Source organism: Denitromonas halophila (genome assembly GCF_007625155.1).
Classification (GTDB): domain Bacteria; phylum Pseudomonadota; class Gammaproteobacteria; order Burkholderiales; family Rhodocyclaceae; genus Nitrogeniibacter; species Nitrogeniibacter halophilus.
On record NZ_VMNK01000016.1, the window covers coordinates 1 to 55,367 of the forward strand.

Below are 55,367 nucleotides of genomic sequence, written 5' to 3' on the forward strand. Positions count from 1 at the left end.
CCCGTGCGTCGCCCTAGCTTCTCCGATCAGCGCCTGAAGTTCCGTTATTACACACAGCAAATCGCGCCGCGTTGGTTTCTTAGTGATGTGCACTTCTAACTCCACATTGCAGCGCGACGGCTTCGCCGCGCCTGAATTCAGGCGTTGGTGAACAATGCAAAAGCTACTCGGCGCACTTCTGGTTGCCCCACTTATTGGTCTGTGTGGTTGCGTCCCTTCGCCTTTTTACGAATCTCCTCGCGTCAATGGTCGAGTGGTAGCCGCAGACACCAATATACCTATAGAGGGGGCCCGTGCGTTTCTAGAAGAGTATCCGGAGCATCAAGCAACTACGGATGATCGAGGAATGTTCTATCTTGATTCGTTGTCCAAATACCATTGGTGTTTTCTGTTGCCAGATGCCTGTTTGCCGTTTTGGCAAAAAGGCACTCTGTCTGTTGATTTTCCGGGATTTCGTGCGGCAAGAATTGAATTTGGTACGTCAATAGAAAATAGATCCGATAGTGTTGAATTGACCATACTGCTTGATAAAGAGTAGATCCCCAACAATACGTTCGTGCGCGACCGTCAAAAATGCTGCGCATTTTTCCCGGCCCCACAACTCATTCGTTAGACCGCACGTTCATTGTTTCTTTGGAGGCAGCATGCGTAGTTTCATCGTTAAAACACTTGGCATCTCTGTGTGCGCAGCACTGATTGGATGTGCATCGCCGACCGGCGGTGGCGTGACTTCGGCCAGCCAGGTTCCTTTTACTGCAGCAAAAACCAAAGATGGTCGCGAGTACTTCATTGTTCAGTGCACAAACGCACTGCAATGCGCAATAGCTGCTGATGCATTCTGTCCGCCTAAAACCCCTCTCAAGTGGCTTGATCCATTTGAGAATGAGAGCTCAACCCCAGCGTTCTATCGCGATCAGAGCCCACAAGGCGGCCATGCCCGAATCGTTTGCAAGCTCCAATCATAGCGATGGTGCGGTCTAACTCTTTCGTCGAGAGGGACCGCCCAACAGCTACGCTGTTGGGTTCCCTCCGCGCTTCGCGCTCCGGCTGCCCCTCACTTCCACGTTAGGCATATCGAAATGGACGCCCGTGCGCTTGTTGTTCACCTTGAGTCGCCGCTCTCGGCTTTCGCACCAAGCGAGGCAAGCGCCCGCGACGTTGTTCTTGCCGGACTCAATTGGCCTACTGAGTACTGGGCTGCTTTAGCGGTCGGATGGCTGGAGCAAGGAGCGCCAGTTGACTCTGAAATTGCCTCTGCACTTCAAGCTCTTGCTGAAAAGAAGCACTACTCGCAGGGTGTTCGTCATCGGGCATTTGCAATTGCTCGCCGTTTCGAAAAGGGGGCGCCGTAAATGCCTAACATTGCGGTCAAGGCCGCTCCCTCCGGTCGCTGGACGCTGCGCGATAAAGCGCCGCGCAGCGCCCCTTACCTAAAACGTTAGAGCTATAAAAACCAATGAGCATTAAACAATTACAAGAAGTCTTAATACCACCTGATGAAGCGATCGAGTCAGGTAAGGGGCAAGAATGGGGAAAAATTACCTCTAAATTTGGGGCTCCCTTACCAACTGACTATATGCAATTTGTTGAGCTGTATGGTTCTGGTGAAATTGGCGGTTGGCTTACTGTTTTTAATCCATTCAGTAAAAATCCTAATATTTCACTACTTGAGCAATTCTTTTGTGTCTTATCAAGCATTAGTGAAATAAAAAAGGAATTTCCTGAATCATGCCCATATCCACTTTTATTTGAGCCTGGTGGGTTACTTCCTTGGGGCATAAGCATTGATGGAGACATTTATTGCTGGTCAACAAGTGGAAGCAGTGGCAAATGGAAAATAGTTATTATTGGCAGGCACTCCGAACCTGAAGAGTTCCAATATTCATTTTCTGAGTTTTTGTCAGAGGCTATTAAAGGAAATGTCGAGTCATACACTATTCCACAGGAATGGAAAAATAGTCAGGTTAACTTTGTTTCATATCAGCTCTAACAATTTGTTCAAGTCGTTCGCTTCGCTCACTGGGACGCTCCGCCGCGATGCGGCTCCGCGCCCCTTAACAATGCGTTGGGCGTCAAAATGATCCGATACTTCCTTGCGCTCCTATCGTGTTGCTTCAGCCTCATCGCATATGGGGAAAATTACCAAACAATTTTGGTCGACGAAGCCCATATTGGTTTCTCTCGCCCGGATAACTCCGATCCACCGCCGTATGTAATTTCACCTGGTCCGGCCGTCATTGTCCTCGCGTCCAATTATGCAATTGAAGTGCCAAAGGAGTTTGGTGTAACGGCTCCAAACTCAATTCACCTTGTAATGGGAAATAATCAAAAATACAAAGTTGCGTGGCGTGGAAATGGTAATCGCCATGAATTGTCGAAAAGCACGCTAAGGCCGCTCCCAGGTTCTATTCCATTTCGAGGGTTTCGCTCTGGTGACACCGCGATCATTGCTATCGGCTTTGACCATACTGGCATTACGCCAGGTAAAGACAATGTCCTTTCCGCAATGTGGCTTGGCATGATCAAAGTCCAATGAGTCCGACGCCCAACATTACGCTCCAGCCGACCGTCAAAAAGCTGCGCTTTTTGCCGTCGGCTGAGCTAGCACGTTAGACACCTCTATTTCTACCCGGAGAGCCGCTATGGGTCTATTCAACTTCGGCAAAAAGAAGTCTCAAGAAAATGCCGCCACCACGAAAAAATCTGGCATATACGGCGAGGACTCGTGGTCAATTGGAGAAGCAAAAGTCGATGGCTTGCCAATCATCATTCGTACCAGAACCTCGCTGCCATCTGTTCCAGACAGGCAAATCTACGAAAATCTCATTCTGATTTCGTGGACTTATCAAAGCGATCAGTCCGGCATGCCTCCGAAAGACGTAAATTTACAAACCCAACACTTCGAGGACGCACTGGAGGTTGCCCTAGAGGCAAAGGGCATTGGCATTCAGGCGGCATGTATCACCGGCAAAGGTTCGAAAGAATGGCGTTACTACACTTACGACAAAGACGAATTCATGTCGAAGCTTAATACAGGGTTGGCTGGCCACCCTGTATATCCCTTGGACATCAAGTTCTTTGTCGACCCAGACTGGAACGCTTTAGCCGAGTTGGCACCCGGTGTCTAACATTCCGGTCAAGGCCGCTCCCTTCGGTCGCTGGACGCTGCGCGATAAAGCTCCGCGCAGCGCCCCTTACCTTCAACGTTATGGGCTGCGGGGTCAGGTCTTGAAATACGACATCCCGATCTGCGCAGTAGATCAGTTTGACCAGTGGTTCGAGTACGGAAATGTTGGATTTCAAGACTGACCCCAATGCCGAATGCTTTCCGTCCGACCGGCGCCTCCGTTTCGGCGATACTGACCAACCCCCTCGCCGCTATACAACCCGATTGGCGGCGTTCGACATCACAGGAGAGAAGCTTGGCGAATCTCAAGGTCTCTGAAATCAAGGCTTTCGTTCCGTCGAAGGATTTCGAGGTTTCCAAGCAGTTCTACAAGGATCTCGGTTTCACCATGGCGTCGGACGGCGACGGCATTGCCTACTTTCACTTTGGGCATGTCAGCTTCTTGCTCCAGGACTTCTGCGCAGAGGCGCTTGCGGAGAATTTCATGATGCATATCCTCGTCGAGGATGTGGACGCGTGGTGGAATCATGTCCACGAGAGTGGCGTGCTTTCAAAGTACGGGGTCAGCGTCACCGACCTGGCTGAGCAGCCCTGGAAAATGCGGGATTTTTGCCTGTTTGACCCATCGGGCGTTCTTTGGCGAATTGGCCAGAATACAGACTAGTCGCGGAGCGACGCTGGCGCAGGGCGCGTCAGCAAAGCGCTTCCGCCAAGCGGCGGCACTTCTATCACCTCAAGCTGCGGAATGCGCTTCGCGCTTCTGCCCTGCACAGTCCCCTACCGACTCTGGGTCGGCAGGGGGTTTTTCTTTCGGGCGCCGGGCGATGAACGCTCGATGAACGCGGACTTCAGACGCTGTTCAAGTCCACCCGACGAGAATGCATTCACGGCTGGCGCATCGGCATCACGGATCGCCAGGCAGGCACCACGTCATCACGACAATGCGCGCATCGCGCCAAAGGAGCTCATCATGAAATTCCGCCAGACTGCATTTTCCCGCGAACTTCTCGCCGTCGTCACCGGCACCATGCTGGCCGTGGCCACGGTCGCCTTCTTTACCCTGCCCTACAGCATCGCACCGAGCATCGTGCTGCAACACCTGACCTGACCGCAGGTGTGCCGCTGCAGCCGTGTCCGCTGGCCATTGCGGCGCGCGTCTGGTGGACGGACAGGGACCGCGCGCGGCATTCCCGCGACAAGAGCTCAAACGGTGTCAGCGTTGCTGGCGTCAGTTCAATCTACGCCCAGGGTTCCGGGGTTTCTCATCTAGTCGAGCCGGAACCCGACCTTCAGCTTGACCTGAAAATGCGCAATCTTGCCGTCCACAATGTGGCCACGCGACTCGATGACTTCGAACCAGTCGAGATGATCGACGGTTTCAGCTGCGCGGGCGATGGCATTGCGAATGGCGTCGTCAGTGCTGGTCGCGGACGAGCCGGCCAGCTCGATGATCTTGTAAACATGCGCGCTCATGGCGGTCTCCTGGGTCGTGGGTGTGTCTGAACCCAGTATAGGTAGCCATGCCGGGGGTTGCCGTACGGCGCCGATATTGCACCCGACTGCGGCACTTTGGCGAAAATCGGCTGTCTTTCATTGAGCCACGCGCTAGCATCCGGGCCGGATCGACATCCCAACCGCGCCGCGCACAACAAAAACAGATAACGCGCGCAATGCTGCCCGCGCCCTTCAAGGAAGCACCATGCTGGAAAAACTGGGCCAGGATGCACTCATCATCTGGGCCACCATCGACCCGATCGGCACGATGGCGCTATTTACCGGCCTCACCGCGCACCTGTCGGCCGAGAACCGTCGGCGAACCGCGTACAAGACCGTGCTCTACGCGGGCGCAGTGCTGCTCGGCTCCATTGTCATCGGACAGCTGATTCTCAACGCCATGGGCATCCGTCTCGCGTCCTTCCAGCTCGGCGGCGGCATCATCCTGTTTCTCTTTGGGCTGAAGATGATCTTCGGCGCCGACACGCCCTCGCCGCGGCAAGAGCCCGAGCACGACATCGCCGTATTCCCCCTGGCCATTCCGGCCACCGCCACGCCCGGCGCGATCCTCGCGGTCATTCTTCTGACGGACAACCATGTCCACCCGATCCCGGTGCAGATCGGCACGGCGCTGATCACCATCGCCATCCTCGGAGTCACCTTGCTCTTGCTGCTGATGTCGACCCGGATCATCAAGGTCATTGGCGTGAGTGGCGCCTCGATCCTGACCCGCGTGATGGGCATGATCCTCGCCGCCTTCTCAGTCGAACTCGCCATGAACGCGCTCGGCATCGGCCAATGGATCTCGCCGCCTCAGTAAGCGCATTGCCCCAACAAACCGCCAGCCACACAAGGAAGAGCCCATGCCAAGCGCGTCAACATTCTGGGACCGGATTGCCGAACGCTACGCCAGACAGCCGATCGTTGACGAAGCGGCGTATCAAAAAAAACTGCAGCTCACCCGCGAGCATTTCACGCCCGACATGCACGTGCTCGAATTCGGCTGCGGCACCGGATCGACCGCGCTGGCCCATGCGCCGTATGTCGCGCATATCCACGCCATCGACATCTCACCAAAGATGCTCGACATCGCCCGGCAAAAAGCGGCCGCGGCTCACATCGACAATGTCACCTTCGAACTCGCAAACATCGACACGCTGGACGAGACCGGTCCGCGCTTCGACGCTGTCATGGGACACAGCATTCTGCATTTGCTCGACAACAAGGATGCGGCCATCGCCAAGGTCTACCGCCTACTCACACCGGGCGGCGTGTTTGTCAGCAGCACCATGTGCCTGGGCGACTCGCTCAAAATGCGGGTCATCAAAGCCTTCGTGTCTGTCGGCGCCGTCTTTGGCCTCCTGCCCCGGCTGCGCGCATTCACCCAAAAGGCGCTACTCGACAGCTTTCGCAAGGCCGGATTTGAAATCGCACATCACTGGCAGCCCAAGGCCAACCGCGGCGTATTCATCATCGCCAGAAAGCCCGCCGAAACCGTACCCCCCTGACGCCTGACCGGGATACGCAAGCGCCGCAGGGTTCCTGGCCTACAATGACGGCACGCCGTTTCCACCGCCCTCACAGAACTCCCACCGCATGCGTATCACCGCCTTCGACCGCCTTGCCTGCCCCCTGGACGGCGCCCCTTTGCAGCGCGACGGCGCCGCATGGCGCTGCGCCGACGGGCATAGTTTCGACATCGCCAGCCAGGGCTATGTCCATCTGTTGCCGGTGCAGCAAAAACGCTCGCGCGACCCCGGCGACAGCAAAGCCATGGTGGCCGCCCGGCGCCGCTTCCTGAATGCCGGCCACTATCAGCCAATCGCCGAAGCGGTGAGCCGGGCGACACTGCTCGACCTACCCGCCGAAGGCGCAAGCTGCCTGGATGCAGGCTGCGGCGAAGGCTACTACCTGCGCCAGCTTGCCGCCGCGGCGAACGACGAGCACACACTGTCCGTTCTCGGGCTCGACATCTCGAAATGGGCCACCCTCTCGGCCGCCAGGCAGGATGCATGCCCCGCCTGGGTGGTCGGCAGCAACGCGAAACTGCCGGTCTTGTCGGCCACGCTAGACCGGGTGCTGTGCCTGTTCGGCTTTCCGATGTATGCCGAGTTTGCCCGCGTGCTCAAACCAGGCGGCGTGCTGTTGCAAGTCGACGCCGGCCCCGAGCATCTGCGTGAACTGCGCGAAATCATCTACCCGAGCCTGAAGCCTGAGCGTGCCAGCGAGGCGCCAGCGCCGGACGGTTTTACCGCCCTGCCCACTGAGACCGTCCGTTTTCCGCTGAGCATTTCAGGCGCCGATGCAATCGCCGATCTGCTGGTGATGACGCCGCATTTCTACCGTGCAAACGCCGAAGGCCGCGCAAAAGCAGCGGCCCTCACGGCGCTCGATGTCACGGTAGACGTTCGATTGACTCGCTACCTGCGCGACTAGACCGCACGCCCGCCGCACCGCTATTTGAGCGAAAACACCACCCGGCTGCTCGGCCCCGCGTCCTTGTCCTGCGCTTTCCGGGCCGATGGCGTGACCATGAAAACCCGCTCGGCGCTGATCTTGCCTACCCCCACCAGCCAATCACGCACCGCCTGCGCACGCGCCTTGCCGAGGGCGGCCAGGTCGGCCTCACTCACCGGCGCGTTCTTGAGCATCAGCGCACGCATCTGATCGGCCGGAATCGATTTGGTCAGGCCGACGAAGTTGCGCGGCTTGCCTTCGAAGTCAGCCTCATCGTAGGCCTCGGTGAGCAGTTCTTCGCGACGATCGGCAGGGATCTCGATGTCCTCCAACGCAGGCGGCGTCTTGCCGGCATCGAGCAAGGCCTCGCGCTGGCGGTCGCGCATCCGGTTGAGGATCCACTGCTCGCGCAGGCCCGGCTCGTCGCGGGCGGGGTCGACCTGACCGGTCAGCTCAATCTTGAGCGCGGGGCGCTCGGTGAGCGCCTTGGCGAGCGATTCGAGCTTCTTGGTGGTCTCGGCCGACAGGCGATGCGTGCCAGGCGCAAACTCCGCATAGGCCAGATCTTCGCCGCCACCAAACACCGATCCGAGCAAGGCAAAGGGTGAGGTCACCGCCTTGACGATGAGGTTGAAAAATGCCCGCCACACCAACCCGGCCACACTGAACTGCGGATCGTCGAGCGTACCGCTGACCGGAATCGACAGGTCGATCTCGCCCTTGCTGTTTTTCAGCAAGGCCACCGCCAGATGCACCGGCAAGCTGACCGCGTCGGGGCTGTCAACCGCATCGCCAAAGGTCAGCTGATCGAGCAGGATCTTGTTTTCGGCGGTGAGCTTGCGGTCGGTGATTTGATAAGTCAGGTCGGCTGACAGCTTGCCCTTGGCAATGCCGTAACCGACATATTTGCCCGAGTAGGGCGACACCGTGGGCAGTTCGAAACCACGCATGGTGGCAACGATGTCGAGGTAGCGGTCTTCACGCAAGGGGTTGAGCTGGCCGGTGATGGTGACCGGCGCGGCATGGTCGATGGCAGCGGTGAGCGACAGCGTGGCCACGCTGGTCGGGTCGGACGACAGGCCTTCGAGCGTGCCGGCAACCTCGGTCAGATTGGCGTCGTAATTGGGCCGCACGAAACGATCGGCAAAGGCGACATTGCCCTTCTCAAGCACGATCCGGTCGATGCGGATCGGCGGCAGCGCCGGCGATGGTGGCGCGACCGTGGCCGTCGCGACCGGCTCGGCCGCAGCCGCCGACGAGGCCCCGCCATCGAACTCACCCGGCATCACTGACGATGAGGTGACAGCCGTGGGCGCCACGGCCTGGGCGGCAGCCGCCTGTTGGCTGTCTTTTTCGGCCGCCGTCATTTCGCGGAAGTTCAAGCGGCCTTCGGCGCTGAGCACCAGTCGCGAGAAGAAGTCACTCAAGGTGATCTCGGTCGCCGACAGCGACAGCGGATCGGTGCGCACATCGAGCCCGTCGACCGCCAGCCGCTTCCAGGTGAGCACATCGGTGTTGGCACGGGTATCGACCGCGATCAGATCGGTGATGGCGGCATCGCCCCGAAAACGCACCGGTGGCGTGCTCTGCCCCGCGGCGGCCCCCACGCTGAGTTGCCCGCCCAGCGACAGATTGGCCGAACGCAGGCTCGCCTCGATGCCTTCGGTCGCATAGGCCTCGAAGGCGCGCAGCGGCAAGTGCTTGACGTCCAGACGCATGTTCACCGCCAGCGAGGCGAGGTCGACCTTGCCCTTGGCCGCGACATAGCCGCCTTTGTTGACCACCGCGCTGAGCGTGAGCGGCACCGGCTGGCTCAGATCGGTGCCCAGCGCCCCCACCGACAACTCGGTGCGCTCGATGTCGACCACCACCGGCGTCCGCACGGCGCGGTCTTCAAAACGGACATCCCAGCCACTGAGATCGGTTTGCGCGAGACGCACTTTCCAGGCCGGTTCGGCAGGCGTTGTCGCCTCTGGCTCGGCCGACGGCGGCACGATCCGGGCAAGGTCGATGCTGCCATCGCGCGCGCGGCGCAGGCTCACATTGCCGCCCGTGCTGCCGATCCGCGCGACGGTCACATTGCGCGCTGCCGTATCCAGTGCAACGCCCGAGACCTTCAGCGACGCCACCTGGACCGAGGGCTTCTTTTGCGCGTCGAGCTGTAGCGCCAGCTTGGCCAGATCGAGCTGCCCCTTCGCCACGCGAAGCCCGGCCGCGTCGAATTCGTAGGGCAGGCTGACGCCCACCGTGCCACCCGTGAGCTTCGCGCCGACCAGCTGGTTCGCGTAGTACGGCGCGTAGTGCGTCAGTGGCAGACCGCTGAGCGTCAGCGTGCCCGAGGCACGCACTGGCGCAATGGCCAGCTGCCCCTCATGCGTAATCTGCTCGCCGGCCTCACTGCGCGCCGCAACGGTCAGTTGAGCGTTCTGCGTGCCATCGGTGACAAAACCGCTGAGGCCTACGTCGATATCCTTGAGCGTGGTCTCGAAGGGCCCGGCCGGCGCGGCTGCGTCACTGAAATGAAACTGAGCACCGCTCACCTGAAATTGTTCGACCGCCACACGGAACGCCGTCTCCGATGTCTGAGTCTCCGGTGTCCGGGCCTCCGGTGCGGCCGGCATCAGTTGCAGCACGTCAAGCGAACCATCGGCCAACCGACGCAGATGGATGACCGGCTGCTCCACCAGAACACGATCAATTTTCAGTGACCGGCCGAACACGTCGAGCAGACCAATCGCTACGTCGACTTTCGGCAGGGTGATGACCGGGCGGTCATCCCGATGCTGAACCTCCAGCGCCGCGAGCGTTGCCACGCCCGCCAGCGTCAGGCGCGGCCCCTGCCCCTTGGGATCCGAAAACGCCAGTTCGAGCTGCGTACTGAGCGCGCCAGATAGCAACTTGAAAGCCGGCTCGAAAGGCAGATACGCCATGTAGGGCGTGACATCGAGCGCATCGAGCTCGATGTCGAACACCGTCTCGAGATCCTCGCCAAAGGGCCGCGTATGGCCCTCGAGCCGGAAGGCGGTGTCATCGACCCGCGCCGACAGCGCCGGCTGCACATGCCGTTCAACCTCGGCCGGAAAGCCCGAAATGAAGGGCACGCCAACGGTCAGCTCGCGCACCGTGTGCTTGACACCCACGAGGCGGTCTTCGATATCCAGCGCGCCACCGGATATCTCAATATTGTTGATCGAGAACCGGGTCGGTCCCTCGGCCTCATCAGACGGTGACGACGCCGACTGCGCAAAGCGCGCAATCACGTCCGACCAGTTGTGCTGCGTTTCATCCACGCGCACCAGGCGCAGCGACGGCGCATCGATACTCAGCCGCGAAAACACCAGCCCCCAGTACGCCAGCGACCGCCATTGCAGATCGGTGTCGATCCGGCCGATACGCGCGGCGTCGGGCGTGCCATCCGCCTCGGCCACCGCCAGACCCGACAGCGACAGACTCAAGCTGAACGGATTGAAACGCATCTCGTCGAGCGTGACCTGCCGCCCAAGTTGCTCGCTGGCCAGCTTCGGCAACTGCCATTTGACCAGCGCCGGCAGCCCGAAAAAACCCGCCAGCGCATACACCGCCAAGGCGATGACAATACGCAACGCCCAAAGCTGGATGCGGGACTTCCGGTTCGTCGTCGGTGCCTCAGACTCGCTCATGCGCGCCCTCCTCGATCAACAACCAGCTTACCAGCGCTTGCCGCGCCCGCGCACGCGTCGATGATTGCAATACGTGTCAGCTGCGTCAGGCCGGTGGCCGGCAAAGTCGCCTCGAAAACCATCCCACCCGTGTCCTTGCGCCGCAGCGGTTGCTACATTCATCTGCACTACGGCGGGTAGAATGACCCACTTACCAATGGTTTGGGCATTCTCATGAGCGCTGAAGTTGATTACACAAACAACCCGTTGCACGGCGTTGGTTTAAAACAATTGCTGACCGAAATCGTCGACCACTACGGTTTTGAACTTCTCTATGCCTATTTGAATATCAATTGCTTCAACAAGAATCCCGGCATTGATTCCAGTGTGAAATTTCTCAAGAAAACGGACTGGGCGCGCGAGAAAGTCGAGGCCTTCTATTTATATCAATTCAAGAGCCTGCCCCGCGCCTCTGACGCGCAGTTTGAATTACCCCCCAGAGAGCGCGTGATTCCACTGGACCAAACCCCCGGCGAGCCCGCTGAATTGAGCTTTGAAGACGCCGAGCGCCTGGCCGAGAAGCGCGCCAGGAAAGCGGCCTTGCGAAACGATCGCTTCTGATTCAAACCGGATGGACGCTCACGGCGCATGTCGCTTGGGCGAAGGACGAAAGCCCAACACTCGGCGCGCAATGTTTGCTCCGCCGATGTTGGGCTTCGCTGCGCTCAAACCAACCTACATGGTATCGCCGTGCGTTTCCAGGAGGCCGGCTTGGGCCAAATCCCGCCGCCCGTTCGCCTCGGCACTCGATTCACGTGCCGCTCAAACCAGTAACACCTCGCCCGGCGTTACCGACCCAGCACACTCGTCAGCCACTGCTCAACATCGCGGATCTCTTCCATCACGATGCCGTGCTCAACGAAATAGGTTTGCCAGGTGATCGGGTAGCCCGCGGCCGTGAGCTGGGCAAAAGACTGCAAGGCGAAGTCGTGGGGGATCACGCCATCGTCGCGGCCGTGGGCCATGAAGATGGGCACATCACGATTGGCCTCGCTGGCCTCATCCTTCAAGGTCTCGGCCAGCGGCAGATACGTCGACAGCGCGAGCACGCCGGCCAGGCGTTTGGGGTGGCGCAGCGCGGTGTGCAGGGCGATGGCGCCGCCCTGCGAGAAGCCGGCGAGCACGATGCGCTCGTCGGGAATGCCGCGGGCGTTTTCGCGGGCGATGAGGGCCTCGATCTGCACGGCAGATTCGTGCACACCAGCCGCGTCTTCGCGGCGTTTGGAAAAATCCTGCGCAACGATGTCGTACCAGGCGCGCATCACATAGCCGCCGTTGATGGTCACCGGGCGCATGGGCGCATGCGGGAAGACGAAGCGGGTGGGCGGCAACGCGGCTTCGTCGAAGGCGTCGACCACCGGCTCGAAGTCATGCCCGTCGGCGCCCAGGCCGTGCAGCCAGATCACGGCATGGGTGGGTTGGGGGCCGGTTTCGATTTCAACGCAGGGCAGCAATTCGGCAGACATCGGGACTCCGCAATCAGGTCAAAGGCACAGGCGTGTCACATTACACGAGGCCGGCCGATCATGTCGGCGAGGTCCGCGGTCAAGTTTGATCCGGCCATGCCAATGAAAAACGCCCGGCACGGGCCGGGCGTTTTCTTGACATCGATTGCGACTCAGAGGCTGGAGACAAACACCACCAGCACGCCGATCGGTGCAACAAAGCGAACGACCAGATTCCACAGGGCGAAGCCGCCACTGCTCAGGTTCAACTCGTCACGCACGCTGTCGCGGTCCAGGCACCAACCGACGAACAGCACGGCACCGAGGGCGGTCAGCGGCAGCAGGAACTTGCTGGTCAGCTTGTCGAGCAGGTCGAAGATGTTGTTGCCGAAGATCAGCACATCGCTCCACACGTTGAAGGACAGCAGCGCCGCAATACCCAGCGCCCAGATCACGGCACTGGCCAGCAGCGTAGCGCCGACCCGGCCCAGGGGGGTGCGTTCCTGCAGCAGCTCGACGGACGGCTCGAGCAGCGAAATGGCCGAGGTCAGCGCGGCGAAGGTCAGCAACAGGAAGAACATGCCAGCCAGAATCACCCCGCCGGTGATCTTGCCAAACACCAGCGGCAGCGTGACGAAGATCAGGCCCGGGCCGGCGGCCGGGTCGAGACCGTTGGCGAACACGATCGGGAAGATCGCCAGTCCGGCACCGAGCGCGATCACGGTATCCATGATGGCAACGGTACGCGCGGCGCGCAGCAGGTCGACCTTTTCGCCCAGGTAGGAGCCGTAGGCGATCATCACGCCCATACCGAGCGACAGCGTGAAGAAGGCGTGGCCGAGGGCGGCCAGCACGACTTCGCCGGTGAGCTTGGAGAAGTCCGGGGCAAACAGGTACTCCAACGCACGGCCGAAACCATCGGAGGCCGCACCGTAGCCGACCATCAGCGCCAGCAGCACGCCGAGGGCCGGCATCAGGATCTTGGAGGCGCGCTCCAGACCACCCGCCACACCCATGGCGACCACCCCTGCGGTCAGCGCCATGAAGGCGGTGTGCCAGATGGTGAGCGAACCGGGGTCGCCGAGCATGCCGGAGAAGGCGGCGCCGGCGGCATCCTTATCCATGCCGGTGAAGCCACCACTCATGGCGTCAATCAGGTAAGACAGCGCCCAACCACCAATCACGCTGTAGAAGGACAGAATCAGGAAGCCGGCCAGAGTGCCGCTGACACCGACCATGACCCAGCCCTTGCTGCGGCCATTGGCCGCGGCCAGATCGGCCATGGTGTTGATCGGGTTTTTCTGACCACGACGACCAATCATCCACTCGGCCACGATGATCGGCAGACCGATCATGGCGATGCAGATCAGGTAGACCGCCACAAACGCGGCGCCGCCGCTCTGGCCGACCATGTAGGGGAACTTCCAGATATTGCCCAGACCCACCGCGGAACCGACCGCGGCGAGCATGAAACCCATGCGCGACGACCACTGACCGTGGCCTTGTTTGAGTGCTGACATGCGTGCTGTCTCCATCCTTGATTAACAATTCGGCTCTCCGCGCACGCCCTGCTTGGCGCGGAAAAATTCGGCCGGATCACTCTTCTATGTATGTGATGTCGCGATCCGGCGTGTGCTGACTCAGCGCTTGAAGCGACTTTCGGCCAGTGCGTCGGCCACTTCTCCCGTCGGACGCTGTTCGGTGCTGGCACGCTCGAAAATTTCGAGCAGCGTGCCGTAAATGCCTTCGACATGGGCCAGCAGCGCGGCGCGGTCGAAGCCGGTGCGCTCGTAGTACACGTCGATGATGCCGCCGGCGTTGATGACGTAGTCCGGCGCATAAAGAATGCCGCGACGCATCAGCTCGGAGCCATGACGGGCTTCGGCCAGCTGGTTGTTGGAGGCGCCGGCCACGATGCGGGCCTTCAGTTGCGGGATGGTCTGGTCATTGATGACCGCGCCCAGCGCGCAGGGGGCAAACACGTCGACGTCCTGACCGTAGATCGCGTCCGGGGCCACCACGACCGCACCCAGCTCGGCTTCGGCACGGCTCAGGTTGTCCTGGTGGATGTCGGTCACCCACAGCTTGGCGCCGGCCGCGTGCAGCTGCTGGGCCAGATCGAAACCGACGTTGCCCACGCCTTGCACAGCCACGCGAACGCCGTCCAGCGAATCGCGACCGAGCTGAGCCTTGACCGCGGCCTTGATGCCCACGAACGTCCCCAGGGCGGTCGCCGGCGACGGGTCGCCGCTACGCGTGCCGCCGCCATCGGTCGGCTTGTCGACGATGCCGGCCACGTGCGCAGTGCGCTCGGCCAGGTATTTCATGTCGGCCACGCTGGTGCCCGAATCTTCGGCGGCAATGTAGCGGCCGTTGAGGTTGTTCAGCGCGCGGGCAAAGGCGTCGAGCAGCGCCGGGGACTTGTCGGTGCGCGGGTTGCCGATGATCACCGACTTGCCGCCGCCGAGCTTGAGGCCGGCCAGAGCCGACTTGTAGGTCATGCCACGCGACAGGCGCAGTACGTCGTGAATCGCCTCTTCCTCGCTGGCGTAGGGCCACATGCGGCAACCGCCGAGGGCCGGGCCGAGATTGGAATTGTGAACGGCGATGATGGCTTTCAGGCCGCTGGCATCGTCACTAACGAACACGACCTGTTCATGGTCGGCGAAATCGCGCAGGGAAAATACGGACATGCTGTGTCTCCTTCCTTCTTGGTATGGGCACCCCTCACGGATACCCGAATGGATGCAGCACGCCCGCCGCCGTCTCTTGTGGCGACTTGGGCGAGCGTGCTGCGGGTTTTAAACGACTTAGGCGGTAGCCTTGGGTATGTGGCGCAGCACCTGAGCGTCACCCAGCGTGCTCTTGCCTTCGAAGCGCGCGATCAGCGTTTTCTGCTGATTGCGGGCATGCTCGACATAGCGCTCACGCACATGGCCGAAACCACGCATCTGCTCGGGCAGGCTGGCCAGTTCGACCGCCGTTTCGTGGTTGCTCGGCTTGAGGCCGGCCAGCACGGTGGCAATCAGCGCCTCGTACTCGGTGATCAACGCACGGTCCAGCTTGCGATCAGCACTGCGCGCGAAGGGGTCGAGTGCGCCGCCACGCAGATGCTTGAAGCGGGCCATCAAGCGCATGGCCTTGAGCATCCACGGGCCATAGGCACGCTTCTTCAGGTGACCGGTCGCGGCGTCCTTGTCGGCGAGCAGCGGCGGGGCCAGATGGAAGACCAGCTTGTAGTCGCCTTCGAACTGATCTTCGACGCGCTGCAGGAAATCGCTGTCGGTGTACAGACGCGCCACTTCGTACTCATCCTTGTAGGCGAGCAGCTTGTAGTAGCCACGTGCCACGGCTTCGGTCAGCAGGGTGATGCCCGGCGACACGGCCTCTTCGGCCTTGCGCACCTTGTTCACCAGCGCCATGTAGCGTTCGGCGTAGGCGGCGTCCTGATAGGCGGTGAGCTGCTCTTTGCGACGCGCAATCACCTGATCGACCGTGGTCGACAGCGTGTGGTGCGCCGGTACATGCGCCGGCTGGGCGGCTTTGGCCACCACGGCCATATCCACCGCGGCCGCACGGCCCCACTGGAAGGCGGTGATGTTGGCCTTGACCGCGGCCCCGTTGATCTCGATGGCGCGGATGATGGCGTCACGGGTCAGCGGCACCAGGCCTTTCTGCCAGGCGTAGCCGAGCATGAACAGGTTGGTGGCAATCGCATCCCCCATGATCGCCGTGGCCAGGCGCGAGGCATCCAGGAAGTCTACCTTGTCCGCGCCGACGGCCTCGGCGATACGGGCTTCCATCCCGTCTTGCGGGAACTGCGGGTCCGGATTTTTCTGCACATCGCCACTACGTGCCTGAGCGGCAAAGCCGCGCACGAAGTCGCTGGTGTTGCTCTTGTCGCTGTTGATGACCACGCGGGTGTGCTCGCTGCGCATCTTGGCGATGGAGTCGTCAGAGGCGGCCACCACCAGATCGCAACCGATCACGGCATTGGCTTCGCCAGCGGCCACTCGCGCTGCGTAGAGCGACTCGGGCTTGTCGGCGATGCGTACATGCGAGAACACCGCGCCGCCCTTCTGGGCCAGACCGGCCATGTCGAGTACCGACACGCCCTTGCCTTCGAGGTGAGCGGCCATACCGAGCAGCGCACCGATGGTCACCACGCCGGTGCCACCGACGCCGGTAATCAGCATGCCCCACGGCGCCACCGTACCCGGCAGCGTCGGCTCAGGCAGATTGGCGAACAGGGTCTCGGTCGGCGTGGCGGCCTTGCCCTTCTTGAGCGAGCCGCCTTCGATGGTGACAAAGCTCGGGCAGAAGCCCTTGATGCAGGAAAAGTCCTTGTTGCAGGCGGACTGGTCGATGGTGCGCTTGCGACCGAATTCGGTCTCGACCGGCATCACCGACATGCAGTTGGATTTCTCCGAGCAGTCGCCGCAGCCTTCGCAGACCAGGTCGTTGATGACCACACGCTTGGCGGGGTCCGGGAAGGTACCGCGCTTGCGACGACGACGCTTTTCGGCGGCGCAGGTCTGGTCGTAAATGATCGCGCTGGTGCCGGAGACTTCGCGCAACTCGCGCTGCACGGCATCGAGCTCGTCACGATGACGGATCGGGGTATGCGCCGGCAGGCCGACATCGCCGGCGTACTTTTCGGGCTCGTCGGTCACCACCACCAGGTTGTGGATGCCTTCGGCAGCGATCTGGCGGGCGATGATCGGCACGCTCAATTGACCGTCGTGCGGCTGGCCGCCGGTCATGGCAACCGCGTCGTTGTAGAGAATCTTGTAGGTGATGTTCACACCCGCGGCGATCGACTGGCGGATCGCCAGCAGGCCGGAGTGCATATAGGTGCCGTCACCCAGGTTGGCAAACACATGCCTGGTGTCGGTAAACGGTGCCTGACCGACCCAGGGCACACCCTCGCCGCCCATCTGGCAGAAGGTCTGCGTCGACTCGGGCGACAGCCAGGTGGCCATGTAGTGGCAACCAATACCGGCCAGCGCCTTGGAGCCCTCGGGCACCTTGGTGGACGAGTTGTGCGGGCAGCCCGAACAATAGTGCGGAATGCGGGCGATGGCGCGGTTCGGCTTGGCCAGCGCGGCTTCCTTGGCTTCGAGGAAGGCCAGACGCGCGGCGATGCGGTCGGAGGTGTAGTGGCGGGCGATGCGTGCGGCGATGACACGGGCAATCATGGCCGGGGTCAGCTCACCAGCGGCCGGCAGCAGCCATTCGCTGTGCGGCAGCGACCACTCGCCTTTCTCGTCGAACTTGCCGATCACGCGCGGGCGGGCCGACTCGCTCCAGTTGTAGAGCTCTTCCTTGATCTGGTATTCGAGGAACTGGCGCTTCTCTTCGATCACCAGAATCTCTTCCAGCCCCTCGGCAAACTCGCGCACGCCTTCGGCTTCGAGCGGCCAGACCATGCCGACCTTGTACAGGCGCAGGCCGATCTTGGCGGCCACGGCGTCGTCGATGCCCAGGTCTTCCAGCGCCTGGCGCACATCGAGGTAGCTCTTGCCGCTGGTGACAATACCCAGACGCGGCGTCGGGCTGTCGATCACGATCTTGTTCAGTTTGTTGGCGCGGCAGTAGGCCAGCGCGGCGTACAGCTTGTGATGGAGCAGGCGCTTTTCCTGCACCAGCGGAGGATCGGGCCAGCGGATGTTGAGGCCGTCGGCCGGGATCGGAAAATCGGTCGGGATGATGGTCTCGACCGCGAAGGGATCGACGTTCACCGAGGCGGAGGTCTCGACGGTATCTGCCAGGGCCTTGAAGGCCACCCAACAGCCGGAGTAACGCGACATGGCAAAACCGTGAATGCCCATGTCCAGGTATTCCTGGATGTCGGCCGGGGCCAGCACCGGCATCATCAGCGCCTTGAACACATGCTCGGTCTGGTGCGGCAGCGTCGAGGACTTGGCCGCGTGGTCGTCACCGGCAATCGCCAGCACGCCGCCGAACTTCGAGGTGCCCGCCGCGTTGGCATGGCGGAACACATCGCCGGTGCGATCGACGCCCGGGCCCTTGCCGTACCACATGGCAAACACGCCGTCGTACTTGGCGCTCGGGTCGAGGTTGACCTGCTGGGTGCCCCACACCGCGGTGGCGGCGAGGTCTTCGTTGATACCGGCCTGGAACTTGATGTGGTTCGGTTCGAGGAATTTCTTCGCCCGCCAGAACTCGTGGTCCACGTTACCCAGCGGCGATCCGCGGTAACCGCTGACAAAACCGGCGGTGTTCAGCCCGGCGCGCTCATCACGCGCGCGTTGCAACATCGGCAGGCGCACCAGCGCCTGGGTGCCATTCAAATAGACGCGCCCGCTGGGCAGCGTATATTTGTCGTTCAGGGTCACTGCTCGCAGTGCGCTCGCTTCTGCATCCTTGTGGGGTGCGTTCATAGACCGTCTCCTCCATTGTGTGGTTTGGCCTTGTTTCGCCGAATGATAGGAAACGTTTGCGCTATCGTAAAATCACAAGAATTCTATTTAGGTATCAATAAAAGTAATGGCAAGTGAAATCACGCTCCGCCAGCTGCGCTACTTCACCGCCGCCGCCGAAACCGGGCAGTTCTCGATGGCCGCGGCCAAGATGTTTGTGTCGCAGTCGGCCATCACCAATGCCATCTTGCTGCTCGAAGAGCGCCTCGGCGTCAAACTGTTCGACCGCCTGCCCCACGGCGTCGTCCTCACCGCCGAAGGTCATCGCTTTTATCAGCACGCCGGCAACATCCTCGACTCGGTGCAAGACGCCCTGCGCGAACCGCGCTTCTGCGCCGACAGCCTCAGCGGCAGCATCCGCATCGCCGCCACCTACACCGTGCTGGGTTACTTTCTGCCGCCCTTGTTTTCGCGCTTTCGCGCCACCTACCCGGAAGTGGATCTGGACCTGCACGACATGGGCCGGCTGGAAGTGGAAGCCGCCGTGGAGTCCGGCAAGCTCGAACTGGGCGTGGTCGTACTCTCCAACGTAGAGCACCCCGAGCGCTTCGGCCACCATGTATTGATGCGCTCACGCCGCCAGCTATGGGCAGCGGCCGGCCATCCGGTGCTGCAAACGCCTTACCCCTCGCTGGCCGACATCGCCACCCAGCCCTACATCCTGCTCACCGTCGACGGCGGCGAAGACGCCAACCGCCGGTTCTGGATCGACAACGGCCTGGAGCCCCGCGTGGCCTTTCGCACCAGTGTCATGGAAGCCGTCCGCGGCATGGTGGCGCACGGCTTTGGCGTCACCATCCTCAGCGATATGGTCTATCGCCCCTGGTCGCTCGAAGGCAAGAAGATCGAAGCCCGGCCCATCCTCGACGCCGTCCCGCACATGGAAGTCGGCCTGATCTGGCCCAAAGACGCCAAACTCTCCGAGCCCGCCGAAGCCCTGCGCCAGTTTTTGATTCAGGCCTGCGGCAGCTGACCGGCGAGACGCGCCCCGTAGGGCGGATAAGCGCAGCGCATCCGCCGAACAAGGCCCCGACGTGGCACCGATGGCGGATGCGCTGCGCTTATCCGCCCTACGACGCCGAGCTTGAGGGCGGGTTTCAACCCGCCCGGGCCGGTCGGGTGACTCAACGCATCTCGAAGGCTTCCTGATGAAAGCGCACCCGCCAGCGACTCAGCCCCTCGCGCAAGGCCGCACCGAAGGCCTTCGGCCCGCAGAACCACACATCCGCCGCGCCGTTCACCTTCATTCGCTCGACGCTCAGCGGCGCCTCGCGGTCGGTGCTGATGACGGTCAGTCGCACCGCCGGCAAGTTCGCGCATAAGTCGGTCACGCGCGACACAAAGGGATCGGTGTCACGGTTGCGCACGCAGTAGTACAGATCGGCCGACAGCGCATGTTCAGGCGTCGCTTGCATGGATTCCAGCCAGGCCAGGAAAGGTGTTACCCCCACGCCGGCCGCCACCCAGATCTGCCGAGCGCAGGTGCGGGCTCGCGAGTGGTCAAAGCAACCATAGGGCCCCTCGACCGTCACCGGCTGTCCGGCCTGCACGCGGCGAGCCAGTGTCTCGGTGTAGTCGCCCAGCGCCTTGATCTCGAAGCGCAAGCGGCCGTCGCCCGCATCGGCACTGGCAATGGTGAAGGGGTGCGGCCCCTCGAAGCGATCGAAGTTGAGAAACACAAACTGCCCCGCACGATGCCCCGGCCAATCGGCCAGTTGGCACACCACCTCGGTCACGCCCGCGGCGGGCGTGCTCACCGCTGCCACCGTCCCGGCGTGACGCCGACGCTGGCCGATGCGCCCGGTCAGCGCCATCAGCGCTGCCGTCGACCCGGCCGCCGCCATGACCGCCAGCATCCAGCCGACCGGCTGCGACCAATAAGCCACCGGCGCCAGAAAGGCCGCATGGATCACCAGCGCCAGATACAGCACCGGCATGGCCTTGTGCAGATAGCGCCACAGGTGGAAGGGAAAGCGCTTCCACAGTGTCAGCACCAGCATGGCGAGCAAGGCGTAGATCGCCCACTCACCAAGCTCTTCCGCCATATCGCGCAGCGCCTCAAAGATTCCGTCGCCGTGCTCCTTGGGCAAGCGCCCCGCACGGCCCCACAGCGCCTTGATGATGTCGTCGGACATCTCCACCAGCCAGTGCAGCGCGGCGAAGCCGATGGCCAGGATGCCGGCCCACTTGTGGGTCCGATACATCTTGTCGAGTCCGCCGAAGGCGCGCTCCAGCCACGTCGGGCGGGTCGCCAGCAGCATGATCAGCGACATCAACGAGAAGGCCCACAGGCCGGTGAGGTAGAGCGCCTGATGGCGCAGCATCCACGGCAGCGCGCCGCCACCCTGATCCGGTGCGCCACCCGCCAGCGCCCAGATCAGCGCGACGCCAGCCACGTAAAGTGCGAGGAAGGTTTTCATGATTATTCTCTCTTGCAGTACCCGATTACGCCTGCATAAACGCCATCTCAATCATCTTCAAAGTAGCCACGCTCGGCATCCACGTGGCAGGCCACGCAGTTGGCCTTAGTGGCGATTTCCTTGCGCGTCCACTCACGCGGCGACACCTCGCGATGCTCGCGCACCCACTTGGGCAACTCGGTGATGCGCTGTGGTGCGGCCGAGGCCGACACACCGCGCAACCAACGGCGCATGTCGCCATAACCGGTGCTATCGGCGGCATGAGCGACCAGATAGGTGGTGATCTGTTTGGCGGTGGCGGCATCCACGCTGGCGTCTTCGCCAAAGTGATTGTCCAGCTCGCCCATCATTTTCTGCCACGAGCGTGCCGGCAGCAGCCCGGCCGGAAAGGCCATGTGGCAACTGCCACACTCCTGGCGAGTGAGCGGATCGGTGACTGGCGCAAAGAACTCGTCGCTGCCGGCCTTGGCGCGTTCGAGCATCACGGCACCGACGGCAAACAAGGCAACGCCCACGGCGATTGATCGGATCAAAGGTTTCATGGTCTGTCTCCTGATGTTATTGAGTGGTCATGAAGGCGAGCCAGTCGCCTTTTTCGCGAGCGCTGCATTCACGCCCCAGCACCTCACGACAGTTGCGCCGGAACCACTTCTCGACCTTGGCCGCATCGGTGTATCGCGTCGGCGCGACCGACACCGCCACCGGCTCGATGGACTTGCCGACCGGCGTGCGGCCGGCGGCGCGAGTGTTCTCACCATGGCAACTGGTGCAACTCGGGGAGTCCGCCTTGCCACCACTGTGGCGGTCGCGGTGGAGCGCCTCGCCCCGCGCGGCCGAGAAACCGGCAAAGGTGGCGTCCTCGGCTTTCGCCTGAGCGGTATAAGCGGCGAGAATGTCGTCTCGCGGGGCGGCTTGCACGGCCGACATCGCTGTCAGTGCAACCAGAAACAAGGTTCGAGAAAGTGTCTGCATCATCGTCTCCGCCGGAAGTAGCAACTGTTCGTCATGGCTTGCAGTGTGCGCAGCAGCGCCTGAACACTTCCTGAAGTGGACGTTCATCTCCCGTTCAGCCACACAGGGGTAGAAAATAGGCATGAAGACACGGAGACTGACCATGCGCTGGATCCTTGCCCTGCTGCTGAGTACCGCCCTGATCGCCCCCGGCCTGGCCGATAGCGACCATGACCGCGCCCGCCGTGCGCTCGACGCAGGCCAAGTGATGCCGCTGCCCGCCATCCTCGAACGCGTGGCGCTGGACTACCCCGGCAAGGTGCTCGAGGTCGAACTCGAAGACGACGACGATCGCTGGATCTACGAGATCAAGCTGGTGCAACCCGGCGGGCGCCTGCTCAAGCTGGAGGTCAATGCCGCCGACGCCCGCATTCTGAAAGCGCGTGGCAAGTACCGCGGTCGCAACGAACAAGGAGAACGTTGATGCGCATCCTGGTCGTCGAAGACGAACCCACCCTCGCCCAGCAACTGACCGACGCGCTGACAGACGCCGGTTACGCGGTCGATCGCGCCGACAACGGTCTCGATGCGCACTACCTCGGCGACACCGAGCCCTTCGACGCCGTGGTGCTCGACCTCGGCCTGCCACAGATGGACGGGCTCACCGTGCTCGGCAAATGGCGCAGTGCCGGGCGAGCCATGCCGGTGCTGATCCTCACCGCGCGTGACGACTGGCATCAGAAGGTGGCCGGCATCGACGCCGGCGCCGACGACTACCTCACCAAGCCTTTCCACATGGCCGAGCTGCTGGCCCGCCTGCGCGCCCTCATCCGCCGCGCCGGCGGCCATGCCAGCGCCCTGCTCAACTGCGGCCCGCTGTGCCTCGACACCCGCAACAGCCAGCTCACCCGCGACGGCCAGCCGGTCTCGCTCACCAGCCATGAATACCGTGTGCTGAGCTACTTCATGCACCACCCCGGCAAGGTCATCTCGCGCACCGAGCTCACCGAACACCTCTACGCACAAGACTTCGACCGCGACTCCAACACCATCGAAGTCTTTGTCGGCCGGCTGCGCAAGAAGCTGCCCGAGGGCATGATCGAAACCGTGCGCGGCCTCGGCTACCGGCTGATTGAGCCGGCATGAGCTTAGCCGCACGACCGCCCGACGGACGCTCGACACCCCTCCGAGGGGAGCGCAGGCGCTCCGCGCCAGCGCGACGGGCTGGCTTTGCACGGCCAAACCTCCGTCACACCCGCGACGGGAAAATCGTTCCGTGAGTCCACGACCTGCAATGCACCGATCACTGCGCCTGCGCCTGCTTGCCGGTTCGCTGGTGTGGATTCTTGCCGCCGTCGCAATCGCCGGCTTCCTGTTGGCAGATCTGTTCAGCCAGCATGTGCGCGAGCGAGTCGACGCAGAACTGAACGGCCATCTCGATCAGCTCACCGCACTCTTCGATATCGCCCCCGACGGCACCGCCACACTGCGCATGCCACTGTCCGACCCCCGCTTGAGCCGCCCCTATGCCGGCCTCTACTGGCAGGTGGATGGCGGCCCGGCCGGCACCATCGGCCTGCTGCGCTCGCGCTCGCTGTGGGACACCGCGCTGGCGGTTCCCGGCGACGCACTGGCCGACGGTGAGGTGCATGTGCACGACGTGCCCGGCCCCGACGCCAGCCGTCTGCGCATGATGGAGCGCCTCATCCGCCCCGCCGAACACCCCGACACCGCCTACCGCCTGATCGTCGCGCTCGACACCCGGCAAATCGACGAGCCGGTCGAAGAATTCTCAACCCTGCTGAGCATTGCCCTCGGCGTGCTCGCCCTCGGCCTGATCGCGGCGGCAGTGGTGCAAGTGGGCGTCGGCCTCGCCCCGCTCAAGCGCATGCGCGCCGCCCTCGGCGCGGTGCGCGACGGCCACGCCCGCCGACTCGAAGGCGACTACCCGCAGGAAGTCCAACCACTGGTCGATGAACTCAACACCCTGCTCGCCCATGACGAAGCCATGGTCGAGCGCGCCCGCACCCAGGCCGGCAACCTCGCCCATGCGGTCAAGACGCCGCTGAGCATCCTCGCCAACGCTGCTCGTCAGGACAGCAGTGACCTCGCCCGGCTGGTCGACGAGCAGGTTGGCGACGCCCGCCGTCAGGTGGACTACCACCTCGCCCGCGCCCGCGCCGCGGCGGCCGTCCAGCAAGCCGGCCTCAAGACCCCGCTGCGCCCGGTGCTCGACGGCCTGATCCGGGTCATGAGCCGCCTGCATGCCGAGCGCAATCTGCACATCGCCGTTGCCGACGTGGCCGACACCCTGACCTGCCGGGGCGACACCCAGGACCTGCAGGAGATGCTCGGCAACCTGCTCGACAACGCCTGCAAATGGGCGGCCACCCAGGTGGCCATCAGCGCCGCCATCCATGACGGCCAGCTCGCGGTACATATCGACGACGACGGCCCCGGGCTGTCAGAGGCGCAACGCAGCGCAGTGCTGGCGCGCGGCGTGCGCGCCGATGAACACACCCCCGGCTCCGGCCTCGGGCTGGCCATCGCGCATGATCTGGCCCGCGTCTATGGCGGCGATCTGAGGCTCGACACTGCACCGCTCGGCGGCCTGCGCGCCACGCTGCAACTGCCCGCCGCCTAGCCCGGCCCCGTCTGTAGTCCCTACTGCCCAAAGGGTTTCAGCCCGACGATGCTCACCAAAAAAAGTGGTGCGCAGACTTGACGCATTCAAATAGGACCAATATAGTTCTATTTAAAACCATAACACTCATGGAGCCGCCCCAATGATTACCCCCCCGGCCATCCATCGCCTGCTTACCGATTCGGCCCACTACTTCGGGCTGCTCCCCACGCCGGCGCTGACCGTCACCTTGCTTGGCACGTTGCATCGCCAGGCTCAGCCCACCCGGACCCCGGCCAACGATGGCCGCCTTCGGCTCACCCCGATGGACGACGAGGACCAGACATGCTGCGCGTAAGCAAACTGACCGACTACGGCACGCTGGTGCTCACGCACATGGCGGGCTTTCCGGACCACCTGTTCAGCGTCGCCGAGCTGACCCAGATCCTGCATCTGAACGCGCCGACGATCAGCAAGGTGCTCAAGGCGCTCGGCCGGCACGAGCTGGTCAGCAGCGTGCGCGGCGCGCGCGGCGGCTACGCCCTGGCGCGCCCCGCCACGCAGATCAGCGTCGCCCAGATCATCGACGCACTCGAAGACCAGCCCTTTGGCCTCACCGAGTGCAGCGCCACCGCCGGCACCTGCGACATCGAAGGCGATTGCCGCATCCGTGCCAACTGGCAGCGCATCAACACCGTGGTGCGCCGCGTGCTCGACGACGTCTGCCTCGCCGACATGGTCGAGCCCCTGCCGCTGGCCACCGAGGCCCGCATGGTGCGACACGCCACCCCCGCCATCAAATGCACACCGCAGTAACCAGGAGATGTCTTCCATGAAAACCGCCACCCCCGCACGGAAGATCGACAGCTTTCTCGATCAGGAATATTCCGCCGGCTTCGAAACCCTGCTCGAGGCAGACACCCTGCCCAAGGGCTTGTCGGAAGACGTGATCCGCGTGATCTCGGCCAAGAAAGGCGAGCCCGAGTTCCTGCTCGAATGGCGTCTCGAGGCCTATCGTCGCTGGCTGACCATGACCGCCCCCAAATGGGCCGCGGTCGACTTCCCCGACATCGACTTCCAGGACATCGTCTACTACTCCGCGCCCAAGAAAAAAGACGGCCCGAAGAGCCTCGACGAGGTCGACCCCGAGCTGCTCAAAACCTTCGAGAAGCTCGGCGTGCCGCTGCACGAACGCGCGCGCCTGGCCGGCGTGGCGGTCGATGCGGTGTTCGACTCGGTGTCGGTGGCCACCACCTTCCAGAAGGAGCTGGGCGAGCACGGCATCATCTTCTGTTCGTTCTCGGAGGCGGTCAAAACCCACCCCGAGCTGATCCGCCAGTACCTCGGCACCGTGGTGCCACCGAGCGACAACTTTTACGCCGCACTCAACTCGGCGGTGTTCTCCGACGGCTCCTTCGTGTTCATCCCCAAAGGCGTCAAGTGCCCGATGGAGTTGTCCACCTACTTCCGCATCAACGCCCGCGACACCGGCCAGTTCGAGCGCACGCTGATCATCGCCGAAGAAGGCGCCTCGGTCAGCTACCTCGAAGGCTGTACGGCGCCGATGCGCGACGAAAATCAACTCCACGCCGCCGTGGTGGAGCTGATCGCGCTGGACGACGCCAAGATCAAGTACTCCACGGTGCAGAACTGGTACCCCGGCGACAAGGACGGCATCGGCGGCATCTACAACTTCGTCACCAAGCGCGGCGACTGTCGTGGTGCGCGTTCGCACATCTCCTGGACGCAGGTGGAAACCGGCTCGGCCATCACCTGGAAATACCCCAGCGTGATCCTGCGCGGCGACGACTCGGTGGGCGACTTCCACTCCGTGGCGCTCTCCAACCATCGCCAGCAGGCCGACACCGGCACCAAAATGATCCACATGGGCCGCAATACCAAGAGCACCATTTTGTCGAAAGGCATCTCAGCCGGGCGCGGCAGCAACACCTTTCGCGGCCTGGTGCGCATCAGCCCCAAAGCCGAAGGCGCGCGCAACTACACGCAGTGCGACTCGCTGCTCATCGGCGATCAGTGCGCGGCCCACACCTTCCCGACCATCGAGGCGCGCAACCCCACAGCCCATGTCGAGCACGAGGCGACCACCTCACGCATCGGCGAAGACCAGCTCTTCTACGCCATGCAGCGCGGCCTCACCGCCGAAGACGCGGTGTCGATGATCGTCAATGGTTTCTGCCGCGAGGTGTTCAAGGAACTGCCCATGGAATTCGCCGTCGAGGCGCAAAAGCTGCTCGGCGTCAGCCTCGAAGGCAGCATCGGATAAGGATCGGGACGCAAGCACAGCATCACGTCCCGTCAAAGCAAACTCAGGAGATTTACGCATGCTCGATATCAAAAACCTCAAAGCCTCGGTTGAAGGCAAAGACATCCTCAAAGGCCTCGACCTGCAAGTGAAGGCCGGCGAAGTGCACGCCATCATGGGCCCCAACGGCTCGGGCAAGAGCACGCTGTCACAAGTGCTGGCTGGCCGCGATACCTTCCAGGTCGATGGCGGCTCCGTCACCTGGGACGGTCAGGACCTGCTCGCCATGCCCATCGAAGAGCGCGCCCGCGCCGGCCTGTTCCTCGCCTTCCAGTACCCGGTCGAGATCCCCGGCGTGTCGAACGCTTACTTCCTCAAGGCAGCGGTCAACGCCATTCGCAAGCACCGCGGCCTGCCCGAGTTCGACGCCATGGACTTCCTCACCCGCGTCAAGGCCGAGATGAAAGCCGTCGGCATGAAAGAAGAATTCCTCTACCGCGCGGTGAACGAAGGCTTCTCCGGCGGCGAGAAAAAGCGAAACGAAGTGCTGCAGATGGCGCTGCTCGAACCGCGTCTGGCGATCCTCGACGAGACCGACTCCGGCCTCGACATCGACGCGCTCAAGGTGGTGGCCGACGGCGTCAATCGCCTGCGCTCGCCCGATCGCGCGCTGATCGTCATCACCCACTACCAGCGCCTGCTCGACTACATCGTGCCCGACCATGTGCATGTGCTGTCGCAAGGCCGCATCGTGCGCTCCGGCGGCCGCGAGCTGGCGCTTGAGCTCGAAGAAAAAGGCTATGGCTGGATCGGCGACGCGGGCGAGATTCACGCCGCCCCGCCGGCCGCGGGAGGTGCCCAATGAGCGCTGTCGACACCTGGGTGTCCGCCTTCCACGCGCGCTCGGCACAGCAACCCGGTGCCGCGCTGCCCTGGCTGGCTGATCTGCGCCGCCAGGCCATCTACCGCTTCGCCGACGAAGGCTGGCCCACCCGCCGCCACCCGCGCTGGCAGCACACCTCGCTGGCCTTCATGGACCAGCAAGACTTCGCCGCCAACGCCGTCGCGCCCGACGCCGCGGCCGCCCTCGCCCGCCTGCGGGGCGACGACGCCGGCCACTGGCTGGTGTTTGTTGGTGGGCGGTTCAATGCGGAACTGTCGGACATCGGCGCCCTGCCCGCCGGTGTGCAACTGACGAGCCTGGCCGACGCGCTGGACCAGCACCCCGAGGCGGTGCAAGCCGCCTTCGGCAGCGCCACCGATGGCGACAGCCCGGCCGCGCTCAACCTCGCGCTCGCGACTGACGGCGCCTGGCTGCGCCTGCCGCGCGGCGTGGCGCTGGAGGCCCCGGTGCATCTGGTGTTCATCACCAACGCCACCGACGCCAGCCAGCACCTGCGCAACCTGATCGTCGCCGAAGCCAACAGCGAAGCGACCATCGTCGAGCACTACCTGGGCGAAGGCGAGGCCACCACGCTCACCACCGCCGCCACCCGGCTGCAGGTGGACGCCGACGCGCGCATCACCCACCTCAAGCTGCAGCAAGAAGCCGAGCCCGCCATCCACCTCGCCAGCATCAACGCGACTCAAGCGCGTGGCGCGCACTTTGCCTCGCACTCGCTGTCCTTCGGCGCCCGGCTGGCGCGCAACGATATCCACACCCGCTTCGACGGCGAAGGCTGCGACACGCTGCTCAATGGCCTCTATCACCTCGACGGCCGGCGCCATGTGGACCACCACACCAGCATCAACCACGCCCAGCCGCGCGGCAACAGCCGCGAGTTCTACCGTGGCCTGCTCGATGGCAACTCGCGCGGGGTATTCACCGGCCGCATCATCGTCGCCAAGGATGCCCAGCGCAGCGACGCCATGCAGCGCTGCGACAACCTGCTGCTCTCGCGCGCAGCCGAAGCCGATGCCCGGCCCGAGCTCGAGATCTACGCCGACGACGTGAAATGCGCCCACGGCGCCACGGTCGGACAGATGGACGAGGACAGCCTGTTCTATTTGCAAACCCGCGGCCTGGACGACGCCCACGCCCGCCGCCTGCTCACCTATGCCTTCGCAGCCGAAGCGCTCGACCGCATCGCGCTGCTGCCGCTGCGCAAGCAAGCCCGCGCCGCGCTCATGGCGCGCCTGCCCGGAGGTGAACTGCTGGAGGAACTGTTGTGAACACCGTCGCTGATCCGCTCCGCGCGCCGGCCGCCACCCGCTTGCCGGTGGCGGATGACTTTCCCATCCTCGCCCGGCCGGTGCACGGCCGCCGGCTGGTCTATCTCGACAACGGCGCCACCACGCAAAAGCCGACGGCGGTGATCGAGGCCGAGGCGCGCTTCTATCGCGAGTCGAATGCCAACATCCACCGCGGTGTGCACTGGCTGTCGCAACACGCCACCGAACTGTATGACGCCGCGCGCGCCACCGTGCAGCGCTTTATCGGCGCCGCGCGTGCGGATGAGATCATCTTCACCCGCGGCACCACCGAGGCCATCAACCTGGTCGCCAACACCTGGGGGCGCAAGCAGCTCACCGCGGGCGACGAGATCCTCATCACCACGCTGGAGCACCACTCCAACATCGTGCCCTGGCAGATGCTGTGCGAGCAGACCGGTGCGGTGCTCAAGGTCGCGCCGGTCAATGAAATCGGCGAGGTCGAGCTCGACAGCTTCGACGCGCTGCTGAGCCCACGCACCCGGCTGGTCGCCATCACGCATATCTCCAACGCGCTGGGCACGGTCAACCCAGTAGCCGAGATGGTGGCGCACGCGCATGCGGTCGGCGCCGTGGTGCTGGTCGACGGCGCACAAGCCGTGGCCCACCAGGCCGTCGACATGCAGGCGCTGGGTTGCGATTTCTACGCCTTCTCGGGCCACAAGCTCTACGGCCCCACCGGCATCGGCGTGCTCTACGGCCGTGCCGAGTTGCTCGCCGACATGCCGCCGTGGCAAGGCGGCGGCGACATGATCCGCACCGTCAGCTTCGAGCGCAGCACCTACGCTGAAGCGCCGCAGCGCTTCGAGGCCGGCACGCCCAACATCGCCGGCGCCGTCGCGCTGGCCGCCGCTATCGACTATGTGCAGGCCCTCGGCATGGACCGCATTGTGGCGCATGAGCACGCCCTGCTCGAGCACGCCACCGCCGCGCTCAGCGCCATCCCCGGCCTGCGCATGGTGGGCACCGCGGCCCACAAGGCGGGCATTCTGTCTTTCATGATCGAGCACATTCACCCGCACGACTTGGGCACCATTCTGGACAGCGAAGGCGTCGCCATCCGCGCCGGCCACCACTGCGCCATGCCGCTGATGACCCGCTTCGGCATCCCCGGCACAGCGCGCGCCTCGCTGGCCGTCTATAACGATGACACTGACATCGCCGCGCTGGTCACCGCCATCGAGAAGGCGCAAACCCTGTTCGGCACGAGGAAAAGACCATGAGCGCCATGGACGGCAACCTGCGCGAGCTCTACCAGGAGGTGATCTTCGATCACAACCGCCAGCCGCGTAACTTTCATGACATGCCCGAGGCCGACCACCACGCCGACGGCCACAACCCGCTGTGCGGCGACCAGCTCACGGTGTATTTGCGCATCAACAACGACGTGATCGAAGACGTGAGTTTTGTCGGCCACGGCTGCGCCATCTCCACCGCCTCCGCCTCGCTCATGACCGAGGCCGTAAAAGGCAAGACGGTGGCCGAAGTCGAAGCGCTGTTCAAAGACTTCCACGCCCTGCTCACCGAGACCCCGCCCGAGCGAGATTTCGGCAAGCTCGCCGTGCTCACTGGCGTGCGCGAATTTCCCGCCCGGGTCAAATGCGCCACGCTGGCCTGGCACACCCTGCACAACGCGCTGATCGGGGATCACGACCCCGCGCGCACGGAATAAGGAACGCATCATGGGCGACGCCTACGGCGAAACCGACTCCCGCACCCTGCTACGCGACTGCGCCGCAGTCAGCGTGCCCTGGGGTAACCCCGAAACGCTGGAGGCGGGCAACTACGCGCTCATCACCCAGCGCCTCGGTGGCTCGATTACCGTCATGTGCGGCGGCAACCTGTATCGCATTGACGAACGCAACGCCGACGCCCTCGGGCTGGAGCCGCAGCTGCCTGCCACGCCGCCGCCCGCCGACAGCGGCGAGCGCAGCATCGACAGCATCGAGCAAGCCGCGTGGACACAGCTGGGCACCTGCTTCGACCCCGAGATCCCGATCGACATCGTCAATCTCGGCCTGGTCTACGCCTGCACCGCCGAAATGATCGAGCCCGACAGCTTCCGCCTCACGGTCAACATGACACTCACCGCGCCCGGCTGCGGCATGGGCACCGTCATCGCCGACGAAGCCCACGCCAAGCTGCTCGACATCCCTGGCGTCAAAGAGGCCGAAGTCAATCTCGTGTGGGACCCACCCTGGAGCCGCGAAATGATGAGCGACGCCGCACGGCTTGAAATGGGCATGTTCTAGGCGCAATGCACCCAGGTCGGCGGAAGCCGAACCTACCAACAGCAAGGCATCACCCCGTAAGGCGGGTTTCAACCCGCCACCGCGAACCGGGTCGGCGTGCCCAATGCAGGGCGGGCTTCAACCCGCCAATACCGCCGCCCGACAGAAACCGGAGCCCCCAACATGATCGACGAAGCCTTCCACCCCGACACTCTGCGCTGCGTCCTGCTCGAAGGCATCCACGCCTCTGCCGTAGACGTGTTCGAAAGCCACGGCTACACCCATGTCGAGCAACACGCCACCGCCCTGTCGGGCGACGCACTCACCGCCGCCATCGCCAAGGCCCACTTCATCGGCATCCGCTCCCGCACCCACCTGACCGAGGCCGTGCTCGACAAAGCCCCGCACCTGCTCGCCATCGGCTGCTTCTGCATCGGCACCAACCAGGTTGACCTCGCCGCCGCCGCACGGCGCGGCATCCCGGTGTTCAACGCCCCCTTCTCCAACACCCGCAGCGTCGCCGAGCTGGTGCTCGCCGAAATCATCATGCTGCTGCGCGGCATCCCCGAAAAGAACGCCGCCCAGCACCGCGGCGGCTGGATGAAACACGCCACCGGCTCGCACGAAGCGCGCGGCAAAACCCTCGGCATCATCGGCTACGGTCACATCGGCACCCAGATCGGCATCCTCGCCGAACAACTCGGCATGCGCGTGCTCTACCACGACATCGAAAGCCGCCTCGCGCTGGGCAACGCCCACGCCGTCCCAACGCTCGACACCCTGCTCGCCCAAGCCGACGTCGTCAGCCTGCATGTGCCTCAAACCCCCGCCACCCAGAACCTCATCAACGCCAAACGCCTCGCGCAGATGAAACCCGGCAGCCACCTCATCAACGCCTCGCGCGGCACCGTCGTCGACATCGACGCCCTCGCCCAGGCGCTGGCCAGCGGTCACCTGCGCGGCGCCGCCATCGACGTCTTCCCGCAAGAACCCGGCGGCAACAGCGACGCCTTCACCTCACCGCTGACCCGCTTCGACAACGTCATCCTTACCCCGCACATCGGTGGCTCCACGCTCGAAGCGCAAGAAAACATCGGCACCGAAGTCGCCACCCACCTCATGCGCTACGGCCAGAACGGCTCCGTGCTCATGGCCGTCAACTTCCCCGAGCTCTCCCTCCCCGTCCAACACGGCGCCACCCGCATCCTCCACATCCACCGCAACGTCCCCGGCGTCCTCGCCAAAATCAACGACATCGTCTCCGCCGCCGGCATCAACATCGCCGCGCAGTACCTGCAAACCGGACCCGAGCTGGGGTATGCGGCGATTGATATCGATGCCGAACTATCGGCGGACGACCTCAAGCGGTTGCGGGGGATTGACGGGACTTTGAGGTGCCGAACGCTGGTGCGGTAATCGAATAGTCGCTTTGGTTGTGGCGCCACCCACAGGGGATGCCGGCATTCCTTGGGGGTGGCGCTTGCCGTTTACGGGGGGCTCGGGTTTAATTCCTGTCGAATATGACGATCCGCGACGAGTATCGCAACAACGCAGCCCTCTCGTGCGCCCTCCAAAGTGACGCTGTTGCCACTTGGTTTTAGGAGGGTCTACAACTGACTGGATCGTTGATTTTTAACAGCTTTTTCGATCTCACGAGTGACGATTGCGGCGCAGTGACGCAATGTTTTACGTCGATTAGGAGGTCTACTTATAGTTAGGCATCACACTCCGTACCAACTATGACCTTTATTTCGACTAGGAAGCTTGAGAAAGCAATTGATCGTGCACTACAGGATTGGCTGTCGCCATACGGCTTCCGTCCTGCCAATGGCGGCGGCGTTGAACGTTGGCAAGACAACCGCTACGACTTCATAGGATCATTGGTGTGCAAGATCGGTGGAGAGAATCGGATAACCCCATTTGGGCAAATGGGCTTCCGAGAACACGAGAATATTTACAGCCACTTCATCCATCCAGATCGCCAGGAGTCTGAGAAATTAGCGATTGACGCCACGTTTAAGTACGCCCATTTCGTAAAGGATTGGACGGCGGCAATGCGATGCCAACAGGTAGAAGAACTTGAGGGTTTTCTCGGCAACCTCCGAGGTTTCGTGATGGAGCGCCTGTTTCCAACCCTCATGTCCTACGACACGCCGCACAAGATTCTCGCTCTATACATTAGGACGAACGAGAAAGACCCAACGAGTTTTGCTCCTCCAACCTGGCATGGCTACAGTTCCGCTTTGACCGCGCTAATTTTGGCCCGCCTCTACGAATCGAGTCATTACAAATCGCTCAAGCATCGATATTCGGGAGAGTTCGAGGGTCTTGATGAAGAAAAAATGAAAAGGGTTCAACGGTTGCTTGAGTACCTTGATCTTCCAGACCCCTTACCTGCGCTTGAATGAGAAACGTGATGCCTAACCCGGCGCTCAACCTCGCTCCTTTCAGTCGCTGGACGCTGCGCGATAAAGCCGCGCAGCGCCGGTTAGCTCTACGTTGGGCGTCATCGAACGAGGAAAGGTGAAAATGACTGGTGGCAACACCGAATGTGCATGCGGTTGTGGCGGTAAGCCCGCGGGGGGTTATTTCCTTCCAGGGCACGATCAGCGATTGAGGGCCGATCTGGAGCGCCGTATCGGAGGGCTGATACCCCTACGAATGCTGGTCGAGGCGGCGGAGCACTTTGCCGCAGGGACCATTCAATCTTCTATGTTCAACAATATGGTCAAGGATCTCTTTCGCATGCGTGAGGAGGACAATTGAAACTCGCGCACGTACCGCCCAACAAGGCGCTTCATCCGACCGCCAAAACGCTGCGCATTTTGCCGTCGGCTGAGCTTTCACGTTAGAGACTTTGTGTTATGAGCGATTACTCTGAATCGATAAGACTTCGATACAAAGAAGAGTCTACTGAACAGCTCCTATATCTTTACGCCTCTACAGACTTGACTGAAGTGGCAAAAAAACTCTTAGTTAGCGAACTTCATAGTCGAGGAGTTAATAATATCGAAGAGCAGGTTGAGCCTGTACGCGCCGAAATAGTTGAGGAGCGCGAAGCCTTGAATGCATCGAGGCAAGAAGCAAAGAAGAATGCTGATTTTGCGTACAAACTAACGTACATCTTTGTTGCCGTGCTGGTTGGCGGCGCAAGTATCTACTCTGCAATTATTGGCGATACCGACAAGGCAATCGTTACCGCGGTGATTGGAGCGCTAGGAATGCTGTTTGTCTGGGCAAAAAGAATGGTTTGGAAATTCATTGTTCACCTTTTTACGTCTTAATCTACTGCGCTCATGAAAGCTGCAGCGCATGGCGTCTCTAACTTTACAGTCGAGCGGGACGGCCACAAGCTGCGCTTGTGGTTCCCTACGCTTCGCTTCGGCCGCCCCTCACTTTCACGTTAGCCTCAATGCCATTAAGTTAAGTCAAAAAGTCACATTAAAACAGTGTGTTGCGTTAAAATTAGATCGTTGCAATGACTTCCTGATGATGACCATGACATTGCAAACCCCGTGCCATATTCAGTGCCATCGGCCAATACCTTAGTTCGGACGCCTTTGCCCAGCAGGCACGAGAGAAACCGTCGGACTTTACCCGCACCCGTCGCCTTCCGCTCGCGCACATTGTCGCCTTCTTACTCAACGCGCCGCGTGCGGGTCTGCAAAGCGAACTCGATGCCTTCTTCGATCACTCGCTCCAAGCACCGCTGGGCCGCCCACCGACCAAGAGCGCGCTGTGCCAGGCACGCAGACATCTTCGCCCACAAGCAATGCGCCAGCTGCTCGGCCATAGTGCGCAAGTATTTGTCGAGCACAGCAAAGCCCCCTTGTGGCATGGCCTGCGCGTGCTGGCGCTCGATTCGACCACGCTGCGTGTTCCCAATGTTCCCGAGAGCGTTGAGCACTTCGGCGGCATGCTCACCTCCTGCGGCAAATTTCGACCTCTGGCGCGTGCTTCGGCACTGCTCGATGTGGCCCGTGACGCCTTTGTCGATGCCCGCCTCGGTGGCTTTGCCGACGATGATCGAACGCTTGCCGCCGATCATCTCGAAGCGCTCGGTACCGGCGATCTGCTCGTGATGGACCGCGGCTATCCTTCTCGACAGTGGCTGACCCAGTTGTGCGCCAAAGGGGTGGCTTTTTGTGCGCGCATCGGACACCCCTGGGCACAGGTCAAGCGCTTCGCGCGTAGCGATCAGCACGATGCCGTGGTGGATCTGGGCACGACGAAGGCGCCCTTGCCGTTGCGTTTGCTGCGAGTCGTGTTGCCCAATGGTGCGACCTTGATGCTGGTGACCAATCTGTTCGACAACTCCTTCACTGGCCCGCAGTTCGCTTCCTTGTACCGCAGTCGCTGGCGCATCGAGGAGGCCTTCAAGCGAATCAAGGCACGCTTACAGGTCGAGAACTGGAGTGGTGTGCTGCCGCACACCGTTGAGCAGGATTTCTATGCCTCATTGGTGCGCCACAACTGCGCCGCCGTCATGGCCATGGCCGTCCGGCCTGAGGAGAACGGTTTGGAACCTCCAGCCCCTGACGCCAAGGGATGGCGCAGCCGGATCAATCGCACGCTGGTGCTCAAGAGCTTGCGCCACTTCCTGCCCCGTTTGCTGTTATCGCTTGATCCGCACACCCTTCTACTGCACCTGATCGAGCGCCTTCGCGCCCCTTCGGCCATCGAACGAACACGGCCCGACCGCCGCGCCCCACGCAACAAGGGCGTGCGCATCGCAGGGTTCCATTTCGCATACAAGGCGGCTTAACTTAATGGCATTGACGTTAGCCTGCATGCGATTCGGCAATACTTCCACCTTCGCAATTGATTGCGTACATGAAGCCATTCCAAACGAACGGGGATGGGTTTTTGGCCGTATGTGCATTTGGGCTGGCGGGCTGCAACTAGGTGATTTCGAAGAACCATCGTGCATGCTCAATGTTACTGGCGGCCATCTTGAGGGTGTGATGGGAAGGCTTCAGGCTCTGGAGGAGCCATCATTCGAAGATTTGACGCATGCCCAGTTGTACGAGCTACTCGATAGGGCCATCTACTGCGATGACGACAGAACACCCGCCCAGGTGGCCGCAGATGCGGAGAGGTACTTCAAGTTTGACCTCCTCACAAATGGGGGCGAGTCATTTGATAGATTCAAATCTTTCATCGCCATAGCGAATGGTCAGGTTCGAATACTCTTCACTGAGTTGTCGTCAGAGCCGGTTGGCGTGTGCGTGGACTTGGCTGAGTTTGTAGCAACCGTCACAGCATTCCTTGGCTGGCTAAAGGTGGAGGCAAAGAATGCCGGCTAACCAGTCCGTCAACGGGACGCCAAAATGCTGCGCATTTTGGTTCCCTCCGCTGCGCTCCGGCGCCCGTTACGTCCAACGTTGGGCATCAATATGAGCAAACCATGGACCGAGCGTCACGGAGGTCTTTGGCTCAACCGAGCGCGGACATCCGACAAGCTCGTGGCGGAGGAGTACGACGAGAAGCACGAAGCATTTACGTTGATCTGGCAGCGCGCTTCTGATGGTCATTTCCAGGTCGAGTATCTGATCAAAGGTAAAGAGCATCGTGACCCACAATGGTCTTTGCCCTTCTGGGGAAACATTGCCGGTCAAGGAATCTTCGGAACGCTGGGCGACGCGCAGGCACATTTGAAAGCAGTTGCCGCTGAACCTCACCGGAGGGTTGCTGATGCCCAACAATAGCTTCCAGCCGACCGGCCACTCGCTGCGCTCGCGGCCGCCGGCTGAAGCTCGGCGTTAGGGCTTATCCCAGATGACATTTGGCACTCAAAAATATTTGCCTCTTGTTTTTGGGGCGTTATCCATCATTAGCGCGGCCTTACTGCTCTTCATTATGTTCAAGGCTGGGTGTGCTGGCGACTCAAAAGGCGGCTCACTCGGTGATCCTGTTCGCGCCCTGCAATTAGAAAGTTTTGGCCTGCTTCCTTTGTTTCTCAGCGCGGCTTCTGGTGGTGCTGCAATCGGCTTGATGTCAAAATCAATCCATCGTGTTGCACATGGGCTGGGCTTCGCATTGTTCATGCTCTTTTGCTTATGGTTGGCTAGTATGCAATTCGAGATTGAGGGCGTTCAATCATGCTTCTAGCCCTAACCTTACATTCGAGAGGGACTGGCTACGCCAGCCCCTCAATTCAACGTTATAAAGCTCTAGAAGTTTACATTGTTATAAACAAGGTCTGCAGTAGCATTTAGTTAAACGTACTTTTAACCTATCGCAGCAGTTAGTAAATAATAAAATTTGGCATCGGAGGCTTCGCATTCGGTGCTAATGAGTAAAAAATAAATTATCGGTAACTTTCGTGTTCTATTGTGGGTTGCCACTAAGTGAGTGCAAGCAATCGTTAACTTTAGTATTCTTACATTCGTAATATTAACCAGCAACGTGTCATTTAAGGCCGCTGTTATAACAAGGCGCTAAACCGGATTGCTAAAAGCGTCATTTCTTTTGCAAAAAAACGCAAAAGAACTGCCACTTCCAGCAACAGGTTAGCTTAGCGTTAGCCGTCATTAATTAGATCCAATGGCTTCTCTCTACCTCCAACTTGCGCTACTCCTGGGCCTTCCGGCTATTTATGTCTTGGCAGCTTTAGTCTTTGCCTGGCCGGGCCTCAACAGGCCATGGCTATTCGTCGCCGCCAGCGTTATCTTCCTTTACGTTACATATTTCTGTGTGCTCTATCTCGTAACTCCGCAGGGCGGGGGCTACTTTTTGGAGCAATCACAAAGTGGCAGCCCCAGCAAAGAACAAGGCGGCGAGGTGATTTCGTTCTTCTTGCAACCGTATCTCAAGCCCATGCTTCTGTTTTCGTGTTTAGCGCTTCCGCTGCTCTGGGGCGCCATAAAGTTGTTTCGCCGCTAGCTATGGCTTCCACAGTGCCGGCTAACATTGCGGTCAAAGCCGCTCCCTCCGGTCGCTGGACGTCCCGCAAGCGGGCCGCCCTTTACCTAAAACGTTCGGCGCCAGACAATGGGGACAATTTTTGATCACTTACCGGGGAAAAATTAATGAAAAACTTCGAAGCAATTCACGATTTTGGCGATGAATGGAGAGGATCTGAAAACTTTGAGGTTTCAGAAGTTGGGCACTACTTATTTTCTGCATGGGTTACTTATAAATCACCGGAATATGGGACGCAGAGAGAAAGTTGCATAGTTCATATATTTAGAAATGGAATGCAAGATGGAGAAATAGACATCCATTCAAGTGGCGAACTGCAAAACGAAACTCACCACCTAGGTTTTTCTCCGAAATGGCAAAAATATAAGTTCTCAAAGGACGATGGCGCCTTTGTTGTTCTCGGCGCCTCCCCAAAAATGGGCGGCGAATATACTGTGAGGATTATTCCAAATAGCAAAAAGGCAAGCTTCCGCTAATTGTGCGAGGCATGTCGCCTAACACTGCGGTCAAGGCCGCTCCCTTCGGTCGCTGGACGCTGCGCGATAAAGCTCCGCGCAGCAACTGCGCCAGGGTCAGGTCTTGAAATACGACATTTTCATCGAGCCGTTCTTTTGAAGTTGTGCCAGCGAGGTTGAATTCAACAAGCGGCGAGCAGCACAAAACATGCGTTTGACATTTTCAATGAAAGCGTTACGCTTCACCTCTGGTCCCAAATGCAGAGCGTCGAAGATATGTTTCATTGCACGTTCAAACTCAACGATGAAGCACTGAGCATGTTCAAGGTCGGGGCCCTCGCGCTCCCGGCTTTCTCTGGCCTCGGCACAGCTGCAAACAACCGCGCCAAGGCCTGCACGGTGGGCGTCGGCCCGATCCCGCCTGGCACCTACTACATCTTCGACCGCGAGTCCGGCGGCCTGCTCGGTCCGCTCAGAGACTTCTTTACGGGTCGGGACGATTGGTTTGCGCTGTACGCCGTAGATGGCCGCATTGACGACGAAACCTTTTGCGACGCGGTCAAACGCGGCAATTTCCGACTGCACCCGAAAGGACGACTTGGACGAAGCGAAGGCTGCGTGGTGATTGACCGTGCCGCAGACTACGTCCATCTACGCAGCCTGCTCAAAAGCGCTCGCCCACAAGCGGTGCCTGGCGCTTCCGTGCAGGCTTATGGCAGCTTGGTGGTGGCATGAAACCCAGCACGATCGCCACCATGAGCTCGGCCACACTGGCACTCACCTATGTACAGATGCGTTTGTGGCTTGCCAGTGATTGGTCGGAGGCAACCTGGAGCTGGATCAACGCCCGACTATCTGATGGCGCTGATCCCGGCCTGGCGTCTGATGTCGAGCTGATTGCCGCACTTATCTGCACGCTTACGGTGTCACTGGCGGTGGTGTTGGGCGCCCGTATCCTGCTTGGCGGACGCCAAAAAAAATAACGACCCGCACGGGGCGACTGAATAGCTGGACGCGTCTCGTGATTTCGCATCCCCCACCGCGCCCTTCGTCGCACCCTGATACAAAACCAATCGCACTGATGCTGCATCGCAACATCGATTGCCTGTAGTGTGTGTACCGTTCATTCACCCACTTCCTGATGCCTGCGCACGCATCCGTGCCAGCGGAGCTGACGGAAAGGAGGTCGATATGCGGATCAAACCCTTCTCTAAAAGAAAGACCATCAGCCTGGCCTTGCAGGGCGGTGGCGCGCACGGGGCGTTTACCTGGGGCGTGCTCGATTACCTACTCGAAGCCGGCCAGCTCGATTTCGACGCGGTGAGCGGAACCAGCGCGGGCGCGATGAACGCGGCGGTGCTGGCGCAGGGGCTGATGGCGGGCGGGCCCGACGGGGCGCGTGAGGCGCTGGCGGCTTTCTGGAAGGCGGTGGCCAGCAGCGTGCCTTTTGATGTCACGGTGCGCACGCTCGATGGCGACAGCGGCACCCTGGCGCCGGCGATGAAAATGATGATGATGTGGGCGAGTTTCTTTTCGCCCTACGAACTCAACCCGTTTGACCACAACCCCTTGCGCGACGTGGTGACGAAGCAGATTGACTTCGAACGCCTGCGGCGCGAGAGCCCGCTGCGCTTGTTCATTGCTGCCACCGAGGCTAACACGGGCCGTCTGCGGCTGTTTCGTGAGCGGGAACTGACCGCCGACGCCCTGCTCGCCTCGGCCTGCCTGCCGTCGGTGCATCACAGCATCGAGATCGATGGCGAGCACTACTGGGACGGCGGTTTCGCGGCCAATCCAGCGGTGTTCCCGTTGTTCTACACGGGCAAGAGCCGCGACATCCTGCTGGTGCTGATCAACCCCATGCGCCACAGCAAGACGCCGCGCAGCGCCGATGAGATCCGCACGCGCAGTATGGAGCTTGGCTTCAGTGCGAACTTTCTGCGCGAGATGCGCATGTTTGCGCATGCCCGCGAGTTTGCCGAACAGCAGCCGTGGTGGTCGCGCGGCCGGCTGGAGCGTCGCCTGCTGTCGACCAATTTCCATCTGATTGAAGCTTCGGAGGTGATGAGCCAGTTGTCGTCGGAATCCAAGCTGTCGGCAAGCGGGTCATTTCTCGAGCTGCTGCGCGATCTGGGCCGCGAGCGTGCTCAGCAGTGGCACGCAGAATCGGGCCACCATGTTGGCGAGCGCCCATCGGTCGAGGTGGCCGGCCTGTTCGGTGCCCGTCCGAGCGCCGCGGAGATTCGCCCGTGACGCACGCGTAGCGACTGTCTTCTGGTGGTGGCAGCTCGGCAGGGCTGCGGCGCTTCAACAATTGGTGGCGCACCACTAGAATGGACTCACGATTTCGTTCGCCCCCCCAGCCTACGAGACCTCCGCGCACGATCGAACACGGACATGAGAGACATTCGCGAATCCGACTGGAAGGTGCTGCGCCGCTTGCATCCGCTGGCGCTGGATCGCTATTGCGAGCGGACGCTCGGAGAATGCGTTCAGATCGCGACAGGTGGCGCTGAATCGGCCCACGCGCGGTATCTGGCGCTCTACCGTTTGGTGCAAGCGCGCGACAAGACGCTGGGGATGGCCTTCGATAACCCGCGCCGCTCGACCGCGATCATGACGCTGATCAGCCTGGCCCGGCTGGATCTGCTGACGGCGTCCGAGCTTGACGCACTGAGCGACGAAACCCGGGAAGCGATCCTCCGGGCGCTGGAGCCGCTGGACTAGCGACATCGACGACCCGGTTCTGTAGTCGCAAACGCCCGGATTTCGCCGCAGGGATTTCGGGACGCTTGCCGCCGGCTCAACGATGATTTGATCCATGCCGACGGCGCGCAGGACGGTGGCATTGAGCGGACGGAAGCGAGTATGGTTGCTTGAACGGATACGCTGCGGTGCGTACCACGCCGGCAACCCGGTTGAGGCAGGTCGACACGCGGGTGGGCGTCTGGCGGCCAACCCACGCAAGGGGTAGTGCGCCTTGCCTTACTCGATGAGCGACCGTATCAAGTATTTAATTAGACATTTGGCAGACTATCCAGGCCCTCCCCTTTTTCGGCAATCCGAAGTACCCCAGCCCAATGAATCTGATATTGATCCGCCTGAGCGACGTCAGGCTTTCCGACATCGTAGCGTTGCACAACGACCCCGACGTCCTGCGCCACATGCCGCTCGCGGGTGCGGTGTTCGATGAAGCCGCATGTCGACAATGGGTCGAGGGCAAGGAGCATCAGTGGGTACGCAATGGCTATGGGCCTTGGGGTCTGCAGATCGATGGCGAGTTCGCGGGATGGGGCGGGTTCCAGGACGAGCGAGGCGATGCGGATTTCGCGTTGGTGCTGTCTCCGCGGCATTGGGGGCACGGGCGGGCCATCTATCAGGTGTTCATCAAGATGGCGTTCGAGGACCTGGGCCTTGCGTCCATCACGGCGCTTCTTCCGCCGAGCAGACGCCGTGCAAACGGTTTGCGCCGTTTGGGGTTTGAGGCGGATGGCGTGGTAGACATTGCCGGCGCGGTATTTCAGCGGTATCGGCTTTGGGCGCCAGCGTATGTTGCCGAACATGTCGCGAAGAACACGCCGCGCTGATCGGCGGCAAAGGCTCGCCCCAGAGCAACGAAGTCAACGCCAGACAGCCCGTAGAAATATACCCCCGGTCATCTCCGCCGCAAGACACCGCTTGGCGAGCAGGCGGAGACTGACCCACACAGCTTTGCCATCGCGCGATCCCGCACAAACATGTGCCCGCCCCCCCATTGTGGACATCGGGTGCTCGGCTGATGGTCGGCATTACCGTCAAGGGCCTCAACATGCTCGAACAGCGCTTGTCACGGAGCACACGCGCTCGCGGGAAGAGCAGCTCAAGTCGGTGTCAATAGAATCGCCTACTACGTACCTGGCGACCGCGACCACTCAAGAAAGCATCACTTCAGCCGCTAAGTGAATGATTGCTGATCGCGATGTCGACACGGTCGACATCCCCCCCTTTCAAGACTCAAGCACTCAAATGACTCATGCCCGCAAGATCCTGCTGGCCTTTGTGGTGTCCGCGGTGCTGTCTACTGCCTTGCTCGGCGGTTTTTTGCATCTCAAGCTCAACGCCTGGGCCGAGGCACGGCTGGAGAAAGGGCACGCGTCATTCGTCGAAGCGATCGCCCGGAACATGAACGGCGAAATTGCTCGAAGCCAGCAGTTGCTCGAAACGGTCGCCGCCAGCGTCGAGTTCCGGCATCTGAGCGCGCTGGACCAGATTGATCTCAAACTCAATGGCATTCCGGGCAACGCAGACCTGGACAAACGGCGCATGCTGGAGCGCCTGCTCGGCAAAGATGACTTTTCAGTACTCTTCGTACTGACACCGAGCGGCGACCACTACCTCTCGCACCCCTATTCGGTTCAACGCCGACTGAAAAAATACAACCTGGCAGACCGCCCCTACTTTCAGGCGGCTCGAACGGAGCGCCGCACGGTGGTCTCCGACATGTTCGTGGGCTCTGACGGCATTCAGGCCGTGGCCATTGATGTCCCGGTACTCAACGAGGCGGGCGAGATCGTGGCCCACGTCGGTGGCGTCAAACACCTGACCCGCTTGGCAAAGATGCTCGATGCCGAGCTGATTGCGCCCTTCGATCGTGGCTTGCTGATCGATCAAAACGGGTCGGTGATTGCCATTACCGCGGCGGCGCGACTCCCGGCGACACACAAGAACGCGGCCCTGCACGGGCGCCTGCCACCCGATGCGGCCCCATCGATGGATCGATTCGAAGACGAAAACGGCCTGCGCTGGTTGCGCTTTCGCGCCCCACTGACGGCGGGCTGGCAATTATCGCTGATGCGTCGGGCGGATCTACTCAAGGCCGAGATCGCTCCGCAAGTTCAGAGCACGGCCCTGCTAGGCACCGCCATCGTTCTGATCAGCAGCCTGCTCGGCGTGGGCGTTGCGGTCTCACTGGCTCGACGCTGGCAGCAGGCCGATGCAGCGCTTGAAGCCGCCAAGGCGACGCTCGAAGATCAGGTCGAGGCTAGAACGGCCGAGCTCGCGCAATCGGAACAGCGCCATCGCGCGTTGTTCGAGCACAGCCCGCTGCCCATGCTGCTGTATGACGCCAGCAGCTACGCCATCATGGAAGCCAACGACGCGGCCGTGGCGCAACTCGGTTACACGAAACATGCCTTTCTGACGATGACGGTCCATGATCTGGTGCACAACGACACGCCGCCCCATGACATCGCGACACCCCATGAATCCAACGATGCGGCCGAACAGCGCTATCGACTGCGCAAGCAAAATGACGAACCCATAGAAACACTGGTCTGGTCCCGCCCGACCCACATCAACGGCACTCCCGCACGCATTGCCCTGATTCACGACATCACGCGTGAAGCAATGGCACAGAGAGCGCTGCAGGAAAGCGAATGGCGCTTCCGGAAAGTGTTCCAGGTCAGTCCGGTGGCGGGATCGATCACCACACTCGAGGGGGGCCGCTACTTCGAAGTGAATGACGCCTACACGGCCGCCTTCGGCTGGTCGCGGGAGGAACTGCTGGCCGACAACGCCGTACGCATTGGTCTATGGCCGGATCCAGATCAGCGCCTCGCCTGGGTCCAGTGTCTGCGCGAACAGAATTTTGTCTCGAACTACTCGGTACGCCTGCGCGACAAAGGCCTGCGCCTCCACGACATTCTGATGTTCGCATCGGTCATCGACTTTGCCGGCGAGCGCTGCGTGCTGACCATGCTGCACGATGTAACGGCTCAGCGCGAGGCCGAAGCGCGAGTACGTACGCTGTCACAAGCAATCGAGCAAAGTCCGGTGTCGGTGTTGATCACCGACCGCCACTCGGTGATCGAGTATGTCAATCACCGCTTCGAAGAAATCACCGGCTATACCGCCAACGAGGTCATCGGCAAAAAGCCGAGCGTGCTTAAGTCAGGGCAGACGCCACCCAGCCGCTACGAAGCCATGTGGGCGGCATTGAGTAATGGCAAGGCGTGGGAAGGCGAATTCCAGAATATGCGCAAGAACGGTGAGCTCTTCTGGGAGCGGGCGCATATTGCGCCGGTTTTTGACGCGGCGGGCGATCTTCGCCACTACCTGGCCGTCAAAGAAGACATTACGCATCAGAAGCGTCAGGAGGAGAAAATTCTCCGCCAGGCCCACTTTGATCCACTCACGGATCTACCGAACCGTTTTCTCGCTCTGGACCGTCTCACCCAACTCATCAAGGAGGCGGCCCGCCAAGCCAACAAGGTTGCGGTGTTATTCATCGACCTGGACGACTTCAAGAAGATCAACGACAACCTTGGCCACGAAGCGGGCGACCACGTGTTGATCGAGGCGGCCGCCCGTCTCAGCAGCGCGGTGCGCGACGAAGACACCGTCGGGCGCCTGGGCGGTGATGAATTCATCGTCCTGCTCGGCGGACTGTCCAGCCCGGGCGACGCACTCCCCGTTGCCGAATCGCTGATCGAACGCTTCCGTGACAGCTTCCAGCTCGACGGGCGCGAACTCATGCTGACCGCCAGTATCGGCATCGCCGTGTTTCCCGAAGACGGTGACAATCCGGCAACGCTGCTGCGCCATGCCGACACGGCGATGTACCACTCCAAGGCCCAAGGCCGGAATATCTGCCACTTCTTCACCGACGCGATGAATCTCGGCATGTCGCGACGACTGCAGATCGAAGAACAACTCCACGGCGCGCTGGCGCGCGAAGAGTTCCAGCTCTGCTATCAACCCCTCATCAATATCGCCCGACGCGCCATCATTGGTGCCGAAGCCCTGCTGCGCTGGCGCAACCCGCGCCTTGGGGCGGTGCCCCCCGATGAGTTCATTCCCGTCGCCGAACACACCGATCTGATCATCGACATCGGCAAACACGTGCTGAGCCAGGCCATTGAACAGGTGGCGTACTGGCGCGGAGCGTTGTCGCCCGACTTCAAGGTGGCGGTCAACCTCTCGCCCCGGCAATTCCGCGATACGGGGCTGGCCAGCTTCATCGAGCAGACGCTCGCACGCCACGGCGTCCCCGGCAATGCGCTGGAGCTGGAGATCACCGAAGGCGTGCTGATGGGCGGTCACACCCACATCAACGACGCCCTCGTCTCGCTCAACCGGATGGGCGTGCACATCGCGATGGACGATTTCGGCACCGGCTATTCATCACTGAGTTATCTGCGCAGCTATCCTTTTGATACGCTCAAGATCGACCGCAGTTTTGTGGGCGACATCACGATTGACGCCGCGGATCGGGAGTTGGTCAATGCCACCATCGCCATGGCGCATGGTCTCGGCCTGAGCGTGGTGGCCGAGGGCGTCGAGACCGAGGCGCAACTCGACTATCTGCACTCGCGCGGATGCGACATCGCGCAAGGCTACCTGTTCGGCAAACCCGTCCCGGCCGAAGCCTTCAACACGATATTCGGCCAGCCCGTCTGACGCGTCCCCCTACGGCACCGAGCCCTCACCACATCCGATCGTGTCTTCAAGCGGCATTCCGTTGTCAAACCGAGGACGCCGTCCGACGATCCATCCAGGCGGCATTGCCCCTCCAACTCAAGCATCGACAGGAAGCACGGCCTCTCCTGCCGCCCGCCAGGCCTCGATTCCGCCCACCAGATAACGGGCGTCACACCCCATCACGCGCAACACGGCGACCAAGCCCTGACTGATTTCGTGCCCGTGGACGCAATAAAGCACCACCAGACCGTCGGTCGGGATGCTGTCTTTCCAGTCCAGCCAGCGCGCTGGATCCCGCCATTGGCCGCCCGCGATCTGGCCGCCATCGCTTTGCCGTGCCGTGGCTCGACGCACATCGAGGAGCCTATGCACAAGGCCGCCGCGTTGCCAAAGGGCGAGTTCAGCCGGCGTGATGTGGCTCATTGGGCAACTCCTTTCAAAACAGCGACAAGGCCAGACCGGCCACGGCGCAGGCAGCGATCACCTCGATCACGCCGCGCTTGAAACGCAGCAGGGCCACCGCTGCGCCAAGTGCGACAAGCGCGGCGACGGCATCGAAACCGCCCGCCAGCCCATCGGGCCACAACACGTGATAGCCGAAGAACAGCGCCAGATTCAGCACCACCCCGACGACGGCCGCGGTAATGGCGGTGAGTGGCGCGGTAAGGCGGATCTCGCCATGGGTGGATTCAACCAGCGGCCCGCCGGCAAGAATGAACAGAAAGGATGGCAAGAAAGTGAACCAGGTCACCAGGCATGCAGCGACCGCGCCAGCCAGAAAGAGCGAGTCGGGCCCGAACACGGCTTTAACGTAGCCGCCGACATAGCCGGCGAAGGCCACCACCATGATCAGCGGGCCGGGTGTGGTCTCGCCCAGCGCGAGGCCATCGATCATCTGGGTGGGGGTGAGCCAGCCATAGTGGCCGACCGCGCCCTGATACACATAGGGCAGCACGGCATAGGCGCCGCCAAAAGTGAGCAGCGCGGCTTTGGTGAAGAACCAGGCCATCTGGGTAAGCGTGTGGTCCCAACCCAGGCCGGCAGTGAGCAAACCCATGGGCACCAGCCACAGCACCGCACCGGTCGCCAAGACACCCGTCAGACGCGACCAACTGAAGCGGGCGTGCGCCGGCGTCGGCGTGTCGTCGTCGATGATGGCTCGGCCAAAATCGGCGCCTGCCTTGCCGTGCCCACCGCCTGCGGCGAAGACGTGCGGCGCGACACGGCCGCCGATGTAGCCGACCACCGCCGCGCCCAGCACAATGGCCGGAAACGGCACGTTGAGAGCAAAGATAGCCGCAAAGGACGCACCGGCAATCGCCCACAGCACATTGTTCTTGAGCGCCCGCGAGCCGATACGATGCGCCGCCTGCAACACGATGGCCGTCACCGCCGGCTTGATGCCATAAAACAACCCGGCCACCAGCGGTACATCGCCAAAGGCGATATACACCCACGACAGCACGATGAGAATCAGCAGCGAGGGCAGCACGAACAGCGCACCGGCCACTACGCCGCCCCAGGTGCGGTGCATGAGCCAGCCAATGTAGGTGGCGAGCTGCTGCGCCTCGGGGCCGGGCAGCACCATGCAGTAGTTCAGCGCGTGTAAAAAGCGCCGCTCCGACAGCCAGCGGCGGCGCTCGACCAACTCCTGGTGCATGATCGAAATCTGCCCCGCCGGCCCGCCAAAGCTGATGAAACCGAGCTTGAGCCAGAACAGCACGGCATCACGAAAGCGCACCGCGGCGGGGGCGTCGATGGTATCCATCGCAATTGGAGGCGTGGTTTGGCTCATGCAACGGGCGCGCCGGTATCGAAACGGGTCAGCAGCGCATCGAACACGCCGCTGGCTGCGATGAGCAAGGCATCGTCATCGGCAATGGCATCGCGCAGGCCGGCCAGCACACTCTCCACCCCAACCGCCTCGGGCGGCTGCACACCGCCCACGTCGAGGTAGTGCACCAGCAGCGCGAGTCGCGCCAGCGCGGGCTGCGCAAGGCCGAAGCTGGCGATCATCACCTCGAAGCTCACCAGCCCCCCCAAGTGACTGAAACGCGCGCCATCGAAGTCGAAGCCGAGCGCATCGTCCGGGCAGTCGCCAGGCGCGGCAAGCCACAGCATCGTGGCCGACGGGTCGATAAAACGGCGGATCAACCACGCACAGGCGAGGCGGTCGACCCACGGCCGTCGACGCGTCGCCCAGCGCCGGCCCTGAAAATCGGCGATGTCCATCGACTCGATCTGACCGGTGATGGCGCGAGGCTCATCGGGCGACAGCACACGCGCGATGTCCAGCTCAAGCGATTGCAAGGCGGCGTCCACTTGCCGCTGCGCTTCGCCAGCAAAGAAGTCGATCGCCGCAAGCGCAACAAACGCCTTGCGCAGCTTGCGCACCTGCTTGATCGCCGCCGCCACGGTGTCGGCCGACAAGGCCTCGCGCACCGCCACCACCTCTCCCAGCAAGGCGGCGTAATCGTCTCGCCGATCAAACAGATGGGCAAACTCGGCACCAGCCACCTCTTCCACTCGCAACACGTAGGCCACTCCGCCGCCCTCACGCACCTCGGTGGCGATGGCATCGAGCGTGCTGGCACAGGCGTCGCGGTTGGGCATGAGGTAGACGCCATCGCGTAACACCGCCGCGCCAGACTGTTTCAAGCCACGCCACGCGCGCATCCGGACGGTGGCGTTTTCGGTGGGCAGACTGAGGATGAGTACGAGCCATTGATTCATGAAACAAACACTACAATGATGTAGCGCTTACTTCAACATTTATTTTCTGACAGCAGACCGCTCACACTGGCCTACCCTGAAGTGACAGATCGAGGCTCAGGACAATCGCCAATCTGGCGCCTCGTCTTCACCGCCCGCCCGAAATTCACAAGGAGCCCCCCCATGACCGCGACACCGATTGGCGACTTCCATGTCGCACCAACCGATCTGCCATGGAAGGTCCTGCGCGAGGGCTATCATTTCAAGCTCCTGCGAACCTGCCCGGTCACCGGCACCTGGGTCGCGCTGTTTCGCACCGTGGCGGGGGCGTCCGTGCCATCGCACAAACACATCGGCGCGGCCGAGTACTTTGTCTTAAAGGGAAAGATCGAGATCCGGGGCGGCGCCGAACGAGGCGGCATCACGGCAAGTGCCGGCGACTACGGCTACGAGCCGAACGGCATCGTCCACGAGAAAACCCATTTCCCGGAGCCCTGCGAATACCTGTTCATCAACCACGGCCCGCTGCAATATCTGGATGCCGACGGCAATACCGCGATGGTGCTCGACTGGATCGGTGTTCAGGAAAAGTGGGACGAAGCGGCAGTGGCCGAATAGCCCAAGGCCTATTCACCACTGGCCAGATACCGCTGCGCCCAGGCCGCGACCACCTCGGCCACGTAGATAGCGTCGGCGCGCTGGCTGAGCAGGTGGTCGGCGCTGTCGAGGCTGACGAAGCTCTTGGGATGCCTGGCCCAGCCGTAGATACGGGCGGCGTTGTCGATGCTGACGGTGGTGTCTTGCGGCGAGTGAAACACCAGCAAGGCTTTACGCAGCCCGGCCACGGCGCGTTCGAGTTTGGCCGACTCGATGTCGTCGAGAAACTGCCGGCGAATGCGAAAGGGCCGGCCGACCAACCGCACGACCGCCTCGCCTTCGCGCTCGATTTCATCCCGTGCGCTTTCAAAGTGATGCGCCACATGGGCGGGATCGGCGGGCGCGCCAATGGTGCAAATCGCCCGCGCGCCGTCAATTTGCGCGGCCGCCGCGAGCACCGCCGCGCCGCCGAGCGAATGGCCGATCACGATGGCGGGCTCGGCCAGCGACTGCTTCATGTAGGCGGCCGCGGCGACCAGGTCTTGGACGTTGGACGAGAAGTTGGTGTTGGCAAAATCGCCATCGCTGGCACCCAGTCCGGTGAAGTCAAAACGCAACACGGCAATGCCTTGGGCGGTGAGCCCCTCGGCAATGCGCGCGGCGGCGAAGATGTCCTTGGTGCACGTAAAGCAGTGGGCAAACAGCGCGTAAGCACGCGGTGGCGCGTCGGGCAGATCCAGCCGAGCGGCAAGCTCGGTGCCAAAGGCGCCGGGGAAGGTGATTTTCTGGCTTTGCATGAGGGGGGCTCCGGTCGATGGCAGCGCGCCACGCCAGCCGGTCAATACGCCGAGTGAACGCGCGCTACGCTCAAGAGACGGCGCAGCACCCCGGATGATTACAACCGATTGGCGCGCCGGCATATGGTGACGCATGAGCGACCAAAGAAAAACGGCCTCAATCAGGCCGTTTCCTGCTCAACCGCGCGACCGGCTTACCAGCTCGCGTCCCGATCCGGCGTGGCCGATATCTTGTGGATGGTGAGGTCGGCGCCTTCGTATTCTTCTTCGGCATCCAGACGCAGGCCACTGACGGCCTTGATCGTGGCATACACCAGATAGCCACCGACGAATGCGAAGGCCACACCGGCCAGCGTGCCAACGAGCTGGCTCATGAAGCTGACGCCGCCCATGCCGCCCAGCGCCGACGAGCCGAAGATGCCGGCAGCGATGCCGCCCCAGGCGCCACACAGGCCATGCAGGGGCCAGACACCGAGCACATCGTCGATCTTCCAGCGATTCTGGGTGAGGGTGAACATCTGCACGAACAGCACGCCGGCAATCACACCGACCGCCAACGCACCAATCGGGTGCATCAGGTCGGAGCCGGCACACACTGCCACCAGGCCCGCCAGTGGACCGTTGTGCACGAAGCCCGGGTCGTTCTTGCCCATCACCAGCGCGGCCAGCGTGCCACCGACCATGGCCATGAGCGAGTTGACCGCCACCAGCCCGCTGATACCCTCCACCGTCTGTGCGCTCATCACGTTGAAGCCGAACCAGCCGACGGTGAGAATCCAAGCGCCCAGCGCGAGGAAGGGAATGCTCGAAGGCGGGTGCGCGGCGATGGCGCCCGATTTATTGTAGCGACCATGACGCGCGCCGAGCAGCAGCACTGCGGCCAATGCGATCCAGCCGCCAACAGCATGCACCACGACGCTGCCGGCAAAGTCGTGGAAGGTAGCGCCAAAGCTGGATTCAAGCCAGGCCTGGAAGCCGTAGTTGCTGTTCCAGATCAGGCCTTCGAAGAAGGGATAGACCAGGCCGACCAACAGCGCGGTAGCCGCCAGTTGCGGGTAAAAGCGTGCCCGCTCGGCGATGCCGCCCGAGATGATGGCCGGAATGGCGGCGGCGAAGGTCAGCAAGAAGAAGAACTTGACCAGGTCGTAGCCGCTACGCGCGGCCAGCACGTCGGCGCCCTGGAAGAAGCTGACGCCATAGGCGACGGCGTAGCCAATGAAGAAGTAGGCGATGGTCGAAACGCTGAAATCGACCAGAATCTTGACCAGCGCATTGACCTGGTTTTTGCGCCGCACGGTGCCCACTTCGAGAAATGCGAAGCCGGCATGCATGGCAAGCACCATGATGGCGCCCAACAACACGAACAGGACGTCACTGGATGTCTTGAACTGCTCCATGGAAATGCTCCTTTTGCACAATAGGGGAGCATTTAGCAGATCACGTGCCAGTCTAGCTTTTAAGCAAAATCAGCCACTTACAGGATAACGCCCCAAGACAGCGCATTCCGCCAGCACCAATTCAGTGCATCAGAGCACCCGCCAGGCCCCATCAACGTGCATGCATGCCAACAAATGCGTCATCTCGGTGCGAGGCCCTTGGGCAGCAACACCCACATGGCGCCGTTCTGCTTCATGCGCCCGGCCTCGGCCCCCGCGGCATCGCCAAAGCCCCAGAAGAAGTCGGCCCGCACACCGCCACGAATGGCGCTGCCGGTGTCTTGCGCCATCACCAGATGCCGCAGCGGCTGGTTGGTGTTGGGGCGGGTGGTATCGAGGAACACCGGCGCGCCCAGCGGCACGGTCTGGCGATCAACCGCAATGCTGCGCTCGGCCACCAGCGGAACACCCAGCGCCCCGATCGGGCCGTCGTTGTTGTCTGGCAGCGGTCGGAAGAACACATAGCTGGGGTTCTGATCAAGCAGCTCACGCAGGCGTGCCGGGTGGGTCCGCGCCCAGCGTTGGATGCCCTGCATGGACGCGTCCGACAGCTTGAGTTCGCCCTGCTCCACCAACCACTTGCCAATCGACTTGTAGGGGTGGCCGTTCTGGTCGGCATAGCCGATGCGCAGATAGCTGCCGTCGGGCAGCTCAACCCGGCCCGAGCCCTGCACTTGCAGGAAGAACAGCGCAATCGGGTCATCCGCCCAGGCCAGCACCGGCGCCGGAAAAGCCTCGCCCTGCGCACTGACTTCGCGCCGCGTCCAGTAAGGCACCAGCCGGTTGCCCTCCACTCGTCCGCGCAGGCGCAGGGGCTTGAGCTCGGGGTAGATGCCGGCCAGCTCGACCGAGACCATGTCCTGCGGCACGCCATGAATCGGCCAGGCGTGCTGGGCGTTGCGATCGAGGCTGCCGCGAATCAACGGTTCGTAATAGCCGGTGACCAGGCCGTTGGCGCTGCTGTCGGCATTGCGCACCTGCCAGGGGCGGAAATTGCGATCGAAAAACTGCCGCACCATCGCCCGCGGCGGCGCGTCGCCGAGCGCATCGGCTTGCGCACACACCCCCGCCCAGGCCGCTTCCTTGCGCAGCACCCGACAGGAGCGCTGCCAGGCCGGCCAGGCGGCCTCCATGGCATCCGCATTCCAGCCCGGCAAGTCGGTCCAGCGGGCAGCCACCAGCCGGCCGGGGGCCACTGCCGGGCTTGCCACCGGTGCTGACGGCGGCGTGACGGCTTGCGGCTTGGGCGCCACGGGTGCGGGCGCCGGTGCCGGCACAGGGGTGCTTTGCGTCACCGGCGGCACCTGCGCGCAAGGCGGACAGTCGGCCACGCGCTCGGTAGCACAGGCCGACAACAACACACAGAGCCCGACCACACGCGGCCAGACAGACAGACGAAGGAACATGGCGGACAGATCAGTTACACTCGGTCGAGCGAAGCCGGCAGTATAGCCGTGACCGCCCTTCCCCAACCTGCCACCGGAGCCTGCCATGTGGGTGATCCTGCTGGAAGCCGGCGTTGCGCTGGCATTGTTGCTTGTCATTGTCTGGGCCACCTGGCCACGAAAGAAGAACACATCTGATGACTCCGACATCTCCTGAACTGGCCGCCTTTTTTGCGCGCCTCGAAAAAACCCTGGACCGGCTCGACGCCTGGCTGCCCGCCCCGCCGGCGGCACCGGACTGGGACAGCGCGATCGCGTTCCGCTGGCTGCGCCGCGGCGCACAAGCACGGCTGGAGGCGATCCCCCATCCGCACCTGATCCGTGTCGAAGACCTGCAGGACGTGGCCGACCAGATCGCGCGCCTCGACGCCAACACCCGCCAGTTCGTCAAAGGGCGCCGAGCCAACAATGCGCTGCTCACGGGGGCGCGCGGCACCGGCAAGTCCTCGCTGGTCAAAGCCATGCTGGCGCGCTACGCCGACAAGGGCCTGCGCCTGATCGAGGTCGACAAGCAGGATCTGATGGACCTGCCCGAGATCGTCGAACTGGTGCGCACCCGGCCCGAGCGCTTCGTGCTGTTCTGCGACGATCTGTCCTTCGAAGACGCCGAGCCGGCCTACAAGGCACTCAAGAGCGTACTCGACGGCTCGCTCGCCGCGGTGCCCGACAACATCATCATCTACGCCACCTCCAACCGTCGCCACCTGATGCCTGAGTACCACGCCGAAAATCGCGAAGCACACAACATCGACGGCGAGATCCACCCCGGCGAAGCGGTCGAAGAGAAAATCTCGCTGTCCGAGCGTTTCGGACTGTGGTTGTCTTTCTACCCTTTTAATCAGGACGCCTACCTCGATATCGTGTGCCACTGGCTGAGCGAATTCGGCGTGACCAAGGCCAAGATCGACAAAGCCCGCACCGAGGCCCTGCAGTGGGCGCTGATGCGCGGCTCGCGCAGTGGTCGGGTGGCCTGGCAGTTTGCCCGCGACTACGCCGGCCGGCACGCCACGTGAGACTCGCATGACCGACACCGCCTCGCCCAAAAAACGCGTCGACGTCGCCGCCGCCGTCATCACCCAGCCCAATGGCAGCGTGCTGCTCGGTCAGCGCGCGCCAGGCACCTTCTACCCCGGCTACTGGGAGTTTCCCGGCGGCAAGGTCGAGCCCGGCGAAGACCCGCGCGCCGCGCTGATCCGCGAGCTCGACGAAGAACTCGGCATCACCGTCGACACCTGCTGGCCCTGGCTGATACGCGAGCACGACTACGAACACGCCAACGTTCGCCTGCACTTCTTTGAAGTACCCGAGTGGACTGGCGACATCAACGACCATGTTCACGCCGCGCTCGCCTGGGAGCACCCCGAGCGCTTCAGCGTCGCGCCCATGCTGCCAGCCAACGGCCCCATCCTCAAGGCGCTGCGCCTGCCACACGAGATGGGCATCACCGATGCCGCCCACATGGGCGTCGACGCCCAGCTCGAGGCGCTCGACCGCGCCCTGGCACGTGGCCTCAAGCTGGTACAGATCCGCGACTCCTCCCTCGATACCCGCCCGCGCGAACGCCTCGCCCACAGCATCGTCCAGCGCTGTCACGCCGCCGGCGCACTGGCCCTGGTCAACGGCGACGCCGACCTCGCCCGACGCACCGACGCCCACGGTCTGCACCTGCCCGCCCGCCAGCTCATGGCCTGCGGCACTCGCCCCGATTTCGAGTGGGTCGGCGCCTCCTGTCACACCCGCGCGGAGCTCGAACACTGCGCCAAACTTGGCCTCGACTACGCCGTGCTCGGCCATGTCAACGCCACCCCCAGCCACCCCAGCAGCCCCTCGCTCGGCTGGGCCGGCTTCACCCCCCTCACCCAATGGCTACCCATGCCGGTATTCGCCATCGGCGGGGTCAGCCTTGAGCACATGAGCGCGGCGCGTGCAGCCGGTGCGCATGGTGTGGCGGGGATTCGCGGGAGTTGGGCCTGAGCGGCAGACTCGCCTGAGCTTCAACAGATTCGCGCCCTCGCTCGGCCGAGCGCGCCACCCGGCTTGACCGCCAACACCAGCGACTGCCCGGCCATACCCGCCAGCGGCCAAGATAAACCGGCACCTGCTGCCATTCGCATCTATGGTGGTTACATAGCGTCGGCATTCACGCTGTTCGCCTTGCGCGCATGGCGCACCGCCCGGCC

General features: G+C 62.2%; 58 protein-coding genes. 43 read left to right on the forward strand and 15 right to left on the reverse strand.

Annotated features, from left to right (window positions below; all coding sequences use genetic code 11):
- Positions 1-154: 154 nt before the first annotated feature.
- The 8 genes from FHP91_RS16970 to FHP91_RS21190 all read left to right on the forward strand — a co-directional run bounded on the left by FHP91_RS16970 (position 155) and on the right by FHP91_RS21190 (position 4,235).
- Positions 155-538, forward strand: coding sequence for a hypothetical protein (locus FHP91_RS16970; protein ID WP_144310719.1), 384 nt, complete (start codon positions 155-157; stop codon positions 536-538).
- Positions 539-644: 106 nt separating this feature from the next.
- Entirely contained in the window at positions 645-965 is a 321-nt protein-coding gene (locus tag FHP91_RS16975; RefSeq protein WP_144310720.1) for a hypothetical protein, read from the forward strand.
- Between the two features lie 114 nt (positions 966-1,079).
- A complete protein-coding gene (locus FHP91_RS16980) occupies positions 1,080-1,352 on the forward strand; it encodes a hypothetical protein (RefSeq protein WP_144310721.1) in 273 nt (90 codons plus the stop codon).
- A 104-nt stretch (positions 1,353-1,456) separates the two neighbouring features.
- Entirely contained in the window at positions 1,457-1,990 is a 534-nt protein-coding gene (locus FHP91_RS16985) for an SMI1/KNR4 family protein (RefSeq protein WP_144310722.1), read from the forward strand.
- Between the two features lie 87 nt (positions 1,991-2,077).
- Complete coding sequence (locus FHP91_RS16990; RefSeq protein WP_144310723.1) at positions 2,078-2,536, forward strand: hypothetical protein; 459 nt, start codon at positions 2,078-2,080, stop codon at positions 2,534-2,536.
- Between the two features lie 106 nt (positions 2,537-2,642).
- The gene (locus tag FHP91_RS16995) at positions 2,643-3,128 is read left to right on the forward strand and encodes a DUF695 domain-containing protein (protein WP_144310724.1); all 486 of its coding nucleotides are present in this window, start codon (positions 2,643-2,645) and stop codon (positions 3,126-3,128) included.
- A gap of 294 nt (positions 3,129-3,422) precedes the next feature.
- A complete protein-coding gene (locus FHP91_RS17000) occupies positions 3,423-3,791 on the forward strand; it encodes a VOC family protein (protein ID WP_144310725.1) in 369 nt (122 codons plus the stop codon).
- A 306-nt stretch (positions 3,792-4,097) separates the two neighbouring features.
- On the forward strand, positions 4,098-4,235 hold the full coding sequence (locus FHP91_RS21190) for a hypothetical protein (RefSeq protein WP_186301602.1): 138 nt from the start codon (positions 4,098-4,100) through the stop codon (positions 4,233-4,235).
- Between the two features lie 158 nt (positions 4,236-4,393).
- On the opposite strand, the gene FHP91_RS17005 is transcribed toward FHP91_RS21190, so the two are convergent.
- Complete coding sequence (locus FHP91_RS17005; RefSeq protein WP_144310726.1) at positions 4,394-4,600, reverse strand: dodecin; 207 nt, start codon at positions 4,598-4,600, stop codon at positions 4,394-4,396.
- 226 nt (positions 4,601-4,826) lie between these two features.
- Here FHP91_RS17005 and FHP91_RS17010 point away from each other — a divergent pair, with 226 nt between their 5' ends.
- The 3 genes from FHP91_RS17010 to FHP91_RS17020 all read left to right on the forward strand — a co-directional run bounded on the left by FHP91_RS17010 (position 4,827) and on the right by FHP91_RS17020 (position 7,057).
- Positions 4,827-5,441, forward strand: a complete 615-nt coding sequence (locus FHP91_RS17010) for a MarC family protein (protein WP_144310727.1) — start codon at positions 4,827-4,829, stop codon at positions 5,439-5,441.
- Between the two features lie 43 nt (positions 5,442-5,484).
- On the forward strand, positions 5,485-6,129 hold the full coding sequence (locus FHP91_RS17015) for a class I SAM-dependent methyltransferase (RefSeq protein WP_144310728.1): 645 nt from the start codon (positions 5,485-5,487) through the stop codon (positions 6,127-6,129).
- Positions 6,130-6,217: 88 nt separating this feature from the next.
- Positions 6,218-7,057: a putative RNA methyltransferase gene (locus FHP91_RS17020; protein ID WP_144310729.1), complete on the forward strand. Its 840-nt coding sequence runs from the start codon at positions 6,218-6,220 to the stop codon at positions 7,055-7,057.
- 20 nt (positions 7,058-7,077) lie between these two features.
- Here the strand turns inward: FHP91_RS17020 and FHP91_RS17025 are convergent, their stop codons facing one another.
- A complete protein-coding gene (locus FHP91_RS17025) occupies positions 7,078-10,737 on the reverse strand; it encodes a DUF748 domain-containing protein (protein ID WP_144310730.1) in 3,660 nt (1,219 codons plus the stop codon).
- 213 nt (positions 10,738-10,950) lie between these two features.
- Between FHP91_RS17025 and FHP91_RS21670 the strand changes: the two genes are divergently transcribed.
- Positions 10,951-11,337: a VF530 family protein gene (locus FHP91_RS21670; protein ID WP_144310731.1), complete on the forward strand. Its 387-nt coding sequence runs from the start codon at positions 10,951-10,953 to the stop codon at positions 11,335-11,337.
- 227 nt (positions 11,338-11,564) lie between these two features.
- Here FHP91_RS21670 and FHP91_RS17035 read toward each other — a convergent pair whose 3' ends face one another.
- From FHP91_RS17035 to FHP91_RS17050, 4 genes are all read right to left on the reverse strand, one after another.
- Positions 11,565-12,242, reverse strand: coding sequence for an alpha/beta hydrolase (locus FHP91_RS17035; protein ID WP_144310732.1), 678 nt, complete (start codon positions 12,240-12,242; stop codon positions 11,565-11,567).
- A gap of 152 nt (positions 12,243-12,394) precedes the next feature.
- On the reverse strand, positions 12,395-13,741 hold the full coding sequence (locus FHP91_RS17040; RefSeq protein ID WP_144310733.1) for a sodium-dependent transporter: 1,347 nt from the start codon (positions 13,739-13,741) through the stop codon (positions 12,395-12,397).
- Between the two features lie 120 nt (positions 13,742-13,861).
- The gene (locus FHP91_RS17045) at positions 13,862-14,914 is read right to left on the reverse strand and encodes a Glu/Leu/Phe/Val dehydrogenase dimerization domain-containing protein (protein ID WP_144310734.1); all 1,053 of its coding nucleotides are present in this window, start codon (positions 14,912-14,914) and stop codon (positions 13,862-13,864) included.
- Between the two features lie 117 nt (positions 14,915-15,031).
- Positions 15,032-18,625, reverse strand: a complete 3,594-nt coding sequence (locus FHP91_RS17050) for an indolepyruvate ferredoxin oxidoreductase family protein (protein ID WP_144310735.1) — start codon at positions 18,623-18,625, stop codon at positions 15,032-15,034.
- Positions 18,626-18,731: 106 nt separating this feature from the next.
- Here FHP91_RS17050 and FHP91_RS17055 point away from each other — a divergent pair, with 106 nt between their 5' ends.
- Complete coding sequence (locus tag FHP91_RS17055; protein ID WP_144310736.1) at positions 18,732-19,637, forward strand: LysR family transcriptional regulator; 906 nt, start codon at positions 18,732-18,734, stop codon at positions 19,635-19,637.
- Between the two features lie 151 nt (positions 19,638-19,788).
- On the opposite strand, the gene FHP91_RS17060 is transcribed toward FHP91_RS17055, so the two are convergent.
- The 3 genes from FHP91_RS17060 to FHP91_RS17070 are packed head-to-tail and all read right to left on the reverse strand — an operon-like array spanning position 19,789 to position 22,056.
- Positions 19,789-21,084, reverse strand: a complete 1,296-nt coding sequence (locus FHP91_RS17060) for a ferredoxin reductase family protein (RefSeq protein WP_144310737.1) — start codon at positions 21,082-21,084, stop codon at positions 19,789-19,791.
- 47 nt (positions 21,085-21,131) lie between these two features.
- Entirely contained in the window at positions 21,132-21,626 is a 495-nt protein-coding gene (locus tag FHP91_RS17065; protein ID WP_144310738.1) for a diheme cytochrome c, read from the reverse strand.
- 16 nt (positions 21,627-21,642) lie between these two features.
- Positions 21,643-22,056, reverse strand: a complete 414-nt coding sequence (locus tag FHP91_RS17070; protein WP_246116350.1) for a DUF1924 domain-containing protein — start codon at positions 22,054-22,056, stop codon at positions 21,643-21,645.
- A gap of 142 nt (positions 22,057-22,198) precedes the next feature.
- Here FHP91_RS17070 and FHP91_RS17075 point away from each other — a divergent pair, with 142 nt between their 5' ends.
- From FHP91_RS17075 to FHP91_RS17205, 27 genes are all read left to right on the forward strand, one after another.
- The gene (locus FHP91_RS17075; protein WP_186301603.1) at positions 22,199-22,519 is read left to right on the forward strand and encodes a PepSY domain-containing protein; all 321 of its coding nucleotides are present in this window, start codon (positions 22,199-22,201) and stop codon (positions 22,517-22,519) included.
- Positions 22,519-23,181 (forward strand): response regulator transcription factor, encoded by a 663-nt coding sequence (locus tag FHP91_RS17080; protein WP_144310741.1) that lies wholly within the window; start codon positions 22,519-22,521, stop codon positions 23,179-23,181. Before FHP91_RS17075 ends, FHP91_RS17080 begins: the two co-directional genes overlap by 1 nt.
- Before the next feature lie 148 nt (positions 23,182-23,329).
- On the forward strand, positions 23,330-24,679 hold the full coding sequence (locus FHP91_RS17085) for an ATP-binding protein (protein WP_186301604.1): 1,350 nt from the start codon (positions 23,330-23,332) through the stop codon (positions 24,677-24,679).
- A 142-nt stretch (positions 24,680-24,821) separates the two neighbouring features.
- Positions 24,822-25,016 (forward strand): hypothetical protein, encoded by a 195-nt coding sequence (locus FHP91_RS17090; protein WP_144310743.1) that lies wholly within the window; start codon positions 24,822-24,824, stop codon positions 25,014-25,016.
- Complete coding sequence (locus FHP91_RS17095; RefSeq protein ID WP_144174149.1) at positions 25,004-25,474, forward strand: SUF system Fe-S cluster assembly regulator; 471 nt, start codon at positions 25,004-25,006, stop codon at positions 25,472-25,474. Before FHP91_RS17090 ends, FHP91_RS17095 begins: the two co-directional genes overlap by 13 nt.
- A 16-nt stretch (positions 25,475-25,490) precedes the next feature.
- Positions 25,491-26,942, forward strand: a complete 1,452-nt coding sequence (gene sufB / locus FHP91_RS17100) for a Fe-S cluster assembly protein SufB (RefSeq protein WP_144310744.1) — start codon at positions 25,491-25,493, stop codon at positions 26,940-26,942.
- Positions 26,943-27,000: 58 nt separating this feature from the next.
- On the forward strand, positions 27,001-27,786 hold the full coding sequence (sufC, locus tag FHP91_RS17105; RefSeq protein ID WP_144310745.1) for a Fe-S cluster assembly ATPase SufC: 786 nt from the start codon (positions 27,001-27,003) through the stop codon (positions 27,784-27,786).
- Complete coding sequence (gene sufD, locus FHP91_RS17110) at positions 27,783-29,093, forward strand: Fe-S cluster assembly protein SufD (RefSeq protein ID WP_144310746.1); 1,311 nt, start codon at positions 27,783-27,785, stop codon at positions 29,091-29,093. The genes sufC and sufD overlap by 4 nt, the downstream gene beginning before the upstream one ends.
- The gene (locus FHP91_RS17115) at positions 29,090-30,355 is read left to right on the forward strand and encodes a cysteine desulfurase (protein WP_186301605.1); all 1,266 of its coding nucleotides are present in this window, start codon (positions 29,090-29,092) and stop codon (positions 30,353-30,355) included. The genes sufD and FHP91_RS17115 overlap by 4 nt, the downstream gene beginning before the upstream one ends.
- Positions 30,352-30,804, forward strand: a complete 453-nt coding sequence (gene sufU / locus FHP91_RS17120) for a Fe-S cluster assembly sulfur transfer protein SufU (RefSeq protein WP_186301606.1) — start codon at positions 30,352-30,354, stop codon at positions 30,802-30,804. Before FHP91_RS17115 ends, sufU begins: the two co-directional genes overlap by 4 nt.
- Positions 30,805-30,814: 10 nt before the next feature.
- The gene (gene sufT, locus FHP91_RS17125) at positions 30,815-31,384 is read left to right on the forward strand and encodes a putative Fe-S cluster assembly protein SufT (RefSeq protein ID WP_144310747.1); all 570 of its coding nucleotides are present in this window, start codon (positions 30,815-30,817) and stop codon (positions 31,382-31,384) included.
- Between the two features lie 162 nt (positions 31,385-31,546).
- Complete coding sequence (gene serA / locus FHP91_RS17130; protein ID WP_144310748.1) at positions 31,547-32,779, forward strand: phosphoglycerate dehydrogenase; 1,233 nt, start codon at positions 31,547-31,549, stop codon at positions 32,777-32,779.
- Positions 32,780-33,102: 323 nt separating this feature from the next.
- Positions 33,103-33,771: a hypothetical protein gene (locus tag FHP91_RS17135; protein ID WP_144310749.1), complete on the forward strand. Its 669-nt coding sequence runs from the start codon at positions 33,103-33,105 to the stop codon at positions 33,769-33,771.
- Between the two features lie 121 nt (positions 33,772-33,892).
- A complete protein-coding gene (locus FHP91_RS17140; RefSeq protein ID WP_144310750.1) occupies positions 33,893-34,129 on the forward strand; it encodes a hypothetical protein in 237 nt (78 codons plus the stop codon).
- A gap of 98 nt (positions 34,130-34,227) precedes the next feature.
- Entirely contained in the window at positions 34,228-34,647 is a 420-nt protein-coding gene (locus FHP91_RS17145; RefSeq protein WP_144310751.1) for a hypothetical protein, read from the forward strand.
- 248 nt (positions 34,648-34,895) lie between these two features.
- Positions 34,896-36,128, forward strand: coding sequence for an IS4 family transposase (locus tag FHP91_RS17150; protein WP_246116353.1), 1,233 nt, complete (start codon positions 34,896-34,898; stop codon positions 36,126-36,128).
- Positions 36,129-36,291: 163 nt separating this feature from the next.
- Positions 36,292-36,669 (forward strand): hypothetical protein, encoded by a 378-nt coding sequence (locus tag FHP91_RS17155; RefSeq protein WP_222105240.1) that lies wholly within the window; start codon positions 36,292-36,294, stop codon positions 36,667-36,669.
- A gap of 24 nt (positions 36,670-36,693) precedes the next feature.
- On the forward strand, positions 36,694-37,071 hold the full coding sequence (locus FHP91_RS17160; protein WP_144310754.1) for a hypothetical protein: 378 nt from the start codon (positions 36,694-36,696) through the stop codon (positions 37,069-37,071).
- A gap of 70 nt (positions 37,072-37,141) precedes the next feature.
- Positions 37,142-37,474, forward strand: a complete 333-nt coding sequence (locus tag FHP91_RS17165) for a hypothetical protein (protein ID WP_144310755.1) — start codon at positions 37,142-37,144, stop codon at positions 37,472-37,474.
- Positions 37,475-37,909: 435 nt separating this feature from the next.
- Positions 37,910-38,248 carry a hypothetical protein gene (locus FHP91_RS17170; RefSeq protein WP_144310756.1) on the forward strand — a complete coding sequence of 113 codons (339 nt, stop codon included), beginning with the start codon at positions 37,910-37,912 and terminating at the stop codon, positions 38,246-38,248.
- 146 nt (positions 38,249-38,394) lie between these two features.
- A complete protein-coding gene (locus FHP91_RS17175) occupies positions 38,395-38,763 on the forward strand; it encodes a hypothetical protein (protein ID WP_144310757.1) in 369 nt (122 codons plus the stop codon).
- A gap of 297 nt (positions 38,764-39,060) precedes the next feature.
- Positions 39,061-39,477, forward strand: coding sequence for a DUF2778 domain-containing protein (locus FHP91_RS21735; RefSeq protein WP_391527579.1), 417 nt, complete (start codon positions 39,061-39,063; stop codon positions 39,475-39,477).
- Positions 39,474-39,725, forward strand: coding sequence for a hypothetical protein (locus FHP91_RS17185; RefSeq protein WP_144310758.1), 252 nt, complete (start codon positions 39,474-39,476; stop codon positions 39,723-39,725). Before FHP91_RS21735 ends, FHP91_RS17185 begins: the two co-directional genes overlap by 4 nt.
- A 208-nt stretch (positions 39,726-39,933) precedes the next feature.
- The gene (locus FHP91_RS17190) at positions 39,934-40,995 is read left to right on the forward strand and encodes a patatin-like phospholipase family protein (protein ID WP_144310759.1); all 1,062 of its coding nucleotides are present in this window, start codon (positions 39,934-39,936) and stop codon (positions 40,993-40,995) included.
- A gap of 144 nt (positions 40,996-41,139) precedes the next feature.
- Positions 41,140-41,469, forward strand: coding sequence for a hypothetical protein (locus tag FHP91_RS17195; protein ID WP_144310760.1), 330 nt, complete (start codon positions 41,140-41,142; stop codon positions 41,467-41,469).
- A 353-nt stretch (positions 41,470-41,822) separates the two neighbouring features.
- The gene (locus FHP91_RS17200) at positions 41,823-42,329 is read left to right on the forward strand and encodes a GNAT family N-acetyltransferase (RefSeq protein WP_144310761.1); all 507 of its coding nucleotides are present in this window, start codon (positions 41,823-41,825) and stop codon (positions 42,327-42,329) included.
- A 355-nt stretch (positions 42,330-42,684) separates the two neighbouring features.
- On the forward strand, positions 42,685-46,179 hold the full coding sequence (locus tag FHP91_RS17205; RefSeq protein ID WP_144310762.1) for a bifunctional diguanylate cyclase/phosphodiesterase: 3,495 nt from the start codon (positions 42,685-42,687) through the stop codon (positions 46,177-46,179).
- Between the two features lie 117 nt (positions 46,180-46,296).
- Here the strand turns inward: FHP91_RS17205 and FHP91_RS17210 are convergent, their stop codons facing one another.
- Genes FHP91_RS17210 through FHP91_RS17220 form a run of 3 tightly spaced genes read right to left on the reverse strand, consistent with a single transcriptional unit; the run spans position 46,297 to position 48,933 of the window.
- Complete coding sequence (locus FHP91_RS17210; protein WP_144310763.1) at positions 46,297-46,623, reverse strand: rhodanese-like domain-containing protein; 327 nt, start codon at positions 46,621-46,623, stop codon at positions 46,297-46,299.
- 13 nt (positions 46,624-46,636) lie between these two features.
- Entirely contained in the window at positions 46,637-47,995 is a 1,359-nt protein-coding gene (chrA, locus tag FHP91_RS17215) for a chromate efflux transporter (RefSeq protein WP_144310764.1), read from the reverse strand.
- Positions 47,992-48,933 carry a chromate resistance protein ChrB domain-containing protein gene (locus tag FHP91_RS17220; RefSeq protein ID WP_144310765.1) on the reverse strand — a complete coding sequence of 314 codons (942 nt, stop codon included), beginning with the start codon at positions 48,931-48,933 and terminating at the stop codon, positions 47,992-47,994. The genes chrA and FHP91_RS17220 overlap by 4 nt, the downstream gene beginning before the upstream one ends.
- Before the next feature lie 162 nt (positions 48,934-49,095).
- Between FHP91_RS17220 and FHP91_RS17225 the strand changes: the two genes are divergently transcribed.
- Positions 49,096-49,530 carry a 2,4'-dihydroxyacetophenone dioxygenase family protein gene (locus FHP91_RS17225; protein ID WP_144310766.1) on the forward strand — a complete coding sequence of 145 codons (435 nt, stop codon included), beginning with the start codon at positions 49,096-49,098 and terminating at the stop codon, positions 49,528-49,530.
- A gap of 8 nt (positions 49,531-49,538) precedes the next feature.
- Here FHP91_RS17225 and FHP91_RS17230 read toward each other — a convergent pair whose 3' ends face one another.
- The 3 genes from FHP91_RS17230 to mltA all read right to left on the reverse strand — a co-directional run bounded on the left by FHP91_RS17230 (position 49,539) and on the right by mltA (position 53,148).
- Positions 49,539-50,306: an alpha/beta hydrolase family protein gene (locus FHP91_RS17230; RefSeq protein WP_144310767.1), complete on the reverse strand. Its 768-nt coding sequence runs from the start codon at positions 50,304-50,306 to the stop codon at positions 49,539-49,541.
- A gap of 194 nt (positions 50,307-50,500) precedes the next feature.
- Complete coding sequence (locus FHP91_RS17235; protein WP_144310768.1) at positions 50,501-51,703, reverse strand: ammonium transporter; 1,203 nt, start codon at positions 51,701-51,703, stop codon at positions 50,501-50,503.
- A gap of 179 nt (positions 51,704-51,882) precedes the next feature.
- Complete coding sequence (gene mltA, locus FHP91_RS17240; protein ID WP_144310769.1) at positions 51,883-53,148, reverse strand: murein transglycosylase A; 1,266 nt, start codon at positions 53,146-53,148, stop codon at positions 51,883-51,885.
- Positions 53,149-53,324: 176 nt separating this feature from the next.
- On the opposite strand from mltA, the gene FHP91_RS17245 reads away from it, so the two are divergent.
- Both FHP91_RS17245 and FHP91_RS17250 read left to right on the forward strand, forming a co-directional pair.
- A complete protein-coding gene (locus FHP91_RS17245) occupies positions 53,325-54,200 on the forward strand; it encodes an ATP-binding protein (RefSeq protein WP_144310770.1) in 876 nt (291 codons plus the stop codon).
- A 7-nt stretch (positions 54,201-54,207) separates the two neighbouring features.
- Positions 54,208-55,161 (forward strand): Nudix family hydrolase, encoded by a 954-nt coding sequence (locus tag FHP91_RS17250; RefSeq protein WP_144310771.1) that lies wholly within the window; start codon positions 54,208-54,210, stop codon positions 55,159-55,161.
- Positions 55,162-55,367 lie beyond the last annotated feature (206 nt).

Excerpts from the sequence above, each read along its gene's own strand:
- sufB (WP_144310744.1), top strand. The coding sequence starts at position 25,491 with ATGAAAACCGCCACCCCCGCACGGAAGATCGACAGCTTTCTCGATCAG.
- FHP91_RS17210 (WP_144310763.1), bottom strand. The coding sequence starts at position 46,623 with ATGAGCCACATCACGCCGGCTGAACTCGCCCTTTGGCAACGCGGCGGC.
- FHP91_RS17135 (WP_144310749.1), top strand. The coding sequence starts at position 33,103 with ATGACCTTTATTTCGACTAGGAAGCTTGAGAAAGCAATTGATCGTGCA.
- sufD (WP_144310746.1), top strand. The coding sequence starts at position 27,783 with ATGAGCGCTGTCGACACCTGGGTGTCCGCCTTCCACGCGCGCTCGGCA.
- sufC (WP_144310745.1), top strand. The coding sequence starts at position 27,001 with ATGCTCGATATCAAAAACCTCAAAGCCTCGGTTGAAGGCAAAGACATC.
- FHP91_RS17175 (WP_144310757.1), top strand. The coding sequence starts at position 38,395 with ATGAAAAACTTCGAAGCAATTCACGATTTTGGCGATGAATGGAGAGGA.
- FHP91_RS17080 (WP_144310741.1), top strand. The coding sequence starts at position 22,519 with ATGCGCATCCTGGTCGTCGAAGACGAACCCACCCTCGCCCAGCAACTG.
- FHP91_RS17020 (WP_144310729.1), top strand. The coding sequence starts at position 6,218 with ATGCGTATCACCGCCTTCGACCGCCTTGCCTGCCCCCTGGACGGCGCC.
- FHP91_RS17010 (WP_144310727.1), top strand. The coding sequence starts at position 4,827 with ATGCTGGAAAAACTGGGCCAGGATGCACTCATCATCTGGGCCACCATC.
- FHP91_RS17095 (WP_144174149.1), top strand. The coding sequence starts at position 25,004 with ATGCTGCGCGTAAGCAAACTGACCGACTACGGCACGCTGGTGCTCACG.
- FHP91_RS17230 (WP_144310767.1), bottom strand. The coding sequence starts at position 50,306 with ATGCAAAGCCAGAAAATCACCTTCCCCGGCGCCTTTGGCACCGAGCTT.
- FHP91_RS17090 (WP_144310743.1), top strand. The coding sequence starts at position 24,822 with ATGATTACCCCCCCGGCCATCCATCGCCTGCTTACCGATTCGGCCCAC.
- sufT (WP_144310747.1), top strand. The coding sequence starts at position 30,815 with ATGGGCGACGCCTACGGCGAAACCGACTCCCGCACCCTGCTACGCGAC.
- FHP91_RS16970 (WP_144310719.1), top strand. The coding sequence starts at position 155 with ATGCAAAAGCTACTCGGCGCACTTCTGGTTGCCCCACTTATTGGTCTG.
- FHP91_RS17065 (WP_144310738.1), bottom strand. The coding sequence starts at position 21,626 with ATGAAACCTTTGATCCGATCAATCGCCGTGGGCGTTGCCTTGTTTGCC.
- FHP91_RS17045 (WP_144310734.1), bottom strand. The coding sequence starts at position 14,914 with ATGTCCGTATTTTCCCTGCGCGATTTCGCCGACCATGAACAGGTCGTG.
- FHP91_RS17205 (WP_144310762.1), top strand. The coding sequence starts at position 42,685 with ATGATTGCTGATCGCGATGTCGACACGGTCGACATCCCCCCCTTTCAA.
- FHP91_RS16985 (WP_144310722.1), top strand. The coding sequence starts at position 1,457 with ATGAGCATTAAACAATTACAAGAAGTCTTAATACCACCTGATGAAGCG.
- FHP91_RS17235 (WP_144310768.1), bottom strand. The coding sequence starts at position 51,703 with ATGGAGCAGTTCAAGACATCCAGTGACGTCCTGTTCGTGTTGTTGGGC.
- FHP91_RS17160 (WP_144310754.1), top strand. The coding sequence starts at position 36,694 with ATGCTGCGCATTTTGGTTCCCTCCGCTGCGCTCCGGCGCCCGTTACGT.
- FHP91_RS21735 (WP_391527579.1), top strand. The coding sequence starts at position 39,061 with ATGTTCAAGGTCGGGGCCCTCGCGCTCCCGGCTTTCTCTGGCCTCGGC.
- FHP91_RS17070 (WP_246116350.1), bottom strand. The coding sequence starts at position 22,056 with ATGCAGACACTTTCTCGAACCTTGTTTCTGGTTGCACTGACAGCGATG.
- FHP91_RS17170 (WP_144310756.1), top strand. The coding sequence starts at position 37,910 with ATGGCTTCTCTCTACCTCCAACTTGCGCTACTCCTGGGCCTTCCGGCT.
- FHP91_RS17015 (WP_144310728.1), top strand. The coding sequence starts at position 5,485 with ATGCCAAGCGCGTCAACATTCTGGGACCGGATTGCCGAACGCTACGCC.
- FHP91_RS17140 (WP_144310750.1), top strand. The coding sequence starts at position 33,893 with ATGACTGGTGGCAACACCGAATGTGCATGCGGTTGTGGCGGTAAGCCC.
- FHP91_RS17025 (WP_144310730.1), bottom strand. The coding sequence starts at position 10,737 with ATGAGCGAGTCTGAGGCACCGACGACGAACCGGAAGTCCCGCATCCAG.
- FHP91_RS17035 (WP_144310732.1), bottom strand. The coding sequence starts at position 12,242 with ATGTCTGCCGAATTGCTGCCCTGCGTTGAAATCGAAACCGGCCCCCAA.
- FHP91_RS16990 (WP_144310723.1), top strand. The coding sequence starts at position 2,078 with ATGATCCGATACTTCCTTGCGCTCCTATCGTGTTGCTTCAGCCTCATC.
- FHP91_RS21670 (WP_144310731.1), top strand. The coding sequence starts at position 10,951 with ATGAGCGCTGAAGTTGATTACACAAACAACCCGTTGCACGGCGTTGGT.
- FHP91_RS16995 (WP_144310724.1), top strand. The coding sequence starts at position 2,643 with ATGGGTCTATTCAACTTCGGCAAAAAGAAGTCTCAAGAAAATGCCGCC.
- FHP91_RS17190 (WP_144310759.1), top strand. The coding sequence starts at position 39,934 with ATGCGGATCAAACCCTTCTCTAAAAGAAAGACCATCAGCCTGGCCTTG.
- serA (WP_144310748.1), top strand. The coding sequence starts at position 31,547 with ATGATCGACGAAGCCTTCCACCCCGACACTCTGCGCTGCGTCCTGCTC.
- FHP91_RS17155 (WP_222105240.1), top strand. The coding sequence starts at position 36,292 with ATGCTCAATGTTACTGGCGGCCATCTTGAGGGTGTGATGGGAAGGCTT.
- FHP91_RS17040 (WP_144310733.1), bottom strand. The coding sequence starts at position 13,741 with ATGTCAGCACTCAAACAAGGCCACGGTCAGTGGTCGTCGCGCATGGGT.
- FHP91_RS17055 (WP_144310736.1), top strand. The coding sequence starts at position 18,732 with ATGGCAAGTGAAATCACGCTCCGCCAGCTGCGCTACTTCACCGCCGCC.
- FHP91_RS17075 (WP_186301603.1), top strand. The coding sequence starts at position 22,199 with ATGCGCTGGATCCTTGCCCTGCTGCTGAGTACCGCCCTGATCGCCCCC.
- FHP91_RS17185 (WP_144310758.1), top strand. The coding sequence starts at position 39,474 with ATGAAACCCAGCACGATCGCCACCATGAGCTCGGCCACACTGGCACTC.
- mltA (WP_144310769.1), bottom strand. The coding sequence starts at position 53,148 with ATGTTCCTTCGTCTGTCTGTCTGGCCGCGTGTGGTCGGGCTCTGTGTG.
- chrA (WP_144310764.1), bottom strand. The coding sequence starts at position 47,995 with ATGAGCCAAACCACGCCTCCAATTGCGATGGATACCATCGACGCCCCC.
- sufU (WP_186301606.1), top strand. The coding sequence starts at position 30,352 with ATGAGCGCCATGGACGGCAACCTGCGCGAGCTCTACCAGGAGGTGATC.
- FHP91_RS17245 (WP_144310770.1), top strand. The coding sequence starts at position 53,325 with ATGACTCCGACATCTCCTGAACTGGCCGCCTTTTTTGCGCGCCTCGAA.
- FHP91_RS17005 (WP_144310726.1), bottom strand. The coding sequence starts at position 4,600 with ATGAGCGCGCATGTTTACAAGATCATCGAGCTGGCCGGCTCGTCCGCG.
- FHP91_RS17085 (WP_186301604.1), top strand. The coding sequence starts at position 23,330 with ATGCACCGATCACTGCGCCTGCGCCTGCTTGCCGGTTCGCTGGTGTGG.
- FHP91_RS17165 (WP_144310755.1), top strand. The coding sequence starts at position 37,142 with ATGACATTTGGCACTCAAAAATATTTGCCTCTTGTTTTTGGGGCGTTA.
- FHP91_RS17195 (WP_144310760.1), top strand. The coding sequence starts at position 41,140 with ATGAGAGACATTCGCGAATCCGACTGGAAGGTGCTGCGCCGCTTGCAT.
- FHP91_RS17050 (WP_144310735.1), bottom strand. The coding sequence starts at position 18,625 with ATGAACGCACCCCACAAGGATGCAGAAGCGAGCGCACTGCGAGCAGTG.
- FHP91_RS17220 (WP_144310765.1), bottom strand. The coding sequence starts at position 48,933 with ATGAATCAATGGCTCGTACTCATCCTCAGTCTGCCCACCGAAAACGCC.
- FHP91_RS16980 (WP_144310721.1), top strand. The coding sequence starts at position 1,080 with ATGGACGCCCGTGCGCTTGTTGTTCACCTTGAGTCGCCGCTCTCGGCT.
- FHP91_RS21190 (WP_186301602.1), top strand. The coding sequence starts at position 4,098 with ATGAAATTCCGCCAGACTGCATTTTCCCGCGAACTTCTCGCCGTCGTC.
- FHP91_RS17145 (WP_144310751.1), top strand. The coding sequence starts at position 34,228 with ATGAGCGATTACTCTGAATCGATAAGACTTCGATACAAAGAAGAGTCT.
- FHP91_RS16975 (WP_144310720.1), top strand. The coding sequence starts at position 645 with ATGCGTAGTTTCATCGTTAAAACACTTGGCATCTCTGTGTGCGCAGCA.
- FHP91_RS17200 (WP_144310761.1), top strand. The coding sequence starts at position 41,823 with ATGAATCTGATATTGATCCGCCTGAGCGACGTCAGGCTTTCCGACATC.
- FHP91_RS17060 (WP_144310737.1), bottom strand. The coding sequence starts at position 21,084 with ATGAAAACCTTCCTCGCACTTTACGTGGCTGGCGTCGCGCTGATCTGG.
- FHP91_RS17225 (WP_144310766.1), top strand. The coding sequence starts at position 49,096 with ATGACCGCGACACCGATTGGCGACTTCCATGTCGCACCAACCGATCTG.
- FHP91_RS17250 (WP_144310771.1), top strand. The coding sequence starts at position 54,208 with ATGACCGACACCGCCTCGCCCAAAAAACGCGTCGACGTCGCCGCCGCC.